The organism is Kribbella sp. NPDC104218 (genome assembly GCF_055584105.1).
Genome location: NZ_JBVJMQ010000003.1, coordinates 1 through 56195, shown reverse-complemented (window position 1 = coordinate 56195; position 56195 = coordinate 1). Strand labels below are relative to the sequence as shown.

Annotated in this window: 54 protein-coding genes and 1 riboswitch (1 of these 55 running past the window's edge); of the genes, 30 read left to right on the top strand and 24 right to left on the bottom strand. The window is 69.7% G+C overall.

What is annotated here, in order from left to right:
• Nucleotides 1-387: the 3' end of an L-aspartate oxidase gene (locus tag ACZ6ZD_RS25330; RefSeq protein ID WP_465676218.1), read on the top strand. The gene continues 1344 nt to the left of window position 1, outside the view; the window shows 387 of its 1731 coding nt (coding positions 1345-1731); the start codon falls outside the window, past its left edge; it ends in the stop codon at nt 385-387.
• A gap of 45 nt (nt 388-432) precedes the next feature.
• Here the strand turns inward: ACZ6ZD_RS25330 and ACZ6ZD_RS25325 are convergent, their stop codons facing one another.
• Genes ACZ6ZD_RS25325 through ACZ6ZD_RS25305 form a run of 5 tightly spaced genes read right to left on the bottom strand, consistent with a single transcriptional unit; the run spans nt 433 to nt 3470 of the window.
• Complete coding sequence (locus tag ACZ6ZD_RS25325; RefSeq protein WP_465676216.1) at nt 433-891, bottom strand: nitroreductase family deazaflavin-dependent oxidoreductase; 459 nt, start codon at nt 889-891, stop codon at nt 433-435.
• A 53-nt stretch (nt 892-944) separates the two neighbouring features.
• Nucleotides 945-1520 carry a hypothetical protein gene (locus tag ACZ6ZD_RS25320; protein ID WP_465676214.1) on the bottom strand — a complete coding sequence of 192 codons (576 nt, stop codon included), beginning with the start codon at nt 1518-1520 and terminating at the stop codon, nt 945-947.
• A gap of 1 nt (nt 1521) precedes the next feature.
• Nucleotides 1522-2760 (bottom strand): Asp23/Gls24 family envelope stress response protein, encoded by a 1239-nt coding sequence (locus tag ACZ6ZD_RS25315; RefSeq protein WP_465676212.1) that lies wholly within the window; start codon nt 2758-2760, stop codon nt 1522-1524.
• On the bottom strand, nt 2753-2941 hold the full coding sequence (locus ACZ6ZD_RS25310; RefSeq protein WP_465676210.1) for a hypothetical protein: 189 nt from the start codon (nt 2939-2941) through the stop codon (nt 2753-2755). The genes ACZ6ZD_RS25315 and ACZ6ZD_RS25310 overlap by 8 nt, the downstream gene beginning before the upstream one ends.
• A 37-nt stretch (nt 2942-2978) precedes the next feature.
• Entirely contained in the window at nt 2979-3470 is a 492-nt protein-coding gene (locus ACZ6ZD_RS25305) for an Asp23/Gls24 family envelope stress response protein (protein ID WP_465676208.1), read from the bottom strand.
• 204 nt (nt 3471-3674) lie between these two features.
• On the opposite strand from ACZ6ZD_RS25305, the gene ACZ6ZD_RS25300 reads away from it, so the two are divergent.
• The 11 genes from ACZ6ZD_RS25300 to ACZ6ZD_RS25250 all read left to right on the top strand — a co-directional run bounded on the left by ACZ6ZD_RS25300 (nt 3675) and on the right by ACZ6ZD_RS25250 (nt 17211).
• Entirely contained in the window at nt 3675-4229 is a 555-nt protein-coding gene (locus tag ACZ6ZD_RS25300) for an RNA polymerase sigma factor (RefSeq protein ID WP_465676206.1), read from the top strand.
• Entirely contained in the window at nt 4220-4786 is a 567-nt protein-coding gene (locus ACZ6ZD_RS25295) for a hypothetical protein (protein ID WP_465676204.1), read from the top strand. The genes ACZ6ZD_RS25300 and ACZ6ZD_RS25295 overlap by 10 nt, the downstream gene beginning before the upstream one ends.
• On the top strand, nt 4783-5145 hold the full coding sequence (locus tag ACZ6ZD_RS25290; RefSeq protein ID WP_465676202.1) for an Asp23/Gls24 family envelope stress response protein: 363 nt from the start codon (nt 4783-4785) through the stop codon (nt 5143-5145). Before ACZ6ZD_RS25295 ends, ACZ6ZD_RS25290 begins: the two co-directional genes overlap by 4 nt.
• A 268-nt stretch (nt 5146-5413) precedes the next feature.
• Nucleotides 5414-6958: an aldehyde dehydrogenase family protein gene (locus tag ACZ6ZD_RS25285; RefSeq protein WP_465676200.1), complete on the top strand. Its 1545-nt coding sequence runs from the start codon at nt 5414-5416 to the stop codon at nt 6956-6958.
• Nucleotides 6955-8274 carry an aminotransferase class III-fold pyridoxal phosphate-dependent enzyme gene (locus tag ACZ6ZD_RS25280; protein WP_465676198.1) on the top strand — a complete coding sequence of 440 codons (1320 nt, stop codon included), beginning with the start codon at nt 6955-6957 and terminating at the stop codon, nt 8272-8274. Before ACZ6ZD_RS25285 ends, ACZ6ZD_RS25280 begins: the two co-directional genes overlap by 4 nt.
• A 4-nt stretch (nt 8275-8278) precedes the next feature.
• Nucleotides 8279-9646, top strand: a complete 1368-nt coding sequence (locus tag ACZ6ZD_RS25275) for an aminotransferase family protein (protein WP_465676196.1) — start codon at nt 8279-8281, stop codon at nt 9644-9646.
• 14 nt (nt 9647-9660) lie between these two features.
• Nucleotides 9661-9812: riboswitch (cobalamin riboswitch) on the top strand.
• 110 nt (nt 9813-9922) lie between these two features.
• On the top strand, nt 9923-12487 hold the full coding sequence (locus ACZ6ZD_RS25270; protein WP_465676194.1) for a prenyltransferase/squalene oxidase repeat-containing protein: 2565 nt from the start codon (nt 9923-9925) through the stop codon (nt 12485-12487).
• Entirely contained in the window at nt 12484-13620 is a 1137-nt protein-coding gene (locus ACZ6ZD_RS25265) for a hypothetical protein (protein ID WP_465676192.1), read from the top strand. The genes ACZ6ZD_RS25270 and ACZ6ZD_RS25265 overlap by 4 nt, the downstream gene beginning before the upstream one ends.
• Nucleotides 13617-14714, top strand: coding sequence for a CbiQ family ECF transporter T component (locus ACZ6ZD_RS25260; protein WP_465676190.1), 1098 nt, complete (start codon nt 13617-13619; stop codon nt 14712-14714). Before ACZ6ZD_RS25265 ends, ACZ6ZD_RS25260 begins: the two co-directional genes overlap by 4 nt.
• Complete coding sequence (locus ACZ6ZD_RS25255) at nt 14711-16327, top strand: ABC transporter ATP-binding protein (RefSeq protein ID WP_465676188.1); 1617 nt, start codon at nt 14711-14713, stop codon at nt 16325-16327. The genes ACZ6ZD_RS25260 and ACZ6ZD_RS25255 overlap by 4 nt, the downstream gene beginning before the upstream one ends.
• Nucleotides 16324-17211 carry an ECF transporter S component gene (locus tag ACZ6ZD_RS25250; RefSeq protein ID WP_465676186.1) on the top strand — a complete coding sequence of 296 codons (888 nt, stop codon included), beginning with the start codon at nt 16324-16326 and terminating at the stop codon, nt 17209-17211. The genes ACZ6ZD_RS25255 and ACZ6ZD_RS25250 overlap by 4 nt, the downstream gene beginning before the upstream one ends.
• Here ACZ6ZD_RS25250 and ACZ6ZD_RS25245 read toward each other — a convergent pair.
• The 3 genes from ACZ6ZD_RS25245 to ACZ6ZD_RS25235 are packed head-to-tail and all read right to left on the bottom strand — an operon-like array spanning nt 17208 to nt 19448.
• Nucleotides 17208-17717, bottom strand: a complete 510-nt coding sequence (locus tag ACZ6ZD_RS25245) for a hypothetical protein (protein WP_465676184.1) — start codon at nt 17715-17717, stop codon at nt 17208-17210. The two genes, ACZ6ZD_RS25250 and ACZ6ZD_RS25245, sit on opposite strands and share 4 nt — an antisense overlap.
• 19 nt (nt 17718-17736) lie before the next feature.
• A complete protein-coding gene (locus tag ACZ6ZD_RS25240; RefSeq protein WP_465676182.1) occupies nt 17737-18924 on the bottom strand; it encodes a low temperature requirement protein A in 1188 nt (395 codons plus the stop codon).
• Nucleotides 18921-19448 carry a hypothetical protein gene (locus tag ACZ6ZD_RS25235; RefSeq protein WP_465676180.1) on the bottom strand — a complete coding sequence of 176 codons (528 nt, stop codon included), beginning with the start codon at nt 19446-19448 and terminating at the stop codon, nt 18921-18923. Before ACZ6ZD_RS25235 ends, ACZ6ZD_RS25240 begins: the two co-directional genes overlap by 4 nt.
• Nucleotides 19449-19586: 138 nt before the next feature.
• Here ACZ6ZD_RS25235 and pdxR point away from each other — a divergent pair, with 138 nt between their 5' ends.
• From pdxR to ACZ6ZD_RS25210, 5 genes are all read left to right on the top strand, one after another.
• Nucleotides 19587-20999: a MocR-like pyridoxine biosynthesis transcription factor PdxR gene (gene pdxR, locus ACZ6ZD_RS25230; protein ID WP_465676178.1), complete on the top strand. Its 1413-nt coding sequence runs from the start codon at nt 19587-19589 to the stop codon at nt 20997-20999.
• Between the two features lie 109 nt (nt 21000-21108).
• A complete protein-coding gene (locus tag ACZ6ZD_RS25225; RefSeq protein WP_465676176.1) occupies nt 21109-22026 on the top strand; it encodes an NADP-dependent oxidoreductase in 918 nt (305 codons plus the stop codon).
• A gap of 3 nt (nt 22027-22029) precedes the next feature.
• Nucleotides 22030-22572, top strand: a complete 543-nt coding sequence (locus ACZ6ZD_RS25220; protein WP_465676174.1) for a hypothetical protein — start codon at nt 22030-22032, stop codon at nt 22570-22572.
• Nucleotides 22569-23189, top strand: coding sequence for a uracil-DNA glycosylase family protein (locus ACZ6ZD_RS25215; protein ID WP_465676172.1), 621 nt, complete (start codon nt 22569-22571; stop codon nt 23187-23189). The genes ACZ6ZD_RS25220 and ACZ6ZD_RS25215 overlap by 4 nt, the downstream gene beginning before the upstream one ends.
• On the top strand, nt 23186-24103 hold the full coding sequence (locus tag ACZ6ZD_RS25210) for an NADP-dependent oxidoreductase (RefSeq protein ID WP_465676170.1): 918 nt from the start codon (nt 23186-23188) through the stop codon (nt 24101-24103). Before ACZ6ZD_RS25215 ends, ACZ6ZD_RS25210 begins: the two co-directional genes overlap by 4 nt.
• A gap of 7 nt (nt 24104-24110) precedes the next feature.
• Here the strand turns inward: ACZ6ZD_RS25210 and ACZ6ZD_RS25205 are convergent, their stop codons facing one another.
• Nucleotides 24111-24773 carry a DUF305 domain-containing protein gene (locus ACZ6ZD_RS25205; RefSeq protein WP_465676168.1) on the bottom strand — a complete coding sequence of 221 codons (663 nt, stop codon included), beginning with the start codon at nt 24771-24773 and terminating at the stop codon, nt 24111-24113.
• A gap of 99 nt (nt 24774-24872) precedes the next feature.
• Here ACZ6ZD_RS25205 and ACZ6ZD_RS25200 point away from each other — a divergent pair, with 99 nt between their 5' ends.
• On the top strand, nt 24873-26243 hold the full coding sequence (locus tag ACZ6ZD_RS25200) for an LVIVD repeat-containing protein (RefSeq protein WP_465676166.1): 1371 nt from the start codon (nt 24873-24875) through the stop codon (nt 26241-26243).
• Between the two features lie 50 nt (nt 26244-26293).
• On the opposite strand, the gene ACZ6ZD_RS25195 is transcribed toward ACZ6ZD_RS25200, so the two are convergent.
• Nucleotides 26294-27292: a Gfo/Idh/MocA family protein gene (locus tag ACZ6ZD_RS25195; protein ID WP_465676164.1), complete on the bottom strand. Its 999-nt coding sequence runs from the start codon at nt 27290-27292 to the stop codon at nt 26294-26296.
• Between the two features lie 10 nt (nt 27293-27302).
• A complete protein-coding gene (locus tag ACZ6ZD_RS25190) occupies nt 27303-28286 on the bottom strand; it encodes a Gfo/Idh/MocA family protein (RefSeq protein WP_465676162.1) in 984 nt (327 codons plus the stop codon).
• A 166-nt stretch (nt 28287-28452) separates the two neighbouring features.
• Here ACZ6ZD_RS25190 and ACZ6ZD_RS25185 point away from each other — a divergent pair, with 166 nt between their 5' ends.
• From ACZ6ZD_RS25185 to ACZ6ZD_RS25170, 4 genes are all read left to right on the top strand, one after another.
• Complete coding sequence (locus ACZ6ZD_RS25185; protein ID WP_465676160.1) at nt 28453-29604, top strand: ROK family protein; 1152 nt, start codon at nt 28453-28455, stop codon at nt 29602-29604.
• A gap of 100 nt (nt 29605-29704) precedes the next feature.
• A complete protein-coding gene (locus tag ACZ6ZD_RS25180; RefSeq protein WP_465676158.1) occupies nt 29705-31447 on the top strand; it encodes a DUF4832 domain-containing protein in 1743 nt (580 codons plus the stop codon).
• Nucleotides 31448-31457: 10 nt separating this feature from the next.
• Nucleotides 31458-32939 (top strand): DUF4832 domain-containing protein, encoded by a 1482-nt coding sequence (locus ACZ6ZD_RS25175; protein ID WP_465676156.1) that lies wholly within the window; start codon nt 31458-31460, stop codon nt 32937-32939.
• 87 nt (nt 32940-33026) lie between these two features.
• Nucleotides 33027-34463: an alpha/beta hydrolase gene (locus tag ACZ6ZD_RS25170; RefSeq protein ID WP_465676154.1), complete on the top strand. Its 1437-nt coding sequence runs from the start codon at nt 33027-33029 to the stop codon at nt 34461-34463.
• Here the strand turns inward: ACZ6ZD_RS25170 and ACZ6ZD_RS25165 are convergent.
• Nucleotides 34460-35113 (bottom strand): response regulator, encoded by a 654-nt coding sequence (locus ACZ6ZD_RS25165; protein ID WP_465676152.1) that lies wholly within the window; start codon nt 35111-35113, stop codon nt 34460-34462. The two genes, ACZ6ZD_RS25170 and ACZ6ZD_RS25165, sit on opposite strands and share 4 nt — an antisense overlap.
• The gene (locus tag ACZ6ZD_RS25160; RefSeq protein ID WP_465676150.1) at nt 35110-36174 is read right to left on the bottom strand and encodes a sensor histidine kinase; all 1065 of its coding nucleotides are present in this window, start codon (nt 36172-36174) and stop codon (nt 35110-35112) included. Before ACZ6ZD_RS25160 ends, ACZ6ZD_RS25165 begins: the two co-directional genes overlap by 4 nt.
• Before the next feature lie 132 nt (nt 36175-36306).
• Between ACZ6ZD_RS25160 and ACZ6ZD_RS25155 the strand changes: the two genes are divergently transcribed.
• Complete coding sequence (locus ACZ6ZD_RS25155; protein WP_465676148.1) at nt 36307-37761, top strand: alkaline phosphatase PhoX; 1455 nt, start codon at nt 36307-36309, stop codon at nt 37759-37761.
• 19 nt (nt 37762-37780) lie between these two features.
• On the opposite strand, the gene ACZ6ZD_RS25150 is transcribed toward ACZ6ZD_RS25155, so the two are convergent.
• The 3 genes from ACZ6ZD_RS25150 to ACZ6ZD_RS25140 form a co-directional block, all read right to left on the bottom strand.
• Nucleotides 37781-38248 (bottom strand): hypothetical protein, encoded by a 468-nt coding sequence (locus ACZ6ZD_RS25150; RefSeq protein WP_465676146.1) that lies wholly within the window; start codon nt 38246-38248, stop codon nt 37781-37783.
• A gap of 5 nt (nt 38249-38253) precedes the next feature.
• Nucleotides 38254-38823, bottom strand: coding sequence for an RNA polymerase sigma factor (locus ACZ6ZD_RS25145; RefSeq protein ID WP_465676144.1), 570 nt, complete (start codon nt 38821-38823; stop codon nt 38254-38256).
• Between the two features lie 67 nt (nt 38824-38890).
• Nucleotides 38891-41461 carry a CHAT domain-containing protein gene (locus ACZ6ZD_RS25140; RefSeq protein ID WP_465676142.1) on the bottom strand — a complete coding sequence of 857 codons (2571 nt, stop codon included), beginning with the start codon at nt 41459-41461 and terminating at the stop codon, nt 38891-38893.
• A 74-nt stretch (nt 41462-41535) separates the two neighbouring features.
• Here ACZ6ZD_RS25140 and ACZ6ZD_RS25135 point away from each other — a divergent pair, with 74 nt between their 5' ends.
• Nucleotides 41536-42795: a S8 family peptidase gene (locus ACZ6ZD_RS25135; RefSeq protein WP_465676140.1), complete on the top strand. Its 1260-nt coding sequence runs from the start codon at nt 41536-41538 to the stop codon at nt 42793-42795.
• A gap of 263 nt (nt 42796-43058) precedes the next feature.
• Here the strand turns inward: ACZ6ZD_RS25135 and ACZ6ZD_RS25130 are convergent, their stop codons facing one another.
• A complete protein-coding gene (locus ACZ6ZD_RS25130) occupies nt 43059-43808 on the bottom strand; it encodes a cation diffusion facilitator family transporter (RefSeq protein WP_465676138.1) in 750 nt (249 codons plus the stop codon).
• Nucleotides 43805-44185 (bottom strand): ArsR/SmtB family transcription factor, encoded by a 381-nt coding sequence (locus tag ACZ6ZD_RS25125; protein WP_465677473.1) that lies wholly within the window; start codon nt 44183-44185, stop codon nt 43805-43807. The genes ACZ6ZD_RS25130 and ACZ6ZD_RS25125 overlap by 4 nt, the downstream gene beginning before the upstream one ends.
• 78 nt (nt 44186-44263) lie before the next feature.
• Between ACZ6ZD_RS25125 and ACZ6ZD_RS25120 the strand changes: the two genes are divergently transcribed.
• From ACZ6ZD_RS25120 to ACZ6ZD_RS25110, 3 genes are all read left to right on the top strand, one after another.
• Complete coding sequence (locus ACZ6ZD_RS25120) at nt 44264-44638, top strand: hypothetical protein (RefSeq protein WP_465676136.1); 375 nt, start codon at nt 44264-44266, stop codon at nt 44636-44638.
• A 72-nt stretch (nt 44639-44710) separates the two neighbouring features.
• A complete protein-coding gene (locus ACZ6ZD_RS25115; protein ID WP_465676134.1) occupies nt 44711-45373 on the top strand; it encodes a DsbA family protein in 663 nt (220 codons plus the stop codon).
• 40 nt (nt 45374-45413) lie between these two features.
• Nucleotides 45414-46001: a vitamin K epoxide reductase family protein gene (locus tag ACZ6ZD_RS25110; RefSeq protein ID WP_465676132.1), complete on the top strand. Its 588-nt coding sequence runs from the start codon at nt 45414-45416 to the stop codon at nt 45999-46001.
• A gap of 3 nt (nt 46002-46004) precedes the next feature.
• Here the strand turns inward: ACZ6ZD_RS25110 and ACZ6ZD_RS25105 are convergent, their stop codons facing one another.
• The 4 genes from ACZ6ZD_RS25105 to ACZ6ZD_RS25090 all read right to left on the bottom strand — a co-directional run bounded on the left by ACZ6ZD_RS25105 (nt 46005) and on the right by ACZ6ZD_RS25090 (nt 52634).
• On the bottom strand, nt 46005-46415 hold the full coding sequence (locus ACZ6ZD_RS25105; protein ID WP_465676130.1) for a hypothetical protein: 411 nt from the start codon (nt 46413-46415) through the stop codon (nt 46005-46007).
• Between the two features lie 134 nt (nt 46416-46549).
• A complete protein-coding gene (locus ACZ6ZD_RS25100; RefSeq protein ID WP_465676128.1) occupies nt 46550-49972 on the bottom strand; it encodes an error-prone DNA polymerase in 3423 nt (1140 codons plus the stop codon).
• 57 nt (nt 49973-50029) lie between these two features.
• The gene (locus ACZ6ZD_RS25095; protein WP_465676126.1) at nt 50030-51208 is read right to left on the bottom strand and encodes an MFS transporter; all 1179 of its coding nucleotides are present in this window, start codon (nt 51206-51208) and stop codon (nt 50030-50032) included.
• Nucleotide 51209: 1 nt separating this feature from the next.
• A complete protein-coding gene (locus tag ACZ6ZD_RS25090) occupies nt 51210-52634 on the bottom strand; it encodes an MFS transporter (RefSeq protein WP_465677472.1) in 1425 nt (474 codons plus the stop codon).
• Nucleotides 52635-52694: 60 nt separating this feature from the next.
• Between ACZ6ZD_RS25090 and ACZ6ZD_RS25085 the strand changes: the two genes are divergently transcribed.
• Entirely contained in the window at nt 52695-53285 is a 591-nt protein-coding gene (locus tag ACZ6ZD_RS25085) for a TetR/AcrR family transcriptional regulator (RefSeq protein WP_465676125.1), read from the top strand.
• A gap of 9 nt (nt 53286-53294) precedes the next feature.
• Here ACZ6ZD_RS25085 and ACZ6ZD_RS25080 read toward each other — a convergent pair whose 3' ends face one another.
• Both ACZ6ZD_RS25080 and ACZ6ZD_RS25075 read right to left on the bottom strand, forming a co-directional pair.
• A complete protein-coding gene (locus ACZ6ZD_RS25080) occupies nt 53295-53768 on the bottom strand; it encodes a hemerythrin domain-containing protein (protein WP_465676123.1) in 474 nt (157 codons plus the stop codon).
• A 107-nt stretch (nt 53769-53875) separates the two neighbouring features.
• Entirely contained in the window at nt 53876-54769 is an 894-nt protein-coding gene (locus ACZ6ZD_RS25075) for a hypothetical protein (protein ID WP_465676121.1), read from the bottom strand.
• 262 nt (nt 54770-55031) lie between these two features.
• Between ACZ6ZD_RS25075 and ACZ6ZD_RS25070 the strand changes: the two genes are divergently transcribed.
• Together ACZ6ZD_RS25070 and infA are read left to right on the top strand one after the other, a co-directional pair.
• Nucleotides 55032-55784, top strand: coding sequence for a GNAT family N-acetyltransferase (locus ACZ6ZD_RS25070; protein WP_465676119.1), 753 nt, complete (start codon nt 55032-55034; stop codon nt 55782-55784).
• 1 nt (nt 55785) lies between these two features.
• A complete protein-coding gene (gene infA / locus ACZ6ZD_RS25065) occupies nt 55786-56010 on the top strand; it encodes a translation initiation factor IF-1 (RefSeq protein ID WP_171672567.1) in 225 nt (74 codons plus the stop codon).
• Nucleotides 56011-56195: the final 185 nt, after the last annotated feature.

The window sequence follows — 56195 nt, the reverse complement described above, 5'->3', positions numbered from 1 at the left end:
CGCGACACGATGACCGCGCGGGCCGGCGTCGTCCGCGACGAGACCGGACTGCGGGCCGGGATCGACGAGCTGACCGAGATCGAGGAGCGGATCACGCAGGTCGGCGTCCATCCCGATATCGCCGGGTTCCAGGATCTGGCGCACGCGTTCGATCTGAAGTCGTCGGCGCTGGCGGCCCGGGCCACGCTGGACGCGGCGCTGGAACGGCGCGAGACCCGCGGCTGCCACAACCGGTCGGACTACCCCGAGCTGGACGAGTCGCTGCAGGTCAACCTGGTGTGGTCCGGCCCCGGCCAGGTCGAGCAGGAAGCGATCCCCGCGATCCCGGCCGAGATCCGGGCGCTGATGCGCGACGACATCTCCGTCGAGGGCAAGCTCGTCGAGTGACCGCTACATAGCGGCCTCTGGTACGGCGAGGGCCGGGCTGCGGCGTCACGCGCGGGCGGTGAGCCGGACGACCGGGTACTTGCGGTCCGACTTGGCCTGGTACTTCTCGTAGCGCGGCTGGGCCTGGGTGATCTTCGCCCAGGCCCCGGCGTACGCCTCGGCGTACAGGCTCTCGGGGGTGACTGCGAGGACGCCGCGGCCGGGCAGCTCGATGGTCACCTCGGCGGGGTTGGCGAGCAGGTTGGCGTGCCAGTCCGGGTTCTGGCTGCCGCCGCCGGAGCCGACGATCAGCCAGCTGTCGGAGCCGTCGGGAAACCAAGAGAGCGCTGTCTCGCGACGCTGACCGCTGCGGCGGCCGACCGTGGTCAGGACCAGCAGGTCCATACCCATGAAGGTTGCTTTACCGCGGCGGATCTTCTGCACCGTCCGCGCGCCGGTCGTGCGCTGGAGCCAGCGAGAGAGCGCTCCCGGCGTTCCTGGTTTGCGTTTCTTGGTCGTGTCCATGGTCAGAACGCTAGGACCGCGGGATGCGCGCGGGCTTCTCGATTCCTGACCACCTAGACGACGCGGGGCAGCGGCGTGGCCTTGTCGGTCCGGGCGACGCGCAGGCGGACGCGGGTGCGCAGTTTCGGCAGGTCGACGACCTCGGCGAGCTGCTCGGCAGTCCGGAGCGCGGCCGCGTGGACCGCTTTCAGGTCGGCGGTCGGCTCGATCGTGCAGGTGAGCTCGGCGACGAGCTGACCGCGATCGGCGACCACCTGACCGGAGCCGTCGCGCACGCCCGGCGTGTTGGCCAGCGTCTGGGCGGCAGCGTCCACCGCCGAGCTCGCGTCGGCGGTCAGCTGGCCCGTGCGATCTCCGCCGGGGAGCGCGAACCGGCCGTCCACGCGTCGCGGCAGATGCCGCGCCAGCCACCACAGGCCGAGCAGAATCAATGTCACGCCGGCCGCACCTGTTGCCCACGGCCACCAATCGGCCGTGCTGATATCCGTCCACGGGCCGAAGGTCCGGCGATCTGGTGCCTGCGGCGACTCGCCGTACTTCCAGGCCAGGGCGGCGCCTCCGGCCGCGATCAGGCCGAGCGCGACCACCAGCCCGACTGTCCGATCCAGCGCGATCACTCCGCGACGCATGTCATTCCTCCCGTACGACGATCCGGGTCCGCGGCGCGGCCTTCAGCACCGCGAGCCGCTCACCCACCGCGCTCTCCACATCCCCCGCCACCCGCTCGGACTCCCCGAACGTGGTCACCACGACCTCGACGCGACGCCGCTTCCGCACTCCCGAAACCGCCGTCACCGAGTCCACCCCGCGAGCGCTCTGCACCGCCACCCGCTCGACCCCGCGAAGCCACACCAGGCCGTCCGCCCCGACCCCGAGCTCACTCCCCCGGCGCCGCTTCAAACACAACCCCAAGACCCCGATCCCCAACGCGATCGCCGCAATCCCCAACGGCAGCACCCACCCGGCGGCGCGATCCAGCGTCACGCCCCGCCGCAACCCCCAACCAACCCAGGACTCCCCGCCCGCCAGCCCACTCGCCGACGCCATCTCCCAAATCCCCCAACACCCCGCCAACACAACCCCAACAGCCCCCAGAACCCCCACCCACAAAACCGCCGGCGCCCCCACCGGCCGCTTCCCCACCACCACCCGCCCCGCCCGAGCGCCATCAGCCGGAGCACTCGCCTCGGCGTCCACACCCCCACCCGCGGACGACGAACCGACCGTACTCACAGCCGACCCACCGGCATACGAGCCATCAGCCGCATCCACCGACCCCGCCTCGGCATCAGCACCCCGCCCGCCAGCTGCTGAGGCCGCCCGGGCAGGAGCACCCACTCCCCCAGCACGCGCGGCGTCAGCCGCGGCACTCGCGTCCGCGCCAGCCCGCTGGTCGACAACTGCCGCGGTCGACCGGACAGGAGCAGCCGCAGGCGCGGCGTCAGCCGCAGCACTCGTGTCGGCGTCGACTGTGGTGATGGTGATGTCGGCTCGGTCGACGGTGAGGCCGGTGAAGTCCTGGACGGCGGTGGCGATGGTGGTGCGGAGGTCTTGGGCGGTCGGGGTCAGCGGGCTGGGCCAGGTGATGGCGGTTTCGAGGTGCAGGCGGACGTGCGTTCCGGCGACGACGGCTTGGGCCTTGGGCAGGCCGCGGCGCAGGAGGGCCGGGTGACGGCTGGTGGCAGGGTGCCGGCGAGCGGTGATCTCGACGATCCGCTCGACGGCGCGGGTACTGATCTCGAGCCGGCCGCGATCGCCCCCGAATGCGATCGCGGACGGCGCCGAGAGCGCGACCGGTCCGTCCACCGGCCGCTCCTCGCCCGGCGTCCCGTCCTCGAGCGAGGACGCCGGGAGCTTCGTGTCAGCCACGGTTGCGGCGGGACAGGAGATCGTCGAGCGCCTTCGACGTCGTGCCGTCGGACAGGAAGCGGCCGACGACGAAGCCGACGGCTCCGAGCACGAGCGCGAGCAGGAAGCCGGGGAAACCGCCGGCCGCGGCCGCGACGGCGATCAGCAGGCCGGCGAACAGGCCGATGGTCGAGGTGCTCACACGAATCTCCTCAGGAAGTGAAGTGGGGAAGACAGAACTACTGGACGCGGCGTTCGGCCGGCTCCGCGGCCTCGTCGTCCGCGTCGTCGTCGGAGTCGGTGTGGACGTCGGTGACCGCGATGTTCACCTCGGTCACCTCGAGCCCGGTCATCCGCTCGACGGCGGCGATCACGTTGGCCCGGATCGCGGCGGCCAGGTCGGCGATCCCGACGCCGTACTCGGCGACCAGCTCGATGTCGACCGCGGCCTGCTTCTCGCCGACCTCGACCGACACGCCCTGGGACAGGTTCGTCTTGGAGCCCGGGATCCGGTCCCGCAGCAGGCCGACCGCACGGGCCGCGCCGCCGCCGAGCGCGTGCACGCCGGGGATCTCCCGGGTCGCGATGCCGGCGATCTTGGAGACCACGACATCCGCGATCGTCGTCTTGCCGCCGGCCGCCGGACCGGTGCCGTCGGCAACGAGAGCGCTCTCCGGCACGCTCTGCGGCGCGCTCTTGGCCTTCGCGATGGACTGAGGTGTCGCGTTCATCAGATGCCTTTCTCGTCAGCGGTCCCGGCTCGGCGGCCGGGTGATGCACCGGTTGGACACCGGCGGCGACCGAATCGTCACGGTGAATCTCGGGTCCGAACAGCGTGACATGGCTCACGAAAGAAGTCCGGGACGCTACCGTGACGATTACGTGGCAACTGTCGTCTTCCCAGGAAGCAGCGGCCGCGACCGGACGGAGGTGGAGTGAGCACAGGGCTGACCGAGCTCGACGAGGCGACGCTGGTCGCCCGGGCCCGCGATCGCGACCCGGCGGCGTTCGAATTGCTCGTCCGCCGCTACCAGCGCCGGATCTACACGCTCTGCCTGCGGATGCTGAACGGCGCCACGGGAGACGCCGAGGACGTCGCCCAGGACACGTTCGTGACCGCCTGGCGGCGGCTGCCCGAGCTCCAGCACGACGCCGCCTTCAGCAGCTGGCTGTACCGGACGGCGACCAACCGCTGCCTGACCCTGTTACAACGCCGCAAACCGACGACCGACCTCGACGAGGACGAGCTCGCGCCCACGACCGACGACGATCCGGCCCGCGCCGCCGGGAACAGCGCCGCCATGCGCGCGCTCTCCGAGGCGCTGCGCCGGTTGCCCGCCCAGCAGCGCGCCTGCTGGTTGCTGCGCGAAGTCCACGGCCGCTCCTACCAGGAGATCGCCGATCTGGTCGGGACGACGCCGACCGCGGTCCGGGGCCGAATCGCCCGGGCCCGCGCCGAGCTCGCGGAGGTGATGGAACCATGGAGATGAACCCGCCCGCCGACGACACGACCACCGGCCTGCACCCGCTGCCGTGCGGACGCACGGTCGAGGACGTCTGGGACGACCTCGAGTCCGATGCCCCGAGCAACCACCTGCAGACCTGCCCGCACTGCCGGACGGCCCAGGCCGGTCTCGAGCAGCTGGCCGCGGCGACAAGTCTGCTGATCGACGACCCGGTCGACGTCCCGAGCGGCCTGCTCGACCGGATCATGACCGCCGTCCGCGCCGACCTGAGCCTCGGCCGGACGATCCCGCTGCCGACCGGCCCGGTCGCCGACGTCGAGGTGTCCGTGCACGCGCTGGCCGCCGTCCTGCGGTACGCCGTCGACGGCGCCACCGGCGTCCGCGCCCGGCAGTGCCGGATCGAACCGGCCGGGGAGCACGCCGTCCGGGTCTGGATGTCGGTCGCGCTCCAGTACGGCGCCGGCCAGGTCGACGCGCTCGACGAAGCCCGCCAGCGGGTCGTGCTGGCGCTCCGCGGCCAGATCGGCCTCGAGCTCGAGGCGCTCGACTTCGAGGTCGTCGACGTCTGGACCCAGCCGTGAGCTCGGACGCCGTCGCCCAGATCAGCGCTGCCGACGCGGCCGCCCGCGCGGCGCGCTCGGTGGCGGGCGTCGTCCGGCTCCAGCCCGGTCTGAAAGGTTTGATGAAGCAGTTCGCCGCCCAGGCCTGGACGCGGACGACCGGCCGCGACGTCCCGGACATCGCCGGCGTCGACCTCACGCTCACCGAGCTCCAGGTCGACGCCGAGGTCCGCGTCGTGGTGACGATCGACCATCACGCCGCCGACGTCGGCCGGGAGGTCCACGAGGCGGTGGTCGCGGCGCTGGAGAGCGCGACCGGGCGACCCGCCGCGGTGCGGATCCGCATTGTCGGCTTCGAGCTCGAACCCCGCTACACCTGACCCGCCGTGACGTACATCGCATCGGCCGCGCACCGGTCGGGATGGTAGAAAGGCTGCGTCAACGTCCGCGGTCCGCGGATGCCCGTGAGCGGAGAGGAGCGAGGCCCATGCGTCCTCCGGGCTCCCTCAAGCCGCTCACGATTCTTCCCCCCGGGTAGGTTCCGCACCCGACGCCACCGGCCGCACGGCCAGGTGGCCTTTGGCATGCCCTTTTCTGCACGGCTGCCGCAACTCTCCGACCCGTCGCCATGTCGTGGAAGGGACATCGATGACGAAATTTCGCGTCACCTACGCAACCCTCAGTGCGGACAACGAAGATCTGCACACCGCGTACGAGCAAGGCCTCGCCACCGCGCAGGACTGGCTCGGCGCCGACCTGACCGGCTTCGTCGCCGGTAAGCCGCTCGGCGGTCAGGAGACGTTCCGGATCACCAGCCCCGGCGATCCCGAGCTGACGCTGTGCAGCGTGCACAGCGCGACTTCGGCGGACATCGACGCGGCGGTCGCGTCCGCGAAGGACGCCGTCCGCGAGTGGTCCGGGCGGCCCTGGCAGGAGCGCGTCGACATCCTGATGCGCGCCGCGGACCTGATCAGTGAGCGCTCCAACGAGCTGGCCGCGCTGATGTCGCTGGAGGTCGGTAAGAACCGGCTCGAAGCACTCGGCGACGTCGAGGAATCGGCCGACCTGATCCGGTACTACTGCCAACAGTTCACCGCCAACGACGGTTTCGTCCGGCCGATGGAGCAGCTCTCCGACGCCGAGCAGACGACGAGCGTCCTGCGTCCATACGGCGTTTGGGGCGTGATCAGCCCGTTCAACTTCCCGATGGCGCTGGCGGCCGGGCCGGCCGGTGGCGCGCTGGTCGCCGGGAACACCGTTGTGCTCAAGCCGAGCCCGCAGGGGACGTTCACCGCGGTCAAGCTCTACGAGTGCCTGCGCGACGCGGGTCTGCCCGCCGATGTCCTGCATCTGCTGCCCGGCGGTGACGAGGTCGGGCGCCTGCTCGTCGCGCACCCAGGCGTGGACGGGCTGACCTTCACCGGCTCGTACCAGGTCGGGATGGAGATCTACCGCAGCTTCCCGACCCCGTACCCGAAGCCGGTCGTCTGCGAGATGGGCGGCAAGAACCCTGCGATCGTCTCCGCGAAGGCCGATCTGGCGACGGCGGTCGCCGGGATCGCGCGATCCGCGTTCGGCTTCACCGGTCAGAAGTGCTCCGCTTGTTCGCGCGTGTACGTCGAGCGCTCGGTGTACGACGAGTTCCTGGCCGGGCTCGCGGCCCGCGCCGACGAGCTGGTGACCGGTGATCCGACCCGGCGCGACGTGTTCGTCGGCCCGGTCATCGACGCGGCCGCGGTCGCCCGGTACACCGCCGCCGTCGCCCATGCCGCCGAGGTCGGCCGGGTTGTTGCTGGCGGCAACGTCATTGACGGCAACTACGTGCAGCCGACGGTGGTGACGGGGCTGCCCGCGGGCGACCGGTTGCTGACCGATGAGCTGTTCGTTCCGTTCGTCGCGGTGCAGCCGGTGGACTCGCTCGACGAGGCGATCGAGCTGGCGAACGCGACCGAGCTCGGCCTGACGGCCGGCTTCTTCTCGGCCGACGACGCCGAGGTCGACGACTTCCTGAACCGGATCGAGGCGGGTGTCGTCTACGTCAACCGCGCGGCCGGTGCGACCACCGGCGCCTGGCCCGGCGTCCAGCCCTTCGGCGGCTGGAAGGGTTCCGGCAGCTCCGGCAAGGCCGGTGGCGGCCTGTACTACGTCCAGCAGTTCCTTCGCGAGCAGTCCCGAACGGTGGTGGCCCGATGACCCAGACGATCCCGACGACCCCGGCCGAGCGGTCCGTCCCCGAGTGGCTGCGGGAGCGGCCGGTGCCGGACCTTCGGACCGCGATCCCCGGCCCGCTGTCGAGCGCCGTCGTGGAGCGCGATCTCGCGATCACGAGCCGGTCGCTGCCGCGCGCGTACCCGCTGGCTCCGCGGCGCGGTCACGGCTGCGTGATCGAGGATGCCGACGGCAACCTCTTCCTCGACTTCAACGCCGGGATCGCGGTGAACTCGACGGGGCACTGTCACCCGACGGTCGTCGCCGCGGTGCAGGAGCAGGCCGCCGAGCTGCTGCACTACTCGGCGAGTGACTTCTTCCTGCCGATCTACAGCCAGATGTGCGCGGCCCTGGCCGAGACCGCGCCGATGAGCGGCCCGGTGCGGGTCTTCTTGTCGAACTCCGGCGCCGAGGCGGTCGAGGGTGCGCTGAAGCTGGCTCGCTATGCGACCAAGCGCCCGTACGTGATCAGCTTCTACGGCGCGTTCCACGGCCGGACGATGGGCGCGGTGACGCTGACGGCATCGAAGTCCAAGTACCACAAGGGATTCGGGCCGCTGCTGCCCGGCGTCCTGCACGCGCCGTACGGCGACGACAGCACGTTCGAGCACCTGGAGAACACGCTCTTCCGGTACGAGGTCGCGCCGGACGAGGTGGCGGCGATCTTCGTCGAGCCGATTCAGGGTGAGGGCGGGTACCTGGTCCCGCCGGCCGGCTGGATGGCGCGGTTGCGCGAGCTGTGCGACCAGCACGGGATCCTGCTGATCGCCGACGAGGTCCAGTCCGGGGCCGGGCGGACCGGCAAGATGTGGGCGATCGAGCACACCGGCGTCGAGCCGGACATCCTGATCAGCGCGAAGGGGCTCGCGTCCGGGCTGCCGCTGGGCGCGTTCATGGCGCGGGCCGAGCTGATGGAGAGCTGGCCGGCCGGCGCGCACGGTTCGACGTACGGCGGGTCGCCGGTCGCGTGCGCGGCCGGGCTGGCGACGCTCGAGGTGATCCGGTCCGAGGGGCTGATGGCGAACGCGATCCAGGTCGGGCAGCTGCTGCTCGAGGGACTGACGAAGATCCAGGCCGAGCACCCGGACAAGATCGTCGACGTCCGCGGGGTCGGGCTGATGATCGGCGTCGAGTTCGCCACGGCGGACCAGGCGGCGGCGGTGCAGAGCCGCGCGTTCGAGAGCGGGCTGCTGGTGCTGGAGTGCGGAGAGAGCGCTATCCGGCTTTCTCCGCCGCTCGTGGTCACCGCCGAGGAAGCTCAGAGAGCGCTCTCGCTGTTCGCGGCCGCGGTCGCCGGCTAGTCGAGTGACCGGCGCCGTCTTCTCCCGGGCCGCCGGCCGCGACCTCCCGGTCGTGGCCGGCGGCAACGGGGCGGAACTGTTCGACACCACCGGGCGCCGCTACCTGGACGGCGCCGGTGGCGCGATCGTGGTCGGCGTCGGGCACGGCTCGGCGGAGGTCGCCGACGCGATCGCCGCGCAGGCCCGCCAGGTCGCCTACGCGCACGGGACGGCGTTCACCTCGGCGAGCCTGATCGAGTACGCCGAAGCGCTCGGCCCGCTGCTGCCGGTCGACGACCCGTACATCTACCCGGTCTCGGGCGGCAGCGAGGCCGTGGAGACCGCTCTCAAGCTCGCTCGCGCGTATCACCTGGCGCGCGGCGAGGACCGTTCCGTGGTGATCGGGCGGACCGGGGCGTACCACGGCAATACTCGCGGCGCGCTGGACGTCTCCGGGCGGGCCGGGCTGCGCGCGCCGTACCAGCCGTGGTTGGGGTCGGCGGTGCACACGACGTCGCCGTACGAGTACCGCTGCCCGTTCCCGGAGTCGCATCCGGTGGGCTGCGGGGTGCGGCATGCGGAGGCGCTGGAGCGGATGATCGTCGCGCAGGGGCCGGCGAACGTGGCCGCGTTCATCGCGGAGCCGATCGCGGGGGCGGCGCTCGGGGCCTGCGTGCCGCCGGACGATTACTGGCCGGCGATCACGGCGGTTTGCCGGAAGTACGGCGTCCTGGTGATCGCGGACGAGGTGATGACCGGGTTCGGGCGGACCGGGCGGTGGTTCGGGTGCGATCACTGGGGAGTGCGTCCGGATCTGCTGGTCGCGGCGAAGGGCGCGGCGTCGGGGTATTGGCCGTTGGGGTTGACGGTGTGCAGCGGTGCGGTGCACGACGCGGTGCAGGCCGGTGGGTTCGTGCATGGCTACACCTATTCGCATCACGTGGTCGGTGCTGCGGCCGGTCTCGCCGTACTCCGGATCTTGCAGCGGGAGCGGCTTGTGGAGGCTTCGGACGAGCGCGGGGCTCAGCTTGCCGCCGAGCTGCGTGCGGAGCTCGGCGGGCATCCGGCGGTCGGCGATATTCGCGGACGAGGGCTACTCCAGGCGATCGAGCTGGTCGCGCCGCCGGGTGCGGAGCGGAACGACGGACCGAGAACGGGTGCGAAAGCGCTCTCTGGCGATCTGACGCCGTTCTCACGGAGTGCGCGCGTCGCCGAACGGGTGGTCGCCGCGGCCAAGGACCTGGGGGTGCTGCTCTACCACTCGACAGGATGTGCCGACGGGACGAACGGCGACCTGCTCGTCCTCGGGCCACCGCTCGTCATCACGCCCGGTCAGGTCAGCGAACTGGCTCGCGCCTGCGCCGCCGCCGTCCATCAGGTCCTGGATGACTGAGATTCAAGGTAAGATTTCTTCAACTTTCCGGTGGCCGCCGGAAAGCGTGACTTGTCACGACCCGACGTGTGGGGGGAAGCCGGTCGAAACCCGGCGCTGACCCGCAACCGTAGGCGGAGCGCGAGCTCCGCGAGCCGGAATGCCTCACCGCCGGGCCTGCGAACTCCACCACCCGTCGTGGTCTACGGGCGGAGTCCGGGCGGCACCCGGTTGTATCCCAACCGGCCTGCCGGCCCCTGGGCGACGCGCGCGACCACCCGCCCGAATCCAGGTCCCATGCGCACCCGCCCAGCCCGGTACTTCGTTCAACGCGTCGGTGCCCTCGTCGCAGCCGCGCTCCTGCTGACTCCGACACTGGCAACCACCGCCAACGCCTCCGAACGCTCCGAGGCAGCGGCGTCCACGCAGGCAGCCTCGGCTGCGGCTTGGTTGGGTGGGCAGCTGGTCGATGGGGCCATCCCCGGGTTCTCGGGGCCGGACTGGGGGCTGACGATCGACACGCAGTGGGCGTTGATCGCGGCGGAGGCGGATCCGAAGGTCATTGCTCAGGTGGTGGGGGCGGTGGCTGCACATGTGCCGGACTACGCAGGCCCGAGCTGGTACCCGAACGAGGATGCCCGGATCGCCGGTGCGACGGCGAAGGTGTTGCTGGCGGCGGTGACCGCGGGGAAGGACTACCGCAACTTCGGCGGCCGCAACATGCGCCGCGAGACGCTCGACCTGATCGCGGGAGCGGACGCCGGTGTCGAGGAGGGCCGGATCCGCGACAAGGAGACCGGCAACGACGACTCGAACATCTTCAGCCAGTCGCTCGCGGTGATGGGCCTGGCGCGCGCGGGCGGCGTCCCGCAGAACGCGGTCGACTACCTGATCCGCCAGCAGTGCTCGGCGGGCTTCTTCCGGATGTTCTACAACGACCTGAAGTCGTGTGACGAGGGCGGCGGCGCGCCGGACGGCGACGGGACGGCGATGGCCGTGCAGGCGCTGATGACCGCGCAGAACTTCGGCATGGGCGGCGTCGACGACGAGATCCGCAAGGGGCTCGAGTGGCTCAAGTCGGTGCAGAAGGAGGACGGCTCGTTCGGCGGCGGCGTCTCCACCGAAGGGTCGAACTCCAACAGCACCGGCCTGATCGCGCAGACCCTCGCCGCCGGCAGCGAGTACGAGGCGTACCGCAAGGCCGAGGGCTGGATGATCCGCCATCAGCTGACCACGGAGAACGCGGGCAACACGCCTGCCGCCCCGCACGTCGGCGCGATCGCGTACAACTCCGAGTCGCTCGGCCAGGCGTTGCGCGACGGCATCGACATCGGGATCGACCAATGGCGGCGCGCCACTCCGCAGGCGATCTTCGCGTTCGCCCCGGTCCCGTTCGCCGACCTCGCCTGGACGGACCCGAACCCGCCGTCCCCCACCCCGACGCCGACCGTCACGATCACCGCGACGGCGACCGTGACGACCCCGGGCCCGACCGTCACGAAACCCGGCCCCACGATCACCAAACCGGGCCCGACGGTCACCAAGCCCGGCCCGACCGTCACCAAGACCAACACGCTGCGCCCGCCGCCGCTGCCCCGGCAGACCGTGACGCAGCGGCGGATCGTCGTCACGCAGGTCACCGCGCCGCCGCTCCCCCGCGCCACGACCACCGTCACCAACAACATCCCTGGCCCGTCGTCCACGACGACCGTCTCGGTCACGCCGCCGCCGACCACCGTGAGCGCGACGCCGCCACCGCCGTCCATCGGTCAGGCCAAGTCGGCTGATGCCACGGTCAGCTACCTGCAGAGCAAGCTGATCGGCGGGAACCACATCGAGGTCGACCGCAACGGCTCTCGGTACGTCGACTACGACGCGACAGTGAGCCTCGGCCTCGCGCTGCGGCAGTCCGAGAAGCTGACCGGCACCGTCGGCGCGATTTCGGCGCTGATGGCGCAGCCGGACGCGATCGCGGCCTACGCGTACGGCGTCCCGTACGACCAGCCCGACGCCCGGTACGCCGGGCCGCTCGCGAAACTCGTCCTGCTACTCGCTCTCGGCACGAAAGATGCTGCCGGCAACGAGTTGGCCAATCAGCTGGCCGCCCGGATCCAGGGTGACGGGCGGATCACCGATCTGACCAAATCCGGTGACCAGTCGAATCTCACCAGCCAGGCGTACGGCGTCCTCGCGCTCCTTGCCGCCGGCAAACAAGACGAAGCCAAGCGGGCGATGGAGGCGCTGCTGCGGCAGCAGTGCGGCGATGGGTCGTTCCCGGCGCAGTTCGGGCCGGCCGAGCAGAAGTGTCAGACCGGCGACATCGCGAGCACCGCGATCGCCGTCCAGGCGCTCAACGCGGTGCGGCCCGGGTCTACCGAGGCCCTGGCGCCGGTGGGCAGCCTCCGCGCCGCGCTCAAGGCGCTGACCGACCGTCAGGACGGCGATGGGGTGTGGAAGGGCGGCTGGCAGCAGAACGGCCAGCCGGATGTCCCGGCCACGGCTGCCGCCGTCGTCGCGCTGCAGTCCGCGGGCCTCGACACGTCGTCCGCCTCGACCCGGTTGCTCGGCTCGATCACGCCGGACGGCGGGCTGCCGATCAGCCCGGTCGCCGGAGCGAGCGACGTCCCGGCAAGTATCGCGGCGATCCCGGCCATGTTCGGAGGCTCGCTGGTCACCGCCGACACCACGGTGCTGGCTCGCGCCACGACCGCGCCGTTCGATACCGACGTCAAGCCACAGGCGGCCATCACCACCGGCGACGACATCCCCTGGGCCCTCTTCGCCATCCTCGCCCTTGCCCTGGTCGCCCTCGGCGCCCTGGCCGGCTGGCTCATCACCCGGCCCCGAGGCGTCGCCCGATGAACCGGCTCGTCCGCGTTGCGGCGGTTGTGCTCGGGGTGGGGCTGGTGGGGGCGCCGCTGACGGCGAGTGCGGTGGATCCTTCGCGGGGGACGCCGGGGTTCTGCCCGTCCGAGGAGGGGGTGACGGTAGTCATCGACTTCGGCGGGTTGGGCGGCAACGCGATCGTCAGGTGTGCGCCGGGGCCGGTCGGGCCGGGGTTCACGGGACACTCGGCGCTGGTGGACGCGGGGATCGAGTTGCAGGGGACGCGGCGGTGGGGTGAGGCGTTCATCTGCCGGCTCGAGAACCGGCCGGGGCCGAACGAGGTGATCCCGATCAAGGGGCGGGAGAAGTACAAGGAGCCGTGTATCGACACGCCGCCGGCGGCCGGGTACTGGTCGTACTGGTGGGCGGCCAACGGCGGGCAGTGGCAGTACTCGCAGTGGGGTGTGAAGAACCGGAACGCCATCCGCGGCGGGTTCGAAGGCTGGTCGTTCTCGCTGAACGCGACCGCCGAGACCAACCCCAAGCCGCGCATCAACCCGCGCCGCCCGAACAGCGCGCCGCAACCGACCAACACGATCCCCACCCAGCGGCCGAGCGGCAACAATCCCAACGAGCAGCAACAGCCCGGCAACCCGAACGACCCCGGCGACCAGGGACCACTCCCCGGCGACACCATCACCACCATCGGCGGCAACCGGCCCAGCACCGGTGGTCCGAGCGGTCAACCGACCCAGCCCGGCGGCCAATCCAGCGGCGGTCCCATCCAGAACACGAGTCCCGGACAGCCAGGCCTGCCGCCCGAGAACCAGCAACCCGGCCAAAGCAACCCGCTTCCCGGCCAGTCGGCCAGCCTCCCACCCGGTCTCCCCCGCGACGGTCTGCTCCCCGGTACCGGCGCGCCGCGCCCTGGCGACACCTGCCCCACGAACCCCGGGGCCACCAGCATGCCGGCCTCCGGCGGTTCCTGCGGAACCACGCCGGGCGGGGGAAACGGCGATATCGCCTGGTCCGGCGGTGAGGTGAGTGCTGACAGCAACCAGGTACCGAAGGGGGTGCCGGTTTCGACTGTGCTGACTGGGTTCGCGGTGCTGATGCTCCTGGGTGGTGCGGTGATTACGGCGCAGTATCGGCGGGCGCGGCGCTCGTGACGGCGTACTGGTTGCCGCGGAACCTGCATCCGGCGGCGTGGTGGTTGTGGGCGCTCGGGCTGGCGACGGCCGCGAGCCGGACGACGAACCCGATGCTGCTGGCGCTGATCTTGTCGGTGGTGATCTTCGTGGTGATCAACCGGCGATCGGATGCGCCCTGGGCGGTCGCGTTCCGGCTGTACCTGTCGCTCGGCGCGTTCATCGTCGTGATGCGCGTCGTCTACCGGATCATCTTCGGCGGTGGCGAAGGTGAGCAGATCCTGTTCACGCTGCCCGAGATCCCGTTACCCGCTTGGGCGGCCGGCATCCGGCTGTTCGGCCAGGTGACCGTGGAGTCGCTGCTCGGCGGCGCGTACGACGGGCTCCGCCTCGCGACGATGCTGATCTGCGTCGGCGCGGCCAACGCGCTCGCGAACCCGAAGCGGCTGCTCAAGTCGGTCCCGTCCGCGCTCTACGAGGCCGGCTCGGCGGTCGTCGTCGCGGTCTCGGTCTTCCCGCAGCTCGCCGAGAGCGTCGTCCGGGTCGGGCGCGCGCGCCGGCTCCGCGGCAGCACCGAGCGCGGGATCCGGGCCTTCCGCGCGGTCGCGATCCCCGTCCTCGAGGACGCGCTCGACCGCTCGCTCCGCCTCGCCGCGGCGATGGACAGCCGCGGCTACGGCCGCTCCGGCGCGCTGACCGGCGGCGCGCGTGCGCTCACCGGCGCCCTGCTCGTGACCGGCCTGATCGGCATCTGCGTCGGCGTGTACGGCGTCCTCGACGGGACGACGCCGCGCTACCTGGCCGGCCCGATGCTCGCCATCGGCGTCGCGATCGCCGGGGTGGGAATGTACTCCGCCGGACGCCGCGTGCACCGGACCATGTATCGCCCCGACCACTGGCGACTCGCCGAGCTCGTAGCCGCCGGCTGCGGGATCGCGGCCGCGATCGCCCTGTTCCGCAGCAGTTCGGTCGACCCCGCGAACCTCAACCCTTCGCTGCGGCCGCTGACCTGGCCCGAAGTCGGCCTGCTCCCCGCGATCGGCGTCCTGATCGCCCTGCTACCTGCCTGGCTGGTCCCTCCGGCCGCGAACGACCTCGAGGAGGCCGGCCGGTGATCCGGTTCGACAACGTCAGCATCACGTATCCCGGTGGGGACGCGCCCGTCCTCGACCGGGTGGACCTGACCATCAGCGAAGGTGAGCTGTGTCTGCTCACCGGCCGCACCGGCACCGGGAAGTCGACGATGCTCGGCGCCGTCAACGGCCTCGTCCCGCACTTCACCGGTGGGCATCTGGACGGCGAGGTCACGGTCGACGGGATCGCCACCAGCAGCCGGCCGCCGCGTGAGTTCGCTCATCTGGTCGGCGTGGTCGGGCAGGACCCGCTGGCCGGGTTCGTCACCGACACCGTCGAGGAAGAGCTTGCCTACGGCATGGAACAGCTCGCCGTCCCGCCGGCGACGATGCGCAAACGCGTCGAGGAGACCCTTGATCTGCTGGGGATCGCCGAGCTGCGCCGTCGTCCGCTGCGGACGTTGTCCGGCGGGCAGCAGCAGCGCGTCGCGATCGGCTCGGTGCTGACGAGCCATCCGCGGGTGCTGGTGCTCGACGAACCGACGTCCGCGCTCGACCCGACCGCGGCCGAGGACGTACTCGCCGCGATCACCCGGCTCGTCCACGACCTCGGCGTGACCGTCCTGATGGCCGAGCATCGGATGGAGCGCGTCGTCCAGTACGCCGACCGCCTGATTCACCTGCCCGGCGACGGAACGGCCCAGGCGGGTGACCCGGCCGAGATCCTGCGGACGTCGTCCATCGCGCCGCCGATCGTGGAACTCGGTCGGCTCGCCGGTTGGTCGCCGCTGCCGCTGTCCGTGCGCGACGCCCGACGGGTCGCGGGGCCGCTCCGGGAACAGCTCGACGGGCGTACGCCGTCGTCCGAGGCGGTGGCTGCCGGCGATCGGTTGCTGAGCGCGCGCAAGGTCGTCGTCCGGTACGGCGAGGTGGTGGCGGTTCGCGGCGTCGATCTCGAGCTGCGTCGCGGCGAGGTCACCGCGATGATGGGGCGCAACGGCTCGGGGAAGTCCTCGTTGTTGTGGGGCCTGCACGGCGCCGGACCGCGGCAAGGCGGAACGGTGGATGTCGATGGCAACGATCCGAAACGGTTGTCGCGGAGCGAGTCCCGCAAGCTGGTCGGGTTGGTGCCGCAGACGCCGAGTGACCTGCTCTATCGCGAGTCGGTCGCCGACGAATGCGCCGGCGCCGATCGCGAGTCGGGCGCTGCTCCCGGAACCTGCCGCGACCTGCTCGATCGCATCGTCCCCGGCCTGCCCGATGACCGGCATCCCCGTGATCTCTCCGAAGGGCAGCGGCTCTCGCTCGCCCTCGCCGTCCAGCTCACGGCCGCACCCCGCATCGTGCTGCTCGACGAACCGACTCGCGGTCTCGACTACGCGGCCAAATCCCGTCTCCGCGCGATCGTCCGGACCCTGGCCGCGGAGGGTCGCACCATCGTCGTCGCCACACATGACGTCGAGTTCGTCGCCGCTACCGCCGACCGCGTCGTCGTCATGGCCGAAGGCGAGATAGTTGCCGACGGCACCACTACCGAGGTGGTCAGCGCCTCGCCGGCGTTCGCTCCGCAGGTGGCCAAGATTCTTGCTCCTTCACCCTGGCTGACCGTCGACGCCGTCCGCGAGGCCTTGAACCCGGCCGGGGCGATCCGATGAGCGGCAAGACAGCAGAGCGGCGGACTGTCGTTGATCCGGGGGCCGTTCGGGTGGGAGCCCGGTCGGCGATCGTGCTCACGCTCGCGACGGTGGCCGGGTTGATGATGTTCATCTGGCCGTTGCTCGTGCAGGTCGAGCCTTCGCCGTCCCAGCACGGGACCGACGCGCCGTTCATCTTCATCGTGATTCTGCCGGTACTGGTGATGGTGGTGATCGCGGAGCTGTCCGAGGGCGGGATGGACTCGAAGACACTCGCGATCCTCGGCGTCCTGTCGGCGGTGAACGCGGCGCTCAGACCGACGCTCGGTGCGGGAACGGCCGGGATCGAGTCGGTGTTCTTCCTGCTGGTGCTGGCCGGTCGGGTGTTCGGGCCGGGGTTCGGGTTCCTGCTGGGGTGTACGTCGCTGTTCGCATCGGCTCTGCTGACCGCCGGGGTCGGGCCGTGGCTACCGTTCCAGATGATCTGCTCGGCGTGGATCGGGCTGGGTGCGGGCCTGCTGCCGCGCCGGATCCGCGGCAAGGGCGAGATCGCGATGCTGGTTGCCTACGGCATCTTCGTCGCGTACGCCTTCGGCTTCTTGATGAACCTGTGGTTCTGGCCGTTCATCACCAACGCCGAGGTGCCGTACCACGACGGCGGGATCAGTTACGTTCCTGGCGCTCCGGTCCTCGACAACCTGCACCGGTTCGCGATCTTCACCCTGCTCACCTCGACCGGCGGCTGGGACACCGGTCGCGCGATCACCAACACGGTCGCGATCCTGCTCCTCGGCCCGGCCGTGCTCGCCGTACTGCGGCGGACAGCGCACCGCGCGTCGTTCGGTATCAAGGGGACCTTCGGCAAGCCGGCTCCCGCACGGGAGCCGGCTCACCGCCGAGACTAAGGCCGGACGGGCGCGACCCGCGGCGGCGGGTTGGTCGTCGGCCCCGCGTTCTGCGAGAACGACCACCCCTCGAAGCTCCCCAACGGAGGCTTCCGCGCGGTGGCGCCGGACTGGCTGTAAGTCCAGGATCCGCCGTTCGGCGCGTGCCAGTACGACCAGTACGCACTGGCCGGCGGCGTGTTCTTACACGGCTCAGCGGCCGGCGTCGGCTGCCCGTTGATCCGGCAGATGAACGCCTTACCCCACCGATCCGTACCGGTCACCACGAAACCAGCGTTCTCCAGCGCGGCCAACCCGGTCGCCTGATCCCCAGGCGCACAACGAATCTCCGTCGCGAACCCCAGCCCCTGGTAGTCGACCACCACCGTCACGCCATTCGCGTTCGGGCAGTACCCCGCCGTCCCCAGTCGCTGCGGCGCCGCACTCGCGGACGTCGTCACGGTCGGCGCCACCAACGCAGTCGCGACGACCGCGAGCGCCGCGGCCAGCAAACGTGCTCTCTTCATCGAACCCCCCTTGTTTTACTCAATGATCCGCAACCACGGTACCGACTCCGGACCCGCGCCGCACCGTTGTGTAGATCACCAGACCTGCTACCAGGATGGTCAGTACCGCGAGTTGGCCGAGGGCTGGGACCTTGGCGACTGCTGGGATCGCGAGCAGGCACAGGACGGCCGTGATCAGTTGACTCACGCCGATCGTGTGGGTGGTGCGCCAGGTGAAGCCGGCGTGGCCGAGGAGGTAGAGGATCAGGCCGAGGAAGAGAGCGGACAGGCCGGTGCCCTTCAAGGGGTCGTCGAGGTGGTGGTGTTCGGTGTCGCCGACGTACTCGAGGACCTTCTTCAGGCCGAGGGCCAGGAGGACGATGCCGGCCACGATCGGGAAGTGGAGGAAGGTGTAGGCGTCGCGCGCCAGCTTGGGCCGGGTCTCGGCGGGCTCGGTAGCCAGAGCTTGTTCGCCGTCGTGCACGGTCGCGGCGAAGTAGATCCACCACAGCGCCGAGGCGACGCCCAGCCCGAGAACGGAGGCGACGAGGATCGGCCACGAGATCGGCAGGTCGGTGACACCGACACCGATGGCCACGATCGACTCCCCCAGCGCGATGATCACCATCAGGCCGTGCCGCTCAGCGAAATGGGACGCCGAGTTCAGCCGCCAGCCCCGGGCATCGACGAGGTAGGTACCCCCGTAGTCGGCAGCCAACGCCGCGGCCCAGAGCAGAGTCTGGGCGGTGCCGTGGAACTGGGAGGCGACGAGCAGCAACGCCGTACCGGCCAGCATCGACGGCGCGAAGCGCGTCAACGTCCGGCGCAGTACCTCGTCGCCATCAGCGATCAGCCAGAACAGCAACAGGTTGATCGACCGGAACGCGAAGTAGGCGACCGCGATCACCACCGGCCCAGGCAAACCGCCAGGCAGGTCGTAGAACGCCTCCGGAATGGCCAGCGCGATCAAAAACATCGCCCCCATCGCACCCAGCAACACACCCCGAACCGAACCCGCGTCAGCCCGCACCACATTGCAAATCCAGGAAAAGCCGATCCAGCTCCACCACAACAACCCAATCAGCAACAGCCCCCGAAGCACGCCATGCACGCTCAGATCGTGCGCCATCGCCGCGGTGACCTGAGTCAACGCAAACACGAAGACCAGATCAAAGAACAACTCCAGCGTGCTGACCGAATGGTTCGCCGAGGTAGCGCGCGCCCTCATCGGGGGTCGTCAGCCCTGGAGAGCAACTGATCGATGCTGAGGGCAAACGTATTCGTTGGCGACAGCGCGAGTAGCAGGGCGGCGCCGGCGGCGGCGAAGACCGAGTAGCTGAATGGTGCTTCCCAGCCCAGGAAGGCACCCATCGACAGTCCGAAGACCATCAGTAGTGCCGCCGAGCCGACGGCGGACCATCGGACGAGAATGCCGAGGAGCAACGTCAGCCCCAGCAACACCTCGGCGGCGGTCGAGCCCCAGGCGGCGGCGTCCTGAAGTTGGTCGGGTACGTATGGCGAGAGGGTGTGCGTGTAGGCGGTGTATGCCGCAAAGTTGCCCCAGCCAACGGCTCCGGTTCCTGGCGGGCCCCACCAGCCGAATCGGTCGGCGACGGATGAGAGGAAGCCGGCGGCCAGCGCGAACCGCACTAATACGGTCGCGATCGACCACATCCGCTCCTGTTGCGCGCGAAGCGCCTCCTCAACCCGTTGGCCGGTTCGCATCCACTGTCTCTGCTCAGTCCTCGACACGACTCCGAGGCTAGGCCGGTTTCACGCTTGGAGCTGGGTCCACCTCCGGCTCCGGAACGGGAACCACTCCGCGACCGGGAACAGCGTGGCGGCACGGCTGCTCGATCCGATGGCGGATGGTTCGTATCGTCGTCCGGCATGAGGGAAGATTCGTCCGGCGGACCGAGGGCATCCGGTCTGGACCTGCATGTCGGCCAGATCGGGCGCAACATGCGCGCGGGGCTCATGGACGCCTTTCGGGAGGCGATTCGCACGGGGCGACTGGCGCCGGGCACGCGGTTGCCGTCGAGCCGGGTGCTGGCCGACGATCTCGGCTTAGGCCGGAACACCGTCGTCCGGGCGTACTCGGAGCTGATCAACGAAGGATGGCTGCTGGCCCGGCACGGGTCGTGTACGGAGGTCGCGCGGCGGTCGGCCGAGCAGCTGACCGAGCGGGTTCCGTCGCGACGGGTGGCCGTGCCCCAGCAGCTGACGCACAATCTGCGGCCCGGATGGCCCGATCTCTCGTCGTTTCCGCGCGAGGAGTGGGTCCGGTCGGTGAAGCGGACGGTCAGCTCAGCGCCGTTCGAAGCTTTTGGGTACGCCGACCCGCACGGCCACGGCGAGCTGCGCGACGTCATCGCCCGGTATCTGGCCCGGGCCCGCGGACTGCGCGCGCGGGCCGGCAACGTCGTGGTGTGCAGCGGGGCGGCGGAGGGTTTGCGGCTGGTCGCCGCGGTGCTGGTCAAGGCAGGCGTCACGACGGTCGCGGTCGAAGAGTTCGGTCTGCAGACTCAGCGCGAGACGTTGCTGAAGGCGGGACTTGCCGCCGTCCCTCTCCCAGTGGACGCCGAGGGCGCCGTCCTCTCCAGGCTGGACGCCGATCCCGCTCCGGGAGCAGTCCTGCTGACGCCGTCCCATCACTTCCCCTTGGGCGTCGCGCTGCAGTCCGACCGGCGGGCAGCGGTCGTGGACTGGGCGCGACGGCGCGGCGCGCTGATCATCGAGGACGACTACGACGGCGAGTTCCGGTACGACCGATCGCCCGTCGGCGCGTTGCAGGGGCTGGACGACGATCGCGTGATCTACCTGGGCACCGCGAGCAAGTCGCTCGCGCCGGGACTGCGCCTCGGCTGGCTCGTCGTCCCCGATCACCTGGTCGAGGCGACCATCGCCGAGAAGGGGTGGGCCGAGGAGACGGTCGGATTCGTCAACCAGCTCGCGATGACCGACTTCGTGGAGTCAGGGGCGTACGACCGGCACATTCGCGCGATGCGAACGCAGTACCGTCGTCGGCGTCAGCAGCTGGTCGACGCGCTTGGCCGGCATGCGCCGTCCGTGCGGGTCACCGGGATGGCGGCCGGGCTGCACGTCGTCGTCGAACACCCGCACCGGACCGCGGCCGAACTCGTACGCCGAGCCGCCGCGGAACAGCTCACGATCGAACCGCTCGACTTCTTCCGCCACCCCGACGGCACCTCGGACCGCGACGGCGTGGTGATCGGATTCGCCACGCCGTCCACCAGCGCCTGGTCGGGCGCTCTGGACGCGCTGGTCCGCGCCCTCGGCTGAGCAGTCGAGAGTGGTTCCCGTCCTGGGCGCCCAACTGGACCCAGGTTTCCGGTCGGCACCGGGTTAGCGTCGACGCATTCTGCTATCAGCGCGTCGGGAAGGTGCGGGGATGAAGGCGATTGTGGTGTCGGATCAGGCTGCGGGCACGGCCGGGATGTCGCTGGCCGAACGACCGCAGCCCGAGCCGGCGGGGAACGACGTACTGGTTGAGGTGCATGCGTCCGGGTTCACCCCAGGCGAGCTGGACTGGGACACGACTTGGACCGACCGTCTCGGTCGCGACCGGACGCCGTCCATCCCTGGGCACGAACTGGCCGGAGTGGTCGCCGCGCTCGGCTACGGCACGCGCGGCCTGACCGTAGGGCAGCGAGTCTTCGGCCTGGCCGACTGGACCCGCGACGGCACCCTCGCGGAGTACGCCGTCGTCGAAGCGCGCAACCTTGCCCCATTGCCCGGCGACGTCGACTTCACCGTAGGCGCCAGCCTGCCGATCTCAGGACTCACTGCCTGGCAGGGATTGTTCGTGCACGGCCGCCTCGAGGTCGGGCAGACCGTACTGGTGCACGGCGCCGCCGGCGGCGTCGGATCGATGGTCACCCAACTCGCGCGAGCAGCCGGCGCGTACGTCGTCGGCACCGGCCGAGCCGCCGACCGGGACACCGCGCTCGACCTTGGCGCCCACGAGTTCGTCGACCTACAGAACGACGTCCTGGCCGACGTCGGCGAAGTGGATCTGGTGTTCGACATCTTCGGCGGTGAAACCCAGAAACGCTCCGCGGACCTGGTGCGCGCCGGCGGAACCCTAGTCACCATCGCCGGCCCGCCTGAGGCCCAACCAGCCAACGCCCTAGCGATCGACTTCGTAGTCGAGGCCGACCGCACCCAACTAACCGAGCTCGCCCAACGGATCCGCGACGGCCGCCTCCGCACCCTGATCGGCACCATCGCCCCCCTCGACAACGCCGTCTCCGCCTTCAACCCAACCAACCGCCGTCAAGGCAAAACAACCATCCAGGTCCGCCCCTAAGCGATGACCGACCATCTCCCTCGGCCCGATGGGACGGGCTTCCACCTCGCCGGCGGCGAGCTGAAACTCGCCGCTCAGCCACTCCCATTCGACGTCAGCATCACAGCGGGCCTGTTCGGCGGCCACGACCTCACCGTCGTAGTCGCCGCCTGGAGCACCACACAGCCAGGCGACCTGGCGGCCGTGCAGTCAGCAGACGACCACCTCGTCCTCCCCCTGCGAACACCCGCCCTGATGCTCAACTCACTCCCCAGCACCCTGCAAGTACGGCTACGCACCAAACAGCTTGCCAAAGGCCACTGGCACCTGACTCTGCACTTCCACGACCGCGCCGGTTCAGCCCTCACCTGGCACACCACGCTCCCCACGCAGGCATTCGACACCGGCTGGACAGTCCCCTTAGCCGACCTACTCTCCGTAGCCAACGCCACTCCCCCACCACCCATACCGACGATCGCTGTCGCTCACCACCCAGACGATGAGCTGCTCGTCGACGCGGACGACCCGAACCTTCGCGGCGGCGTCCCGTCACCATCGACCAAGTGAGAAACCTCGTGCCCGGACTTGACGGCCTTCGCGCTGAGATCAGGAACCATCCGTCGAACGGCTGGGCCGCCGAAGGCGGGTATGAGCCGATCTATAGCGCTTCGCCGGGGGCGAGGGTTGTGATCATCGGTCAGGCGCCTGGCAGACAGGCTCAGGAGAGTCGGGTGCCGTGGAACGATGCTAGTGGGATCCGGCTGCGGGAGTGGCTGGCTGTGACCGACGAGCAGTTCTACGACGCGGACACGATCGCCTTGCTGCCGATGGACTTCTACTACCCCGGCAAAGGCGCGCAGGGCGACCTGCCGCCGCGCCCTGGCTTCGCTGCGCTCTGGCACCCGAGACTCTTGCAGCTGATGCCCGACGTCCGCCTGACGATCCTCATCGGCAGCTACGCGCAGAAGCACTACCTTGGCGCCGCCGCCAAGAAGAACCTCACCGAAACCGTCCGCGCCCACCGCGACTACGCCCCGGCTCAGATCCCTCTGGTCCACCCATCACCGCTCAACTTCCGGTGGCATGCCAAGAACCCCTGGTTCGAGGCGGACGTCGTCCCAGCCCTGCGAACCCTGGTCGCGGCCGCAGTCCGCGACGACGAACGACAAGGAGATACCCGATGAAGGCAATCGTGGTGGCGAACGAACGCGCGGGTACTGCCGGCATGCGGCTGGCCGAACGACCGGAGCCCAGTCCTGCGATCAACGACGTCATCGTCGAGGTGCGCGCATCGGGTTGGGTTTCGACCGAGCTGGAGTGGCCTTCGACGTGGGTGGACCGCGCCGGGCGCGACCGCACACCCTCGATTCCTGGGCACGAGCTGGCCGGAGTGGTGACCGCACTCGGCTACGGTACGACGGGGGTGTCGGTGGGCCAGCGGGTGTTCGGGCTCGCCGATTGGCACAGAGATGGCTCGCTGGCGGAGTACGTCGCGATCGAAGCGCGCAACGTTGCACCGCTGCCAGACGACATCGACTTCGTCGTCGGCGCGAGTCTGCCGATCTCGGGATTGACTGCCTGGCAAGGGCTCTTCCTGCACGGCCACTTGCAGGCGGGCCAGTCCGTTCTCGCGCATGGCGCGGCCGGCGCGGTCGGAACGATGGTGACACAGCTGGCCCGCGAGGCCGGCGCTCACGTCATCGGTACCGGACGGACCGCGGATCGGGCGAAGGCGCTCGAGTTCGGTGCCCACGAGTTCGTCGATCTCGAGCGGGACGTCCTGGAGGACGTCGGCGCGGTCGATCTGGTCTTCGACGTCATCGGCGGCGACGTCCAGCAACGGTCCGCGGCGCTGATCAAGACCGGTGGTTCGCTGGTGTCGATCGTCGGCTCACTCGTGGCCCGCCCGGCTGACGGTCGGGCGGTGGACTTCGTCGTCGAGGCAGACCGCGCTCAGCTGGCCGAGCTCGCGCGACGGGTCCAGGACGGAAGCCTGCGCCCGAACATCGGGACGACCCCGACACTCGACGACGCGGTCGCCACCTTCAACTCCGCCGAGCGGGTCAGCGGTAAGACCGTCGTCCGGATCCGGGGTTGATCGCCGGTCAGAGCTGGCTCTGGAGTTTGCGCATGGTCTGGATCTCCTTGGTCTGGGTGATGTTGACGTCTTGGGCGAGCTCGTTGACGCGGAGGTCGCTGCCGCTCTCGACTGCTGTGTAGCCCATCGCGACGGCGCCCTCGTGGTGCTTGATCATCAGTTGCAGGAAGAGCTTGTCGAAGGCGGATCCGGTCGACTTCTCCAGCTCGGACAGCTGGGCCGGCGATGCCATGCCGGCCATCCGGCCGTGGTCGGCGTGCTGGAGGTTCTCGAGGTCGGGCGCCTGCTGGCCGCGCTCGGTGAGCATTACGCGCATGGCGTTGATCTCGGGCTTCTGGCCGACCCGGATCCGCTCGGCCAGCGACTTCACCGAGGCGTTGGCGGCCCGGGTCTTGGCCAGCTCGGTCATCTGCACCGCCTGCTGGTGGTGGATCATCATGTCCTGCAGGAACTTGACGTCGTCGGGATCGACCGTCGCCTGGCTCGTGGGCACCGCCGTGACGGTCCGGTTCGGGCCGCCGGGACTGCCCGGCACGATGATCGGCGCGGACGGTGGCACGGTCGCCGGTCCAGTGGGTGAGACGTTGCCGGTATTGGCATTGCCACTGCCGGAACAGCCGGCCAGGCCCATGACCAGGCAAATTGCGGCGATGCTAGGGGAAACCTTCACGGCCGTCTACTCCTCGTGGTCAATTGACTACCGAAACCCTAACCGGCGGACATACGCTGCTCCCAGCCCAATCTCATCGGAGGTACCCAGGAAATGCGCATGCGCCGCCCACGCACGCTAGTCCGCCTCGTCCTGACAACCGCTCTCGTCGCCTCGCTCGCGACCGCCACCGTCGGCGCCTCGGCCGCCGACCCGACCCCGGAGACCGGCGCGACCAAGAGCGACAACATCACCCATCTCGCCAGTGTGCCGATGACCGGTCCGCTGGCCGGCAGTGTGAACACCGATATCGCCTTCGCCGGCAAGAAGGCGTACGTCGGCAACTACAACGGGTTCCAGATCTACGACATCGCGAACCCGGCCAAACCGAAGCTGATCAGCCAGGTGCACTGCCCTGGCAGCCAGAACGACGTCAGCGTGTACGCCGGTCTGCTCTTCCTGTCGACCGACTCGTCCCGCAGCGACAGCTCCTGCCAGAGCGTGCCGCAGTCACCGACGATCAAGGAGTCGTGGGAGGGCATCAAGATCTTCGACGTGAAGGATCCGGCCAACCCGAAGTACGTCGCCGCCGTCGAGACCCACTGCGGTTCGCACACCCACACGCTGGTGCCGGACAAGCGCGGCAAGTCGGTGTACGTCTACAACTCGTCGTACTTCCCGCGCGCCACCTACCCGGACTGCCAGCCCCCGGGCGACAAGATCGACATCGTCAAGGTCCCGCTGCGGGAGCCGGCCAAGGCCGCTGTCGTCGCCTCGCCGGTGCTCTTCCCGGACGGCGGCTTCCCCGGCAGCCCGACCGGTACGGCGACCAGCGGTTGCCACGACATCACCGCCTTCCCGTCCAAGAACATCGCCGCCGCGGCGTGTATGGGTGACGGCGTCCTGCTGGACATCTCCAAGCCCGAGGCCCCGACGGTGATCGACCGGGTCCAGGACGCGGCGAACTTCGCCTTCTGGCACGGCGCGACCTTCAACGGCAACGGCACCAAGGTCATCTTCCAGGACGAGCTCGGCGGTGGCGGCGGCGCGGAGTGCACCGCCGAGGTCGGCCCGAACAAGGGCGCCACCGCGATCTTCGACATCAAGAAGCGCAAACTCGTCTTCCAGAGTTACTACAAGATCAACCGGCACCAGCTCGACACCGAGAACTGCGTCTCCCACAACGGCTCGCTGATCCCGGTGCCCGGTAAGGACATCGTCGTCCAGGCCTGGTACCAGGGCGGCTTCTCCGTCTGGGACTTCACCAACTCCAAGCAGCCCAAGGAGATCGGCTTCTTCGACCGGCCCGCCATCGAGCCGGAGAGCTTCGGCGGCTATTGGTCGGTCTACTACTACAACGGCCACATCTACGGCACCGAGGCCGTGAAGGCCTTCGACGTCTTCAAGATCAAGGACCGCCGCACGGATATCGCCAACCTGGTCAAACTGAAAGAGCTGAACGTCCAAACCCAGCCTGCCTTCTGGCGCTGAGCTTCGAACCTGCCCTGGAGCCTTGACGGTCCAGGGCAGGTTCGTTCGGCCTAGGGGCGGATGACTGGAGCGATGGTCTTGTTCTGGGCGCCTTCGTAGGCGGCGAGGAGGATGCCGAGGACGGCGATGCCCTCGGCCTCGGTGTGCAGGGGGCGGGTCTTGTTGGTCAGGGAGTCGGCGAAGTGGCCGATCTCGGCGGCGAAGGTGTCGACGGGTTCGAAGTCGAGGGTTTCGGATTCGCCGGAGCGCAGGTTGTAGGTGAGGGAGGTGCCGTCGCTGTGCAGGGAGCCCAGCTCGCCGACGGCGGAGAAGCGCTCGGTGGAGCCGGCCGGCTGGTAGGCCCAGCTGGTCACGAGTTGGCCGACGACGCCGTTGTCGAAACGGATCAGGACCTGCGCGGAGTCCTCGCCTTCCATGAACTTCAGCCGGTGCGTCGAGAGCATCGCGGTCGCCTCCACGGGGAGGCCGCCGGCGAGGTGCAGCATCAGGTAGGTCGGGTGGTAGCCGGTGTCGATCAGCTCACCGCCGCCGCTGGTCTTGCTGCTGGCGCGCCAGCCCATCGAGCTGGGGTCGAAGTCGTTGTAGAACGAATCCGTCGTCCGGACTTCGTAGACGGTTCCGATCGTGCCGGCCTCGAGGAGCTCCTTGGCTTTGGCGACGGCGGGCATGAAGAGCTGGTTGTGCGCCGACATCAGCGTGACGCCGTTCGCCTCGACAACGCGCCGGACGTCGCCGGCCTCTTCGGCCGTCAGGCAGAGCGGCTTCTCGCAGAGGATGTGCTTGCCGGCCTCGGCGGCCGCGATGATCGCATCGCGGTGCAGGTGATGAGGTAGGCAGATGTCGACCGCGTCCAGCTCTTCGTTGACGAGCATGTCGCGGTAGTCGGTGTACGCCGTCGCGCCGAGCTCGGCCTCGCGGGCCTTGGCAGTCGCCTCGACGGCGTCCGCGACGGCGGTGACACCGATCTTGTCGGCGTGTACCTGGTAGCCCTTGATATGCGCGGACGCGATACCGCCGGCGCCGATCAGGCCGACCTTGATCTGGGGCATGTGAGTCTCCTCAGCGGTTGTAGGCGACGACCTGGTTGGTGGTGGCGGCTTCGTTCGCGGCGACGACGAGCCGGGTCAGCTCCAGTGCGCGGCTGATGTTCTCGTCGGCCCGGGTGCCGTTGGTGATGTGCTCGACCCACTGGCCGAACGGGTCGAGGCTGTGCTCGGGGACCGGCAGCTGCTCGTCGCCGACCTTGAGCACGTTGCCGGCGTCGGAGTACGTGAGCGTGCCGTCCGTCCCGAAGATCTCGATCGTGAACGGGTTCGGGCTGGCGAAGCCGGCCTCGATGACGCCGATCGTCTGGTTCGGGTAGCCGACCACGACGACCGCGTTGTCCTCCAGGCCGCGCCCGGCCACCGAGCGGTACGTCGCGCTGACGGTTTCGGCCTCGGCGCCGAGGAAGAGCTGTGTCAGGTAGACCGGGTGACAGCCCAGGTCGGTGAGCGCGCCGCCGATCGCGGCCTGCTCGTCGAAGAAGCGCAGTGGGAGCCAGCCCTCGGTGTTCCCGTCGCGGGCGATCGCGCCGTCGTGCGAGAGCCGGACGCGCGCGTAGGTGAGCTGCCCGAGGCGGCCGCTGTCCAGCACCTCGCGGATCGCCTGGGTGTAGCCATGGGCCAGCCGCGGCAACGAGACGGTCAGTTTGACACCGTTGTCGTCGGTGGCGGCGATGATCTCCTCGGCTTCGGCCACGGTCGGCGCGAGCACCTTCTCGGTGAAGATGTGCTTCCCCGCCTGGGCGGCCTTGACCATGATGTCGCGGTGCACGTCGGTGCCCGTGGTGATCACCACGCCGTCGATGTCGCTGGCGAGCAGGGCGTCCAGATCGCTCGTGTACTCGACGCCGAACGACTCCGCGCCGGCCTTGCCACGCGCCTCGTCGTCGTCCCAGACGGCGACCAGTTCGGTGCCGGGATGCTCTTGCGCCTGGCGCGAGTAATCGCCCGCGTGGACGTGCCAGAAACTCAGGGTCGCGATCTTGAGTGGATTCGGCATCGGATCCTCCTGCCCGAGGTCGTTCCGGCTCACCAGCGCCGGCCGCGCACCACCGTACAACGTTGTCATGGGGGTTTGGGAAGACCTTCGGCGCGCCATTTCGCCCACCGGACCAGGTGCTGGCATACCTATAGTTATCCGGGACTCCAGCGATAAGTGAGGCGCGATGACTGAGGCATTGTCGGGCGGGGACCTGCAGCGGCTGCGGCAGCTGAACGCCATCGCAGTACTGCGAGTTCTGCGCGCCGACCAGCCGCTGACGCTGACGGAGCTCGCCAAACGGACCGGGCTGTCACGGGCCTCGACCGAGGACGTCGTCCGCGATCTACTCGGTCGCGGCTGGGTCAGCGAGGTCGAGCCGACCGCGGGTACCGTCGGCCGACCGGCCCGGCGATACCGGTTCCGCGCGGACGCCGGGCGCTTGCTCGGCGTCGATGTCGGCGGGCACAAGGTGCTCGCAGTGGTCACCGATCTCGAAGGCGATGTGCTGCATCAGGCGCGGATCCCGGTCGCGCCGGACGCCGGACGCCGGACCAGGCTGGCCGCGATCGACGACTGTATCGAGGCCGCGCTCTCTGGCGCCGAAGTGACCGCCGAACAGATCTGGTCGACCGGTGTCGCGACCACTGGGCTCGTCGACGGCACCGGCAAGGTCATGCTGTCGGATTCGCTGCCCGAGTGGACCGGCGTCGACCTGACCGCTCAGCTGCGGCGACTGGTCTCCGGGCCGATCCGCGTCGAGAACGACTGCAAACTGGCCGCTCTGGCGGAGAGTTGGCGCGGCGTTGCCCGTTATGCCAAGGACGTCGTCTTCCTGCTGGCCGGGCTGCGGACCGGCGCTGGGCTGATCATCGACGGCAAGCTGCACCGCGGGTTCGCCAACTCCGCGGGCGAGATCGGCGCGTTGCCCGCGGCCGGCTGGGAGCGCGCCCCCGAGCATCTGCACGGTTGGCTCACCCCCGGCGCCGAGGTCGAGCAGGTGTTCCTCGCGGCGCGGGACGGCGATCGCGCGGCTCAGCGCGCCGTCCGCGGATACGTCCGCGATCTCGCGATCGGGACGTCGGCGCTCGTTCTCACGCTCGACCCGGAGCTGGTCGTGATCGGCGGCGGATTCTCCCGGTCCGCCGATGTGATGGTCGAGCCGTTGCGCCGCGAGCTGGATCGGTGGTGCCTGCGGACGCCGGAGATCCGCGTCTCGGCGTTCGCGGACGAGGGGGTCGCGCTCGGCGCGGTCCGGCTCGCGCTCGAACAGGTCGAGTCGACGCTCTACGGCAACTCCCCCGCGACCCCCGCACTGTTCGCCGCGCAGCGCCAATAGTGATCGAAGCTGCTCGGAACCAGGCCGCTGCGAACTCTTGACATAATTTCCCTGGACTCCATGATTACTTTCATCGCCCGCCCTGCGAGAGGAAGTACAGATGAGTCTCCGGCGCACCCTCCGCCTGCTGACCGGCGTCACGATCGGCGCCCTCCTGACCGCCGCCGCGGTCGTCTCCCCCGCTGCCGCCGCGATCACCGGCGGCTCGGCGTCCAACACGGCCACGACCGTCACCTACCAGTTCTCCTTCACCGGAGCCCCGTCGTTCCAGCGCGTGTACGTCGACACCGATCGGAACACCGGCACCGGGTACGCCCAGGGCACGGTCGGCGCGGAGTACCTACTCGAGAACGGGAACCTCTACCGCAGCACCGGCGCCGGTTGGGGCTGGACGCTCGTCCGCGCGGTCACCTTCTCGGCAACCGGCGGCGTCGCTCGGTGGACCGTGGATCGCGCGGATCTGGGCGAGAGCGCTTCCCCGAATGACGCCGACCTGGTCTTTCAGGTCGAGACGCCGCTGGAGTCCTCCGCGAAGTACACGCATGTCTACAGTGGCGGCGGGTCGTCCGGGACCGTCAACTACACCGCGAGCAGCGACAACTTCGCCAACCCGGAGCGCGGCTTCTACCACCACACCGGAGACTGCGACAAAGCCGACTTCGCGCTGAGCACGCTGCAGGGCTACCGGAGCCAGGGCAACTCGCTGGTGATGTGTGTCTTCTATCTGGCGGAGTACAAGAACAGCGCCATTGGTCAGGCCGCCCTCGATCAACTGCAGCAGCAGATCGACACCGTGCGCGCCGCCGGGCTGAAGCTGATCCTGCGCTTCGCGTACACGACCTCGACCACCGGGGACGACGCCACGAGGGCTCGCGTCGTCGCCCACCTCGATCAGCTGGCGCCCTATCTCAACTCCGGTAAGGACGTGATCGCCGTCGTCCAGGCCGGGCTGGTCGGTGCTTGGGGTGAGTGGTACTACACGCAGAACTTCGGCAACGCCGGCACCGTCACCGCGACCGACTGGGCGAACCGGAAGGCGGTCACCGACAAACTGCTGAGCGTCGTCCCGTCGACGCGGATGGTCCAGCTGCGGACGCCGAAGTTCAAGCGGACCATGTACACGACCTCCGTCGTCCAGCCGGGGGACGCGTACAACGGCTCGACGAACTCGCGGCTCGGGCACCACAACGACTGCTTCCTGGCCAGCCCGGACGACTTCGGCACCTACGAGAACACGGCCGTCGAGTACCCGTACCTGCAGGACGAGACGCGCTTCGTCGCGATGGGCGGCGAGACCTGCGCGGTGAACGCGCCGCGCTCGACTTGCCCGACGGCAACCGCGGAGCTGGCGCAGTTCCACTGGTCGTACCTGAACATCGGGTACGAGCCGAATGTGCTTGCTTCGTGGAGCTCTGGCGGCTGTATGGCGGATGTGACGAAGAAGCTCGGGTACCGGTTGCGGCTGGAGAGCGGCACCTATCCGAGTAGCGCGACACGCGGTGGCAGTCTGCCGATCTCGTTCTCCGTCCGCAACGACGGGTACGCGTCGCCGTACAACCCGCGCGGGCTCGAGCTGGTCCTGCGCAACACCTCGACCGGGACGAACTACCGCCTCGGGATGTCGTCGGACCCGCGGCGCTGGGCTGCCGGTACGTCGACGTCCGTCTCGCAGACGCTGACGGTGCCGAGCAACGTCCCGGCGGGCTCGTACCAGCTGCTGCTCAATCTGCCGGACCCGCTGCTGTCCGCGCGGCCGGAGTACTCGATCCGGCTCGCCAACCAGAGCACCTGGGAGGCGTCCACGGGGATGAACTCGCTCCTGCACACCCTCACGATCAGCTAGGAGTCTTTCGATGAAGCTGTTCCGCCTGGTCAGCGCGACGCTGATCCTCGGTCTCCTGGGGCCGGCCCAAATAGGTCAGGCCCAGCTCGCGAGCGCCCATCGCGATCCGCTCAGCACCCGTACTTACGCCGCGTCGGACGCCGTGATCGCGAACCCGGAGCGCGGTTTCTATCACCACACCGAGACGCACTACCGGGCGGACGGCTCCGGCTACACACCGCTCGATCTGGCAACCCTGCAAGGGTTCAGAACGCAAGAGAGCGTTACCCAGATTCTCCGGGTGATCTACCTGGAGAAGTTCGCCGGCGTCTACAAGCTCGACCGCGCGTTCCTCGATCTGGTCCGGGCGGATTTCCGGACCGCCCGCGCGGCCGGCGTGAAGGTGATCGTCCGGTTCGCCTATGCACAGCCGCCCGGATGGCCGCCCACCACGCCGTACGGCGATGCGCCGGTCGCCCGCGTCGTGAAGCACATCGCTCAGCTGACGCCGGTACTGCGCGCGAACGCGGACGTGATCGCGGTCGTTCAGTCCGGGTTCGTCGGGCTGTGGGGCGAGGGCTACTACACCGATCACTTCGCCGACCCGGCCGACCCGAGCCAGGTCTCGGACCAGAACTGGGCCGATCGGCGCACCGTCGTGCTGGCGCTGCTGAGAGCGCTACCTCGCGATCTCATGGTCCAGGTCCGGACGCCGTACATGAAACAACGCATGCTCGGACTCCCGACGGGAACGCAGGGAGCGCTCTCTCCCGATCAGGCGTACGACGGTTCCGCGGCCGCTCGGATCGGGCACCACAACGACTGCTTCCTGGCCAGCCCCGACGACTTCGGGACCTATCTGAGCGACCCGATCGAGCTGGACAAGGACTTCGTTGCCCAGGACACCAATTACGTCCCGGAGGGCGGTGAGACCTGCGCACTGAACTCACCCCGTTCGGACTGGCCGTCGGCCGCGGCCGAGATGGCACGGCTGCACTTCTCCTACCTGAACAGCGACTACAACCGGGACGTGCTCGGCAGCTGGGGCGACAACATCACGATCGCCCAGCAGAAGCTCGGCTACCGCTTGGCGCTGCTGCGCGGCAGCTTCACTAACAAGACGAAGCCAGGTGGAGCTGTCCGGGTCAGTCTCGATCTCCGCAACGAGGGATGGGCGGCGCCGTACCGACAGCGCAAGGTCCAGCTGATCTTCCAAGGCGCTGACCGCAGCTACCGGGTCGACCTTCCGGCCGACCCCCGGCGCTGGGGAGCCGGCACGACGACCACGCTGGATCGGACAGTCTGCGCCCCGGCCAAGCCCGGCCGGTACCGCCTCCTCCTCAGCCTCGCGGATTCCTCGCCCCGACTTCAGGACCCGGCGTACGCCATCCAACTCGCCAACACCAACACGTGGCAGCCGACTACCGGCTACAACGACCTAGGTCACACGCTCACAGTCGACGGGCGCGGCCACGGGGGCGGTTGCGGAGCGAGACCACAGCCAATCCACTGACAGAGCTCGGTTCTCTGCCGCGCGACTGATCAGGGATCGGCCGTGCGGCAGAGGCGGCGGGCGGGGCGCCGTTTCTAGGCTCCGCACATGAGACGAATCTTGTGGGGAGCCGCGACGCTGAGTCTGCTCTGCAGCGTCACCCCAGCAGTTGCTAACAGCAAGCAACTCGACTGGCGTGAATGCGACGGGGAGCTGGGCGCTGTCGGCGCTCGGTGCGCCGAGGTGCTGGTGCCGCTCGACTATCGCCGGCCCGACGGGCGAGCGATCCCGATCGCAATCGCTCGGCGTGCGGCCACCGAACCCAGTAAAGGCACCTTGGTCATCAATGTCGGCGGGCCTGAGGCCTCCCGGCAGGGCGTCAACCTGTTCGTGGCCAAGAACCCTGAGCTAGCGGCCCAGTTCGACCTCGTCGGCATCGATCCGCGCTTCTTCGGCCTCAGCGCTCCCCTGGAGTGCGGCTGGCGAACCGATCGGTACCTCCGCAGCGCGCAGTACGCGAGTCCCACTCGAGCCACCTTCGCCGACAGTACGAAGGTCGCCCGCGAGCTGGCCGCCCAATGCGGGCCGTATCGCGAGGTGTTGCCCTACGCCTCGACCCGCAACATCGCACGGGACCTGGATCAGGTCCGCCAGGCCCTCGGCGTACCGAAGTTGTCCTACTTCGGCACGTCGTACGGAACGTACCTCGGCGCCGTCTACCTCCAACTCTTCCCACAGCACGCAGATCGCTTCGCCCTGGACAGCTCACACGCACCCGATTCCTACGGCCCCCGCTGGACGCGAGAAACCGCCATCCCGGACGCCGCCGCACTCGCCGATTGGGCCACCTGGGCCGCTCGCCGCCACCAGGATCTCGGCCGGACACAAGCGGCCGTCCTCGCGACCGTCGACCGGATCGCCGCCGCCGCGAAACGCCGCCCACTGCAGGTCGGGACTCATCAGGTCACCGAAGCAATGCTCCCCGGTCTACTCCTCACGGTCGACGACACCGATGAGTCGTACGCCGAACTCAGCGCCGCCGTCCGCGTTTACCGCGACGCGGCCGCCGGCCGTCCAGTGACGCCGACTCCCCTGCAGGAACAGCGATTCGCGCTGTACGACCTGGCCGAAGTCGTACCGGAGTTCGGCTTCAGCGCCACCGTCGCCAATCAATGCGCCGACCGAGCCGCCCCACGTGATCCGGCGATCTACTACCGCGACATCCAGACTCACCGCGCCACCGAGCCGCTCTACGGCCCACTCGCCCGCGACATCTCGCCCTGCGCCTTCTGGCCGACAGCCCCGATCGAACCACCACTCAAGATCGCCAACGACCGCCCGGCCCTGATGCTCGCCGCCGAGGGCGACCCCGTCACGCCGTACGCCGGCCAGCAGGCCATGCATCAAGCTCTCCGCGGATCGCGGCTGATCACGCTCTCCGGCGCGTTCCGACACGGCGTCCACGGCGTCTCCGCCTGCGTAGACACCGCAGTAGAGCGCTACCTCAGCGCCGGAACACTCCCACCAACCGACCAGACCTGCTAACGCCCGCCGGGCCGGACCAACCCTGCTTCGTAGGCGATCACCACTGCCTGGACGCGATCCCGGACGCCGAGCTTGGCCAGCAGGTTGCTCACATGTGTCTTCACGGTCCCCGCGGAAACGACCAGCTGGGCAGCGATCTCGGCGTTCGACCAGCCGCGGGCGACCGCGAGCAGCACCTCTCGCTCGCGGTCAGTGAGCGCTTCCACCGCGGCGGCGGCCGTCGGGTCGAAAGGCGGCGCCAGGTGCTCCAGGAGACGGCGGGTCGTCGACGCGGCCAGGACGGCGTCCCCGGCGTGCACGGTCCGGATCGCGGCCAGCATGTCCTCCGGCGGCGCGTCCTTCAGCAGGAATCCGCTGGCCCCGGCACGAACGGCAGCGAGCGCATACTCGTCGAGGTCGTAGGTCGTCAGCATCAAGATCCGCGGCGGTTCCGGCAGCGCGGTCAGCTGCCGGCACGCCTCGATCCCATCCAGGACCGGCATCCGGATGTCCATCACCACCACATCCGGCCGCGTCCGGCGTACCTCGGCCACGCCGTTCACACCGTCACCTGCCTCAGCGACGACCTCCAGATCATCCTGCGAATCGATCACCATCCGGAACCCGACCCGCACCATCACCTGGTCCTCGACCAGCACCACCCGGATCACAGCGGCATCCTTGCCGTCAGCAATGACCCGCCGCCCTCCCGAGCCGTCAGCTCGACGCTTCCGCCGTACGCCGCCATCCGCTCCCGCATCCCTACCAGCCCGAGCCCACTGCCGTTGCCCGGGCCACGGCCGTCATCTGCCACCGAGATCTCCAGCCACCCCGCAGTACGCCGGACACTCACTTCAGCCCGCGCACCCGGCCCAGCATGTTTCAACACGTTCGTCAGCCCCTCCTGCACGATCCGGTACGCCGCCAGCCCCACACCGGGCTCCACCTCGACCTCATCCACCGTCAGCACCGCATCGACCCCCTGCACCAGCTCCCCAAGATCCGCGAGGCCCAACGCGGGCTCCAACGCCTGCTGGTCAGCACGGAGTACGCCGAGGATCCGCCGCGTCTCACCCAACGCCTGCCGCGCGTGCGCACCAATCGCTCCCAGCGCTTCGACCGCGTTCCCCGGTGCGTAGCGACCGCCGTCGGCCTGCGCGATGACGACCGCCAACGAATGCGCGACGACGTCATGCATCTCCCGGGCGATCCGCTGCCGCTCGGCGAGCACAGCCAGCTCGCGCTGCGCAGCCTCCCGGATCCGGCGCAGCGTGCCCACAGACCAGGCCGCAACGACCGCACCGGCCAGAGCGACGCCAATCGCCAGGTGGGCAACGAGTGTGTCCACCATCTGCGGCCAGGCCACTCCGCCGAGCGCAGCGCCGCAGAGCCCGCCCGCAAGACCAGCTCCGCGCGCCCAACGCGGTCCGTACGCCGCAGCGGCGTGCACTGCGAGTAGTACGGCGACATCCGCCGGCAGGGCGCCGACTGTGTCCCGAACAGTCAGCCACTGCGCCAGTGCAACCACAGCGACCAGTAGCAGACAAACGGCCGGCCGGCTCCGGCGTACCGCCAACGGCAGCAGCAGAAGCACCGAGACGAGGTAGTGCGCCGCCGGGGCATGCACGAGAGCGGCGAACAGCGTGGTCACTACCAGCAGCACCGCAGTGACGATGAGGTCGACGGCCTCTCGATGCGAGCGCGACCAGGCCTCGATCCGCTCCCCGACCACCTGGTGAGTATAGGCATTCCTAACTTGTTGAGATTTCAGGGACCTACCTGTTGTTCAGCTGCAGTTTCCCGTGCGGTGGCCGTAGGTGGTGAGGATCGGGGCGTTCCGCCTACAGCGTCCAAGGAGCAGTACATGTCCGTCGATCGTCGTTCCGTCCTGCGTGGCGCCGCTGCCGGCGCCGCCGGTGTCGGGTTCGCCACCGTTGGTTCCGTCCCCTCGCTGGCCGAGGCCACACCGGTCTCCCACGGAGGAGGTCACCACTCGCCGTTCCCGACGCACAAGCCGTTCCCGCCGCTCCTCGACGACCCGGCCGGCGTCCTCGCGCTGCCGCCCGGTTTCAAGTACCGCATCGTCACCAAGGCCGGTGAGACCAAGCTGAAGACCGGTCAGGTGACCCCTGACTCGCACGACGGCACCGCGGTCTTCCCCGGCGGCCGGCACGACAGCTACCGGCTGATCCAGAACCACGAGATCAGCGGCAACAGCGCGCTCGGCGTCCCGCAGGTCCCCGGCACCGTGTACGACACGGGTGTCGGCGCGGCCGGCGGCTGCACGGTCATCTCGGTCGACCGCAACGGCAAGAACCTCGGCGAGTGGGTCGCCATCTCCGGCACCCTGACCAACTGCGCCGGCGGCCACACCCCGTGGAACACGTGGCTGACCTGCGAGGAGACCGAGAGCAAGGCCAACGGCACCACTCGGCTCAAGGACCACGGCTACGTCTTCGAGGTCTGGGGCGACGGCGAGACCGCGCACCCGGTGCCGCTGAAGGCGCTCGGCCGCTACGCCCACGAGGCCTGCGCCGTCGACGAGGACCGCAACCACATCTACCTGTCCGAGGACGCGTCCGGCCCGAACGGGACGTTCTACCGCTGGTCCGGCCCGCGCGGCTACCGGCTCAGCTCGCGCAGCTGGAAGGACCTGCAGAACAAGGACTTCGGCACCCTGGAGGCGCTCGCGATCCTCGGGGACGACGGCAAGCCGATCCCGGACGTCGCCTACCTGACCTCGGCCCAGCTGCTCCGCCCGTTCCGGGTCGCGTGGGTTCCGGTCCCGGACCGCGACGGCGCGACGACGTCCGTCCGCAAGCAGTTCACCGACGGGCAGATCACCCGCGGCAAGAAGTTCGAGGGCGTCTTCGGCACCAAGGACGGCGTGTACGTCGTCAACTCGTACGCCCAGTCCGGGACGTCGGACCTGCCGGCCGACGCGGTGCCGCACGACGGCATGGTCTGGTTCTACAACTACGCCAAGAAGACCATCCAGCTGGTCACGTACTTCCCGGAGAGCGCCGCGGCCGACCAGGGCGCCGGCGCGAAGTTCCAGGACTTCAACTTCGACGGCCCGGACAACGTCACCGTGACGCCGTGGGGCTCGCTGATCCTCGCGGAGGACGGTAACGCGAGCAGCCACGTGCTGAGCTCGACCCCGGGCGGGCCGACGTACGCGATCGCCCGGAACCAGCTGAACGACTCCGAGTTCACCGGTCCGGCGTTCTCGGCCGACGGCAAGGTGCTCTTCGTGAACATCCAGTCGCCCGGGATCACGCTGGCCATCACCGGCCCGTGGCGCGACTACCTGGGCTGATCCGCCGACACCGGCTGGGTTACGGCGTGACCCAGCCGGTCAGGATCGTCGGGCCGTCGTCCGGCGTACAGACCAGGCGGTAGGGAACCTTCGGGACCGGCTTCAGCACGAAGAAGCCGAGCTCGTCGATCCGCGCCGTGGCCAGGACGCCGGAGTCCGTCCGGGCGACGATCTCACCGGCGGCCGGCGGGTCGAGCTGGCCGAGCAGCCCGTCCGGCGTCAGCTCGAGCTCGATCCGCCAGCCCTCGGAGGCGAACGTCAGCGCGCGCAGCGTCGCGCTCTCGGGGGCCGACCGCACCGGCGCCGGCTCCAGGCTCTCCCAGGCCGAGTCGTAGGTGAGCGCGGCCAGCTCGGCGTCGATGGTCCGCCACGCGAACGCGGCCTTCCCGGCGTCGACGAACGCCCGCGGCATGTCCTGGTCCGCGGTCAGCGTGTCGCGCAGCGCCTCGAGCAGTTGCCCGTCGTCGTTCCAATCGGTGTCCGTCATCCCACTCACCTCCTCTGTTCGTCGGCCAGTCCGGCCAGGGCCGGCGTTCGCCGTAACCGTTCCAAACATCGGGCCCGGTTCGGGCCGATACTGCCGACCGGCATCGCGAGCCGTTTGCTGATCTCGTCGTACGGCGCCGGCGGGTCCTTCGTGATCATTGCCAACAGCAACTGACAGCGCGGGGAGAGCTGCCCGAACGCGGTCCGGACGATCGCCCGGCGCTCGAACCGGAGTACTTCCTCCTCGGCCACCGCGGGTTCGACGGCGTCGCGCTGCTCGGCCGGGTCGACGGGATCGACCCGGCTGGCCGCGCGCAGCAGCCGGAAACACTCCCGCTGCGCGGTGGTCGCGATCCAGCCGGGCAACGCGGCGGGCTCGCGCAGACTCGGCAGATGCTCGATCAGCCGCAACCAGACGCCCTGACCGACGTCATCGATATCGGTCGGGGCCAGCCGGTAGCGGCGGCCGATGCCCCAGATCAGCGGCGCGTACCGCTCGACCAGCTCGTCCCAGGCGCCTTTGTCACCGTCGACCGCTCTACTGACCAGGCTGACGACAGTGGGATCGTCCCGCATGCCCCTGTCTCCTCTCCCCCGAGTACTGATACGGAGCGACCGGGGCCGCTGATTGATACATGAACGTTTACGCGCCGAGTGCGACGAATGAACGGCTCGCTGCGTCCGCCACCGGATCGGCTCCGGCGGCAGCCCGCGCCCTCGCGAACGCCTCGGCGAGCGAGTGGCCATTCTGCAGGTTTTCGTGCAGCGCCGTCATCAGGGGGACGGTCGCGGGGTCATTCACCGGGACGACGCTCGCCAGGATGCCCGCCGCGCCCAGCGGAACCAGACTGCTGCTCAGCCCGAGCAGCTCGTCAGCACCGACCGGCTTCGCCAGACCGGAGTCGCAGCTCGACAGAACCAGCCGGTACGGCGCTCGCTTCAGCCGCTCGAAGTCGTAGACGGTCAGCGGGCCGTCGTCGAGCCGCAGCGACGAGAAGAGCGGGCTGTCGGATCGGAACGTGCCGTGCGCGGCGATGTGTGCGATCCAGGCGCCGTCCAGCTCCTGCAGCACCCGCTCCGCTGTCGCGTTCCCGTCGCGCAGGACGACGGCGTCCGGGTACTGCTCGGTCAGCCGGGTGATCTCCGCGCGCGCTGCGGACAGACCTGGGCCGAGCACGAGCACTACGCGTTTCTGCTCGGGCGGTCGCAGCTGGCGGGCCCGCAACCAGACCGCCGCTGACGGTACGACGTTCACCGCGCGACCCTCCAGCGCCGGGATCAGCCCCCACGGCAACGCCTGCAACCGCGCAGGCGGCACCATCACCACATCCCGGTCCCCCAGCACCTTCTGCACCGGCCCCAGGATCGCCTCCCCCAGCCGCTGCCCCAACACCTCCAGCGAAGGCCCACTCCGCGACCGGCCGTGCGCCAACCACCGCAACCGGAACCGCGACCGCTCCACCTCCACCGCGGCCGCCTCCAACTCCCCCACCTCGTAATGCGTCAGCTCACCGTCAGCCGCAACCACCGCATGCAACACCCCGCCAACCTCGACAAGCTCCACCAGCGCGCTCGCACCGAGCGCTTCATGCAGCTGGTTCGGATCGAACTCCCCCTGCACAACCTCGGATTGGTCACCGTGGGCTTGGAGAGAGCGCTGGCGGACGGCGGATTCGAGCCGGCGGCGTTCGCGTTCGAGGGCCGGCGGGCGGGTGGGTTCGGATTCGAGGCGGCGGACGACGTCGCGGAGTTGGGCGAGGTCCTGGATGAGTTGTTCGTCGTCGGGTGGCCGGACGGGCGGGACGGTGAGGGCGGTGGCGCGCCAGCGCTCGGCCCAGGTGAGGAGGGCGGGGGCGTCGTTGCGGTGGAGCGCATGCCGGAGGGCCAGCTCGGCGAGCTCGGCACCGTGGCCGGTCGCGCGGGCGCGGAGTTCGGTGGCACCCATCATCAGGCGGTAGTCGTCGAGGGCGTCGAGGCCGCGACCGCAGGCGGTCAGCATGCGGCGAGTCTCCCCGCGCGCCTCGGCGCGGAGGGCGCGGCCGAGCCAGGCCGCGCTGCGGACCGGTGACGGAACATCTTTGGAGAGCCGACCGGCGAGCTCGAGCTGTCGGTCCGCCGTCCGTGACTGGCCCTCGGCCAACGCGAGCCGACCGGCGAGCAGATGCGCCGCCGGCGCCTCCAACGCGGAGAATTCGTCGAGCCGCTCCGCCGTCCGCACGACCTGCCGCAGCAGCCGCGGCCCCCGCTCACCGGACTGATAGCGCGCCTCCAGCTGCAGCATCGACGCCCGAACCGACCACCACGTTCGCCGTTGCGCGGAGAACAACCGCCGCGCCCGTTCCGCACGCTCCTGCGCGGTCGCCGGATCGCCGACCGCGAGCGCAGCCCCGGCCGCGGCGTACAGCACCTCGGCCCGTTTCGCCGCCTGCACGGTCTCCATCCGGCCGATCGCTTCATCCGCCTCGGCCAACGCTTCCGCGGTCAGACCGGCCGCCAGCAGCACCGCACAGCGATCGATCGCGAGATCCGGCCAGATCACCCCGACCGCTTCGAAGCCCTGCGCCGCCTCCCCCAGGAACTGCAGCGCCGCCGGCAGATCCCAGCGCGCGAACGCGGCCATCCCGCGGTTCTGTCGCGTTTCGGCGTACTCGAACTCCTGCCCGATCGCGGCGTACAACCGCCCGGCCTGATCGAAGTCGGCATCCGCCTGCCGCGTCCCGCCGAGGGCGAGCTGAATGAACCCGCGATAGTTCCGCGACCGCGCCTCCCACAGCTGGTCGCCGGAGCGCCGCAACCGGGTGATCGCGAGCCGCAGATCCTCCAGCGCCTCCTGATGCCGGCCGAGCACGAGCAGGACGTCGGCCCGTCGCAACAGCACGCGCCCGGCCAGCGCACCCCGACTCAAATCGACCGCCCGGTCGAGATTCGCCAGCCCCTCCCGGCTTCGGCCGGCCCGCCCGAGTGTCGCGCCCAGCGTGGCCAGCACATCCGCCTCCCGATCGGAGACGCCCTTGGCCAGCCGCAACGCCGTCCGCAGTTCACGAATCGCCGTGTCGACCTCGCCGAGCTGCCGCAACCCGATCCCGGTCGCCTGGTGGGCGATGGACGCCGTCTCGGCCGCCGGTTTCCCGGCCAGCAGCGTCCGCGCCGCCGCGATCGCGTCATGGGGACGCGACAACGCCAGTGGCAGCAATTCCTCGGGGACAACCGTCAAGCGAGTCTCCCCCTGTCCGGCGGCTCGGTGGAATGATACGACCACACACTGATCCGAGGGGGGTCGCCATACCCATGGCACAAGTTGGCAAGCCGTCCGAGCGCGACAAGAAGTACATCGCGCAGATCAAACTCATCCTGGAGGGTTACGGCAAGGACGTCGAGGTCTCGCCGCCGAAGTGGGAGGAGACCGGCGCCGAGTACATCTACCGCACCGGGGTCGTCCTGGTCCGCGACGAGGACGTCGACCGCGTCGTCCGCCTGTTCGAGGGCGGTAAGACCGGCGAGGGCGGGATCGCCGGCGTCACCCGGCTGTTCCTGCCGGCCAAGGTCCCGCCGGGCGCGCCGGAGGACCGGTCCGCCACGCAGCGCTTCCTGAAGTACGCCGATCTGCGCCTCGGCCGCGGCGTCGTCACGCCCGAGCACCTGTTCTACGTCACACCGAGCGTCAGCCCGTGCCCGGCCACCGAACCCGAGGAGGTCGCGCCCGGCATCCCGCCGGAGCCGTTCCTCGACAAGACCAAGGCGACCGGTAAGGGCGTCAAGGTCGTCGTCCTGGACGTCGGCTGGTCCGACGCGCCCGCGGCGTACTGGCTGGACGGCGTCACCGGCGACCCGGAGGACGCGTTCGGCCCCGACGGCCTGATCAAGCCGTACGCCGGGCACGGCACGTTCATCGCCGGCGTCCTGCGCTCGATCGCCCGCGACGTCGAGGTCGTCGTGAAGAGCTACTTCCCGATCGCGGGCGCGATCTGGGAGTTCGACCTGGCCGCGGCGCTGGACGAGGTCCTCGACCTGGCGCCGGACATCATCAGCCTCTCGGCCGGCACCCGGACGCGGTTCGACCTGCCGCCGCTCGGCCTGGACGTCTTCGTCCAGACCCGGCTGAACCGGGTCAACGGTCTCACTCTGGTCGCCGCCGCCGGTAACGAGTCGAGCCGCGACTACTTCTGGCCGGCCGCGTTCCCGGAGGCCGTCGGCGTCGGCGCGCTCGCGGAGAACGGCCGCGACCGGGCCTGGTTCAGCAACTTGGGCGGCTGGGTCGACGTGTACGCGCCGGGTGAGAACCTGGTGAACGCGTTCCTCACCGGCGAGTACCGCTGCACCGAGCCGCCGCACACCGGCGAGCTGCGCAAATTCACCGGGATGGCTCGCTGGAGCGGTACGTCGTACGCGACGCCGCTGGTCGCTGGGCTGATCGCCGGGCGGATGTCGCTCACCGGCGAGAACGCGCTGCAGTCCGCCGACGCGCTGCTCGCCTACGCGCTCGGTCAGGCGGCGCCGGGCGTCGGCCCGGTCCTGCGCCCCGGGGACGCGGAGAGCAGCACGACCTGACACATGACGAACCGCTCTCTGCCAGCTCAGTCAGGCGAGCTGGCAGAAAGCGGTTGTCGGTCCCCCCACACGCTGACGCGGCGCGGACAAGACTTCGGCCTGACCACCGAAACTCCTCACACGCCGCGTCAACCTCCCCCCAACGAAACCTCTTCGCGCTGCCTTCCCCCCTCGGCGGCACTGCGAAGCGGTTTCATAAGGCGGAGTCCCTGCGCGCGGCCGGTGATACACCGACTTTCAGAAGTTTTTCCGGCCCGCCGGGATCAGTCGCAGCAGCCGTCGGCGCAGGCGTCGCCGCCGCACCCGCAGCCCGCCGCCGAACCGGCGATCGGCGCGCAGCAACCTTCGCCCCGCCAGGCCTCGATCCCCTCGCGGACGGCGACGCCCGCGATGATCAGCCCCGCGATCGGATCGGCCCAGCCCCAGCCGAGTGTCGCGTTCAGCAGCAGGCCGACGAGCAGGACGGCCGACAGGTACGTGCAGAGCAGCGTCTGCGTCGAGTCGGCGACGACCGCGTTCGACCCCAGGGCCTTCCCGGTCCGGCGTTGCGCCCAGGACAGGAACGGCATCACGATCAGCGACGCGATCGCGAGCCCGATCCCGACCGGCGAGGTCTCCGGGTCGGCGCCGGTGATCAGCGACCGGATCGACTCGAAGCTGACGTAGGCGGCGAGGCCGAAGAACGAGAACGCGAGCAGCCGCAGCGCCTGCCGCTCGCGCGACTCCGGCATCCGGTGCCGGAACTGCCACAAGATGATCAGCCCGCTGGACACCTCGACCACGGAGTCCAGCCCGAAGCCGACCAGCGCGACCGACCCGGCGACCAGCCCGGCGCTGATCGCGATCACCGCCTCGATCACGTTGTAGGTCACCGATGCGCCGGCCAGCAGCTGCGCCCGGCGTCCCAGCTTGCGCCGCAGCTCCGGATCGTTCGTCCAGCTACTGACCGGGCGCGGCTCCAGCGACAGCTCGACTCGCGAGCCCGGCGCGTCGGGGAGCGGCGGCTCGCTCATTTGCTCGGCTCCTGGGCGTCACGGCCGTAGTTGGGGCAGAGGGCGACGGCGTCACCGGTCAGGCTGAGCAACCGCTCGGCCGCGGTCAGCAGGTCGAGCGTCGCCTCGGGGTGCGTCAGGCTGAACACCGAAGCCCGGCCGACCGGTCGCGACTCGACCAGGCCACAGTCCCGTAAGCAGGCCAGGTGTTTGGACACCGTCGACTGCGCGAGGCCGAGGTGCTCGGTCAGGTCGACCACGCGATGCTCCCCCAGCGCCAGATGCCGCACGATCGCCAGCCGCGACCCGTCACTGAACCCGTTGAACAGACAGGCCGCGATCGACAGCGCGGCCGTCTCGTCGACCACCCCGGGACCCGATCCGATCTCGACGTCCATCGGTGCTTTCATCGCCATCTGGCGATGTTATCGACTATCGGCATCCTTTGGGAAGTCGGCGCTACGCTGGTCCCCGAGATGAACGGTTCGGTACGGCGATTGCTCGCGCGCGGCCTGATGCTGGTCGCGGCGCTGCTCGCCGTGTGCGCGTTCCACAGCCCCACGGAGTCGGCCGAGACCGCCCTGGCGAACTCCATCGCCGTGGAGCTGATCGGCCCGCTGCATGTCGACTTCGACGACGTACCGGATGCGATGCCGGTCGCCGGCGCCCATGCGCATCTGGCCCTGGCGAGTCTGCTCGGCCTGTCGATGCTGCTCATCGTGGCCCGCGCGTTGCGGGTCGTCGGCGTCCGGCCGGTTCGATCCCCCGCGGTCCGTACCGGGTTCGACGTACCGATCGCGTTCTGTCCGTCGGCCGTCTCGCTGACCCAGTTACGCATCTCGCGCACGTAGGCCTCACAGCTCGGTTCGTACGACGCGGCGCTCTCGCCGTGCGCTCACCCATGCCCAGCTGAATCGAGGATCATGAACACCAACACCCGTTTGTCGATCGGGATCGCGGCGGCTTTCGTCCTGATCGCCGGCATCCTGCTGGCGGTCAACGCCACCCGCGACTCCGACAGCCCGGCCGGCGCGAACGCCGCCGCCACCGACCGCCACGAACGGCTCGTCCGTCCGGACAGCCACAAACTCGACGTCGCCGCGGATGGCAAGGCGACGTTCGTCGAGTTCCTGGACTTCGAGTGCGAGTCCTGCCGGGCGGCGTTCCCGGTGGTCGAGCAACTCCGCAAGGACTACGCGGGCAAGGTCACCTTCGTCGTCCGGTACTTCCCGCTGCCCGGGCACTTCAACGGCGAACGCGCCGCGCGCGCCGTCGAGGCGGCGGCCGCCCAGGGCAAGTTCGAGCAGATGTACCAGAAGATGTACGAAACGCAGGCCGAGTGGGGCGAGCAGCAGGTCCCCGCCGACGCCCGCTTCCGGGACTTCGCCAAGACCCTGGGTCTGGATCTGGCCGCCTGGGACAAGGCGTACGCCGACCCCGCGACACTGGAGCGGATCAAACGCGACCTGGCCGACGGCGAGGCGCTGGGCGTCACCGGCACGCCCACCTTCTTCCTCAACGGCGCCAAACTCGAGCCGAAGTCGGTCGAAGACCTGACGGCGAGTATCGATGCCGCCCTCAAGTAGTTCCCGGGCAGCCCGTCACCCCGCCGCGACCTCGGGCGAGGTGACGGCGTCGGCCGTCGATGTTCCGGCGCCGTTCCCGCGGTTGCTGCCGTGGCTGCTGCTGGTCGGCGGGCTGGTGGGGCTGACGGCGTCCGGGGTGCTGCTGGTGGAGAAGATCGCGATGCTGCGGGATTCGGCGTACGTGCCGTCCTGCAGTTTGAACCCGGTGCTGTCCTGCGGATCGGTGATGACGAAACCGCAGGCGGAGGTGTTCGGCTTCCCGAATCCGTTGCTGGGGGTCGCCGGGTTCGCGGTGGTCGCGACGATCGGCGCCGGCCTGCTGGCCGGCGCCGGGTTCCGGCGGTGGTTCTGGTGGGGATTGCAGGCCGGGGCGACCTTCGGCGTGGTGTTCGTCCATTGGCTGATGTTCCAGAGCCTCTACCGGATCCACGCGCTCTGCCCGTACTGCATGGTCGTCTGGACGGTCACCGTCCCGATCTTCTGGTACACGACCCTGCACAACCTGCGCTCCACCCGGGTGGCCTCGACGCCGACGAAGTACCACGGCGCCGTGCTGACCACCTGGGCGGTCGTCGTCCTCACGCTGATCGGCGAGCAGTTCTGGTCGTACTGGAGGACGTTGCTGTGACGCTCAGCGCGCCTGCGGGTTCTCGCAGAGGAACGGCGGGCGCGCGCCACCGGAGTGGTACTCGTAGCGTTTGCCGCCGGCCTCGAGGGTGATCCGCATGCCGTTCACCAGGGCCTGGGTGTAGTGCATCCCTGGCTCCGGACAGCCGAGACTGCCGTCGGACCAAGTGACTTCCTCCGCGCCGAGGACCTTGACGGCGGTCTCGGCGATCCCGAGCCGCTTGGTCAGGTCGGCCTTGGCCAGTTCCACCGGCGCGGCGGCCGGCGTACTCCCGGTGGGGACCGACGGGGTCGGCGAGGTCGGGTTCGAGCTGTCGGACGGGTTCACGGCCGGGTTTCCTCCCGCAGATTCGTTGCCACATGCAACCAAAAACAGCATGGCGGCGGCCGCCAGGGCCACCGGGTACTTGTGCATCCTCATCACCTCCCACAGTAGACGCCCGCCGGCTCCCATTCGTTGCACCCCAGCGCTTCGACAGCGAACGAGCAGGCCCGAGCGCTCACCCCCGGCAGCCGTCCGCTTCACCGCCGGCGTCACCTGCCGGCGGGTCAGCGGAAGTCTCGGGAGGGGGAACGGGTGGCGAGGGGGAGGCGTTCGAGGGAGTCGGCGGAAAGGTTGGTCACTTCGCCGGCTCGTTCTACGCGGCCGCGGACGATGAGAGCGGTGGCATTGCGGGCGGTGGCGGCATGGCGGCGCCAGCAGCCTTTGGTGATGACGATGTTGGCCATACCGGTTTCGTCTTCGAGGTTCATGAAGGTGACACCGGAGGCGGTGGCGGGGCGCTGGCGGTGGGTGACGACGCCGGCGACGCGGACGCGGGTGCCGTCGGGGACCTCGCGGAGCTGAACGGCCGACAGGATACCGGCGGCGCGGAGGTCGTCGCGGACCCGCTCGATCGGATGACTGGTGGGGGTGATCGAGGTGGCCCACAGGTCGGCCATGTCGGTCTCGATATCGCTCATCCCGGGGAGGGTCGGCGGCGGGCCGGCGACCGAGACGCCGGCCAGCCGGTCCGGTCGCTCCTCGGCGGCATGCCCGGCTTCCCACAGCGCTTGCCGCCGGTCGAGCCCGAAACAGTCGAATGCCCCGGCCGTCGCCAGCGCCTCCACCTGCGCGGCGGTGATACCGGTCCGCCGGACCAGCTCGGCCATATCCCGATAAGCCCCGCCACGCTCCCGCTCTTCGACGATCAGCTTCGCCCCCTTCTCCCCCACTGTCCGGACCTCCGACAACCCGAGCCGGACGGCGAACGCTCCGTCGCGCCGGTGCGGGGTCGAGTCGAACGGCGTCGCCGGATCGAACGGCCCGACCGGCGGCTGCGGGTCGAGCAGACAGGACGCCGAACCGGTCGGCCCCTGCCGCTCCTGGCCGTCGACCAGCAACTCCAGCCCGGCCTCGACCTCCGAGCGCTGCAGATCAGGACGGCGTACTTCGACCCCGTGCCGGCGCGCGTCGGCGACCAGGGACTGCGGCGAGTAGAAACCCATCGGCTGCGCCCGGAGCAGCGCGGCCAGGAACGCGGCCGGGTAGTGCAGCCGCAGCCAGGTGCTGGAGTAGACCAGCAGGGCGAAGCTGATCGAGTGCGATTCGGCGAACCCGAAGTTCGCGAAGGCTTCGATCTTGGCGTAGATCTCGTCGGCCAGCTCACCCTCGATCCCGTTCCGCGCCATCCCGGCGTACAGCTTGTCCTGGAGTGAGGAGATCTTCTCGACACCGCGTTTGGAGCCCATCGCCCGGCGCAGCAGATCGGCCTCGTCGCCGTCGATCTCCCCGACCGCCATCGCCATCTGCATCAGCTGCTCCTGGAACAGCGGCACGCCCATCGTCCGCTCGAGCACCGGCCGTAGCTTGGGATGCAGGTAGCTGACCGGCTCCTCCCCCGTCCGGCGGCGGATGTACGGATGGACGGCGCCGCCCTGGATCGGGCCGGGCCGGATCAGCGCGATCTCGGTGACCAGGTCGTAGAACTTGCGCGGCCGCAGCCGCGGCAGGGTCGCCATCTGGGCCCGCGACTCGACCTGGAAGACGCCGACCGAGTCGGCCCGGCAGAGCTGGTCGTAGACCCCGGCCTCCTCCTTCGGGATCGTGTGCAGCAGCCACGTCTCCCCCAGCCGCTCGCGGACCATGTCCAGGCAGTACTGCAGGGCGGCCAGCATGCCGAGGCCGAGCAGGTCGAACTTCACCAGCCCCATCCACGCGCAGTCGTCCTTGTCCCACTGCAGGACCGTGCGGTTCTCCTTCCGGGCATGTTCGATCGGCACCACCTCGCCCACCGCCCGCTCGGTCAGCACCATGCCCCCGGAGTGGATCCCCAGATGCCGCGGGAACTTCAGCAGCTCGGTCGCCATCGCCACCACCCGCGGCGGGATGTCGTGCTCGGTCGAGGTGATCTCCGGGCTCCAGCCGTCCACCTGTTTGGACCAGGCATCCTGCTGGCCGACCGAGTACCCCAGCGCTTTGGCGACATCCCGGACGGCGGACTTCGGCCGGTAGGAGATCACATTCGCCACCTGGGCGGCGTTCCGGCGGCCGTACTTGCGGTAGACGTGCTGGATCACCTCCTCCCGCCGGTCGGAGTCGAAATCGACGTCGATATCGGGCTCCTCGGCCCGGGTCGAGGCGAGGAACCGCTCGAACGGCAGGTCGTAGAGGATGCTGTCCACGGCGGTGATCCCGAGCGCGTAACAGACCGCCGAGTTCGCCGCGGAACCCCTGCCCTGGCAGAGAATCCCCTCCCGGTGGGCGAAGCTGACGATGTCGTGGACGATCAGGAAGTACCCCGGGAACCCCTTCTCCTCGATCACGGCCAGCTCGCGGGCCAGCCGGTCGTACGCATCCGGGCGCTGCTCACGGGTGCCGTACCGGCGGGCGGCGCCCGCATAGGTGACATGACGCAGCCAGCTCATCGGCGTCTCCCCCTCCGGGACGTCGCGGAGCGGTAGCTTCGGCTTGGCGCGGGCCAGGTCGAAGGCGAGCTGGTCGGCCAGGGCGACCGAGCGCGCGACAGCGCCGTCGTACCGGCGGAAGCGGTAGGCCATCTCGGCCCCGGTCCGCAGGAAGGCCATCCCGCTCGGGGGGAGCCAGCCGTCCATCGCATCCAGATCGCGGCGCGCGCGGACGGCGGCCAGCGCAGCAGCCAGCTTGTACTGCGCCGGGGTCGCGTAGTGAACGTTGTTCGTGGCAACGACCGGGAGACCGCGATCGGCCGCCAGATCGGCGAGCACCCGGTTCCGGACCGTGTCGGCGGGCAGGTGATGGTCGATCAGCTCGACCACCACGCGATCCCGGCCGAACAGGTGGGTCAGCCGATCCAGCTCCCGCCCGGCCGCCGCCGGCCCCTCGGCCTGCCCACCCCGCTCCAACGCCTGCCGCACCGCCCCCTTCCGGCAACCAGTCAGGATCACCCACTCCGACCCGTGTTCGGCCAACTCCTCCAGGTTGTAGACCGGCCGCCCCTTCTCCTCACCGGCCAGCTGCGCCTCGGTGATCGCCCCCGCCAGCTGGTGATACCCCTCCTGCCCCTCGGCCAGCACCAGCAGGTGGCTCCCCTCCGGATCGGCCACCCCGTTCTGCGGGTGCGTCAGCCCGAGCGACAGCTCCGCCCCGAACACCGTCGGCAACGAGTACGCCGCCGCGGCCTCGGCGAACCGCGCCGCACCGTAGAACCCGTCGTGATCGGTCAGCGCCAGCGCATGAATCCCCTGCCGCACCGCCGTCTCGATCAACTCCTCCGGCTGCGACGCCCCATCCAGGAACGAATAGTTCGAATGCACATGCAACTCGGCATAAGCCACCTCGGCCGTACCCCGCTGCACCTTCGCCGGCACATAGGGCCCCCGATGCTGCGACCACGCCGGACTGTCCCCGCCGTCCGCCGTCACCGGCCGCCCGCCATGACTCCCCGGCCGCGACCGGTCCGACAACCGCCGCTCGAGCTCCGACCACTTGATCGGCGGATTGTTGTACCCCATGCCCACATTAGAACATATGTTCGATCAGCCCTAAAATCGCCGTCCACAGGGTCGGGCTCAGGTTGCTTCCAGCCGGCGCCGGGCTCGCGAAGGCGTCAGTGACAGCGAGGCTGCCAGCGCGGCTGAGGCCGCCAGCACCAGGGCTGCGACGAGGGCGAACCGGTCGATCAACGTTCCTGCGAGCGCGCTTCCGGCGGCGAAGCCGAGCCAGTTGGCGGTGGTGAGCGCGGCGAATGCCTGTGATTGAGCGGCGGGTGGCGTGCAGTTGGCGATGAGTAACGCCTCAATGGCATCCGCCGGCCCAGTGGCCGCACCGATCAGGACGAGAAGGAATAGCGACACCAGGACTCCCGGGCCGGCGCCGAGCGTGAGGATCAGCAGGCCGTACAGACCAAGCGCGACCGAGAGCTGCGCCGGCAGCTTGCCCGGCAGAGCGCGGCCGCCGTAAATGAAGCTCGCCAGCACACCACCGCACGCCATAGCCGCGACCAACAGTCCGGCATTGGCGCGCAGTTGCGCGGCATGGGCGACAACGCTCACCTGGAGCGCGCCGATGGCCACGGCACCCAGGACGACGACCGCCAGGACGTGGAGCTGCTGGGGCGTCCAGGTCGTCGGTGGATTGGACGCCGACTTCTGTTCGGTGTCACCAGCTCGGACCGCCGGCGCGGAGCGGAGCCAGCAGACGCCGACGGCCGAGATCGTCGCGGTCGCGGCGACGGCGACGATCGGTTGCCCGAAGGCGGTGATCAGGCCGACGAGCAGCGGTCCGATCACGAAGACGGTCTCCGTGAAGAGCCCCGAGATCGCGAAGAGCGCGCGTCGCGCGGCAGGCTCGCTGACCGCGGCGAAGACCTTCCTGGCAACGGCGGACGCCGGCGGGCTGCACGATCCGGCGACGGCAGCCGCGGCGATCAGGACCGGAGCGGGCAGCTGAGCCAAAGCGACAGCGATGTAACCGGCGAAGAGCAACGTCTGGGCAATGGTTGTGACGGCCAGGGTCCAGCGGGGGCCTCGCCGGTCGACGACTCTCCCCCAGATTGGCGCCGCAATCGCCACGGCGGTTGAGTACGCCCCGACAACAGCGCCCGCAACTGCGTAGCTACCAGTCGTGGACGCCGCACTGGTCAACAGCGACAGATTCACCATGCCGGCCAGCAGGTAACACAACAGCACCGCAGCCACCACGCGGGCGATTCCGGGCGTGGCAAGTGCACCTCGATAGCTGGCGAGCATCTCAGCTCACCTCCTTGGCGACCACGACGCACCGCAGAGCCAGAGCCGCCGCCACGGTTGCGATCACGGCAGCGACCAGGAATGCGAGGCCCCATCCAGCCGTCGTCGCCGCGGCTGAAGGCGTTTCCGAATGTCTGGCCGTCCACGCCGCGCTGACGGTCGTCAGCACGGCCAGCCCCAGCGCACCGCCAATCTGCTGGCCCGCATTGAACAGCGCCGAAGCTACGCCGGCATGCGCCTGTCCGGCACCAGCCACCGCGGCCGAGGTGAGGGGGACGAAGGCCATCCCCAGCCCCACACCGGCCAGCAGCATGGCCGGCAGCAAGGTGCCCAGGTAGGTGGACTCCGCATTCAGCCTGCCCAGCAAGGCCATGCCGAGCGCGACCAGCGCCGCACCAGCAGCCGTAAGCCGCCCAGCCGTGATCAGCCCAGCCGCGACCCGATCGGCGTACCGGGCGGAGAGCTGCGCCGCGGCCGTGATGGCCACCGTCATCGGCACGAAGGCCATCCCGACAGCGATCGGCCCTTCGCCTTTGACGGTGGACAGGAACAAGCTCACGAAATAGAAGAGCCCGAAGATCGCGACACCGAACGCCAGCCCGACGAGGTCAGCGGCGACAACTGCACGGTTCCGCAACAACTCCGCCGGAATCAACCGGTCGCCACCGCGACTCTGGAGCACGGCAAAGGTCCCGAGCAGCGCAGCCGCGATCAGCAGGCCGGCGACCGTGCTCATCGCCGTCCATCCGTACTCGGCAGCACCCGTGAGCGCGTACACCAGCACCATCAGTCCGCCGGTGACCGTCGCCGCGCCAGGCAGATCGATCCGGCCACTCCGCACTGGGACGGATCGAGGGACGACGGCCAGCCCCGCCAGCAAGATGATCGCCGCGAGCGGAACGTTGATCCACAGAACCCACCGCCACGACAGCGTCTCGACCAGAACCCCGCCGAGTACCGATCCGAGCGCCGTCCCGGCCGCAGTGACCGAAGCCCACACTCCGAGCGCGGACTGACGTCCACGACCCGGTGGAAACACCTCCATCACCAGCCCCAACGCAGCCGGAGCCAGCACGGCCGCACCCAGCCCCTGCACCGCGCGGGCCACCACCAGCGTCAGTGGAGTGTCGGCGGCGCCACCGATCAACGACGCCAGCCCGAACACAGCGGTACCCGCCATGAAGACCCGACGCCGCCCGAACCGATCCGCAACCCGTCCGCCCGGTATCAGAAACCCGCCGAACGCGAGCGTGTAGGCGGTGACGATCCAGGACAGTTGCGACGCGCTGAACCCCAGCGCGTCACGGACCGGCCCGAGCGCCACGTTGACGATCGTGGCATCCACCACGATCAGCAGCTGGCCACCCGCCAGTACGCCGAGCGCCGATGCCGCTCGCCTGTCCATCCCGTCACGCCCGCGCCTCATTTTCACTCAACAAGCGTAGAGCGAATGCGAGTTTCGGTCAACGCGCGTAGAGTGAGTTCGGTGACAGCAGACGAGTCGGGGCTGCCGAGGGCCGAGCGGCGGCGGCGGACCGAGAACGCAGTACTTCAGGCAGCGCGCCGGCAGTTCGCCGAGGCGGGTTTCGAGCGGACCAGCATCAGGGCGGTCGCCGCCGAGGCCGGCATCGATCCCGCATTGGTCATGCAGCTCTTCGGCAACAAGGAGCGGCTGTTCGCCGCAGCCGCGACGTCCAGCGTGGCCGTGGATCCGTTGATCGGCGCGAACCTGAAAGCTCTACCGGCAGCCGCGGCCGCGCACCTGTTCGACGGTTTCGAGGATCCTGAACGGCGCGTGGCAGCGGAAGCGTTGCTGCGCAGCAGCCTGACCCACGACCAAGCGGGGGCCGTGCTGCGTGAGCAGGTGATGGCGCCGGCCCAGGCCGTGGTCGCGGAGACGATCGGCGGCGAGGACGGCGACCTGCGCGCCGCCGTCCTCAACGCCTGCACCCTCGGCGTAGCCATCTCGCGCTATCTGCTGCGGGATCCGGTGCTGGCCGCCGCGGAGACCAAGCAGTTAGAGGCCATCCTCGAGCCGGCCCTCCGGGCGATCATCGATCCTGCGGCGAAGCAGTAGCGCCCCACCTCAACCGAACGGCCCGAAGACCGTGGTCGGCCCGGCCTGGAGCGCGAGCGTTTCCAGGACGCCGAGGAGCTGGCGTTCCTCGTAGCGGAAGTGGCTCTCCATGATCGCCGCGATGCCCTCGAGATGGCGGTCGAGCTCGGCCGGGGACGCCGTCCGATCGACGGCGTCCTGCAGGCCTTGCAGGAGGTGGCCGATCATCGAGTGGTCCTGTTTGAGGGCGCGCAGGACCGGGGCGAGGTGGGGATGGGCCGCTTCGATGGCCGGGAACAGAGCTCGGTCCTCGCCCTGATGATGGCCGTCGAGCGCAGTACAGAAGCCGTGGCAGTAGAGCAGCAGGTCACGGGTGGCCTGCTCGCCCGGGATGCCGTCACGGACGGCGTCGCGGGTGATCGCCAGGGCTTCGCGGAGCCGGGTGTGCACCCGGCGCATTTCGGTGCTCCAGGCAACAAGCCTGGTCGTCTCGCGCTCAGTCACGCGAGAACGAAGTGGGTGACGAGAACATCGTCGCCTCCTTCGGTTCGGCGCCTCCATGCCTGACAGGGTCTGCCACCAGCACGCGACGCTGAACCAAGGATAGCGGACTACTCGCCGTACGCCTTCTCCGTCCAGCCGAGCGCGCCCAGCGAACCGCCCTTGATGTCGGCGCCGCTCCAGTCCTTCGCGTCGGCGTCGAAGTGCCAGGAGACCGAGCCGGTGTCCTTGATCGCGAGCAGCGACCGGCCGGCGGGGTGCTGCTCACAGGCACCGGTGGAAAGGCTGGTGAACGCGCCCCAGCCGGTCTCCCGGAGAACGGACGACGGGATGCTGGCACCCGGCGCGCCCCAGCGGAAACGCCACTCCTTCAGCGCACCCGCGGACGTCGTACCGATCAGGACGCTCACCGGCTGCGCGTCGGTGCCGCCGGTGCGCTCGTAGATCATCGTCTTGATCGAGCCCCAGCCCGTCCCGGGCATCTTGACCGGGTCGACCGGGAGGCCCTCCTGCCCGACGACGTCGTACCGGTAGAGCGACTTGGCCGTGAAGCGGTACAGGTAGGGGTAGGCGTAAACGAGCGTCCGCGTCCCGCCGAAGCCGGCCGCGAGCCGGGTCACCTTGTGCTGGGTCATCCGCCAGACGCGGTCGTCACCGCGCTCGGCCGCCCGCTCGATCCGGTAGACGTAGCCGTCGGTCGGATGGACGGCGAACTCCTCACGGTGGAAGCTGTCCTGGCTCTCGCCCCACACTCCCCCGAGCGTCAGCGCCGCCGGACGCCACGGCAGCTTGTCACCCGGGATGGACTCCACCTTCGTCGGCTGCTCGCTGTTCCGCTCGTACCGGTAGGACAGGCGCTGCCCGTCCGCCTTGTACGCCGAGGTGACGGCGGCGCAACCGGCGGGCACATCACCGACGGCCGCTCCGGACGACGACGTCACGACGACAAGGCCGGCCGCGGCCAGTGCACTCGCCACGCCAACGGACAGGATGGTTCTACGCACGACAAAGGTCCTTTCGAGATTCGGCAGTCACCCGACCGTAGGGACCGCCACCGCCATCGGCCTGCCCGTACTCCGCCCGTACCGAAAACAGCTGGCCGCGGCGGACGGCGGGTTGGTACCGTTTCGGCGTCCGTGACATCACACCTGGAGGTGAGGCCCCCATGAACGCTCTATCGCAGTGGGTGCTCCCCTCCGTGGTCACGGGCGGGTCATTGACGTAGGTGTCAGCGGGAGCGCTCCCAAGCTCCCGGAAGGAACACCTATGCACCCTTTGCCCTGCACGATCTCCCGCGTCGCCGAGAACCAATGGCATGCGGTGGAGAACGACCTCGTCGTCGGTCGTGGCCACGCGTCCCGCCGGCTCGACGGTCGCACGTTCCTCAGCATCGACACCTGGCGCGACTCCGTCTTCGAACGGCTCGCCACCGCGATGCTGGCCGATCAGCCCGCGCCGCTCTACACAGTCGTCGACGAGACCGACCACGAGCTGGCCGCCAACTGGGAACGCGCCGGTTTCACGAGCCGGCGCCGCGAACACGAGTACGTCGTCCCGACACAGCTCTACCCCACTGAGCCACCGCCCGGCATCGTCATCACCACAGCCACCGAAGAGCCGCTACGCGAGCTGGACCAAGCCCTTCGCGCCGAGATCCGCAGTACGGTCGGCTGGGAAACAATGCCCGCCGAAGTCCTGCCCTGGCAGGGCGGAAGCACGCCGATCGACCCAGCGACGTACACGATCGCGCACCGCGCCGGACGGTACGCCGGACTCCTCCGGCTCGCCACCTACACCCGGCAGCCCCGGATCGGCCTGGTCGCCGTCCGCGCCGGCGAGCAGCGGCAAGGAATCGCCCGCGCGCTCGTCGGCCACGTCCTCGCCGGGCTGCACACCGCCGGCGTCGAGACAGTCGTTGCCGAGGTCAACGAAACCAACGCAGCCGCGGTCGCGCTCTTCACGGGCCTCGGCGCCCGGCGGACCGGCGGCGCTCTCGAACTCGTCCACGAGGAGGTCTGACATGCCCAGAAAAGCAGGCGCCATCGAGCTGGACGGCGTCGTCGTCGAATCGCTCCGCAACGCGACCTTCCGCGTCGAACTGACCAACGGCCACCAGGTACTGGCCCACATCAGCGGCAAAATCCGCCGCAACTACATCAAGATCATCCCCGAGGACCGCGTCCTGGTCGAGCTCAGCCCATACGACCTCACCCGCGGCCGCATCATCTTCCGCTACCGCAACTGACCACCCGGCGTAGGATCCGCAGGGATGACAGCACTCGGGGACTTCCTGCGGGCCCAGCGTGCGCGGGTGACGCCTCAGGCGGCCGGTCTCGGGGGGGGGGGGGGGGGGGGGGGGGGGGGGGGGGGGGGGGGGGGGGGGGGGGGGGGGGGGGGGGGGGGGGGGGGGGGGGGGGAGGGGGGGGGGGG

What these genes read in the sequence shown, in the direction of transcription:
- ACZ6ZD_RS25100 (WP_465676128.1), bottom strand. Translation starts at nt 49,972, where the DNA reads ATGGGGTACAACAATCCGCCGATCAAGTGGTCGGAGCTCGAGCGGCGG.
- ACZ6ZD_RS25250 (WP_465676186.1), top strand. Translation starts at nt 16,324, where the DNA reads ATGAGCGGCAAGACAGCAGAGCGGCGGACTGTCGTTGATCCGGGGGCC.
- ACZ6ZD_RS25070 (WP_465676119.1), top strand. Translation starts at nt 55,032, where the DNA reads ATGCACCCTTTGCCCTGCACGATCTCCCGCGTCGCCGAGAACCAATGG.
- ACZ6ZD_RS25090 (WP_465677472.1), bottom strand. Translation starts at nt 52,634, where the DNA reads ATGAGGCGCGGGCGTGACGGGATGGACAGGCGAGCGGCATCGGCGCTC.
- ACZ6ZD_RS25115 (WP_465676134.1), top strand. Translation starts at nt 44,711, where the DNA reads ATGAACACCAACACCCGTTTGTCGATCGGGATCGCGGCGGCTTTCGTC.
- ACZ6ZD_RS25225 (WP_465676176.1), top strand. Translation starts at nt 21,109, where the DNA reads ATGAAGGCGATTGTGGTGTCGGATCAGGCTGCGGGCACGGCCGGGATG.
- ACZ6ZD_RS25280 (WP_465676198.1), top strand. Translation starts at nt 6,955, where the DNA reads ATGACCCAGACGATCCCGACGACCCCGGCCGAGCGGTCCGTCCCCGAG.
- ACZ6ZD_RS25125 (WP_465677473.1), bottom strand. Translation starts at nt 44,185, where the DNA reads ATGGACGTCGAGATCGGATCGGGTCCCGGGGTGGTCGACGAGACGGCC.
- ACZ6ZD_RS25220 (WP_465676174.1), top strand. Translation starts at nt 22,030, where the DNA reads ATGACCGACCATCTCCCTCGGCCCGATGGGACGGGCTTCCACCTCGCC.
- ACZ6ZD_RS25295 (WP_465676204.1), top strand. Translation starts at nt 4,220, where the DNA reads ATGGAGATGAACCCGCCCGCCGACGACACGACCACCGGCCTGCACCCG.
- ACZ6ZD_RS25200 (WP_465676166.1), top strand. Translation starts at nt 24,873, where the DNA reads ATGCGCCGCCCACGCACGCTAGTCCGCCTCGTCCTGACAACCGCTCTC.
- ACZ6ZD_RS25305 (WP_465676208.1), bottom strand. Translation starts at nt 3,470, where the DNA reads ATGAACGCGACACCTCAGTCCATCGCGAAGGCCAAGAGCGCGCCGCAG.
- ACZ6ZD_RS25135 (WP_465676140.1), top strand. Translation starts at nt 41,536, where the DNA reads ATGGCACAAGTTGGCAAGCCGTCCGAGCGCGACAAGAAGTACATCGCG.
- infA (WP_171672567.1), top strand. Translation starts at nt 55,786, where the DNA reads ATGCCCAGAAAAGCAGGCGCCATCGAGCTGGACGGCGTCGTCGTCGAA.
- ACZ6ZD_RS25130 (WP_465676138.1), bottom strand. Translation starts at nt 43,808, where the DNA reads ATGAGCGAGCCGCCGCTCCCCGACGCGCCGGGCTCGCGAGTCGAGCTG.
- ACZ6ZD_RS25170 (WP_465676154.1), top strand. Translation starts at nt 33,027, where the DNA reads ATGAGACGAATCTTGTGGGGAGCCGCGACGCTGAGTCTGCTCTGCAGC.
- ACZ6ZD_RS25325 (WP_465676216.1), bottom strand. Translation starts at nt 891, where the DNA reads ATGGACACGACCAAGAAACGCAAACCAGGAACGCCGGGAGCGCTCTCT.
- ACZ6ZD_RS25095 (WP_465676126.1), bottom strand. Translation starts at nt 51,208, where the DNA reads ATGCTCGCCAGCTATCGAGGTGCACTTGCCACGCCCGGAATCGCCCGC.
- ACZ6ZD_RS25155 (WP_465676148.1), top strand. Translation starts at nt 36,307, where the DNA reads ATGTCCGTCGATCGTCGTTCCGTCCTGCGTGGCGCCGCTGCCGGCGCC.
- ACZ6ZD_RS25105 (WP_465676130.1), bottom strand. Translation starts at nt 46,415, where the DNA reads ATGCACAAGTACCCGGTGGCCCTGGCGGCCGCCGCCATGCTGTTTTTG.
- ACZ6ZD_RS25320 (WP_465676214.1), bottom strand. Translation starts at nt 1,520, where the DNA reads ATGCGTCGCGGAGTGATCGCGCTGGATCGGACAGTCGGGCTGGTGGTC.
- ACZ6ZD_RS25180 (WP_465676158.1), top strand. Translation starts at nt 29,705, where the DNA reads ATGAGTCTCCGGCGCACCCTCCGCCTGCTGACCGGCGTCACGATCGGC.
- ACZ6ZD_RS25240 (WP_465676182.1), bottom strand. Translation starts at nt 18,924, where the DNA reads ATGAGGGCGCGCGCTACCTCGGCGAACCATTCGGTCAGCACGCTGGAG.
- ACZ6ZD_RS25285 (WP_465676200.1), top strand. Translation starts at nt 5,414, where the DNA reads ATGACGAAATTTCGCGTCACCTACGCAACCCTCAGTGCGGACAACGAA.
- pdxR (WP_465676178.1), top strand. Translation starts at nt 19,587, where the DNA reads ATGAGGGAAGATTCGTCCGGCGGACCGAGGGCATCCGGTCTGGACCTG.
- ACZ6ZD_RS25195 (WP_465676164.1), bottom strand. Translation starts at nt 27,292, where the DNA reads ATGCCCCAGATCAAGGTCGGCCTGATCGGCGCCGGCGGTATCGCGTCC.
- ACZ6ZD_RS25270 (WP_465676194.1), top strand. Translation starts at nt 9,923, where the DNA reads ATGCGCACCCGCCCAGCCCGGTACTTCGTTCAACGCGTCGGTGCCCTC.
- ACZ6ZD_RS25150 (WP_465676146.1), bottom strand. Translation starts at nt 38,248, where the DNA reads ATGACGGACACCGATTGGAACGACGACGGGCAACTGCTCGAGGCGCTG.
- ACZ6ZD_RS25185 (WP_465676160.1), top strand. Translation starts at nt 28,453, where the DNA reads ATGACTGAGGCATTGTCGGGCGGGGACCTGCAGCGGCTGCGGCAGCTG.
- ACZ6ZD_RS25190 (WP_465676162.1), bottom strand. Translation starts at nt 28,286, where the DNA reads ATGCCGAATCCACTCAAGATCGCGACCCTGAGTTTCTGGCACGTCCAC.
- ACZ6ZD_RS25175 (WP_465676156.1), top strand. Translation starts at nt 31,458, where the DNA reads ATGAAGCTGTTCCGCCTGGTCAGCGCGACGCTGATCCTCGGTCTCCTG.
- ACZ6ZD_RS25210 (WP_465676170.1), top strand. Translation starts at nt 23,186, where the DNA reads ATGAAGGCAATCGTGGTGGCGAACGAACGCGCGGGTACTGCCGGCATG.
- ACZ6ZD_RS25245 (WP_465676184.1), bottom strand. Translation starts at nt 17,717, where the DNA reads ATGAAGAGAGCACGTTTGCTGGCCGCGGCGCTCGCGGTCGTCGCGACT.
- ACZ6ZD_RS25120 (WP_465676136.1), top strand. Translation starts at nt 44,264, where the DNA reads ATGAACGGTTCGGTACGGCGATTGCTCGCGCGCGGCCTGATGCTGGTC.
- ACZ6ZD_RS25145 (WP_465676144.1), bottom strand. Translation starts at nt 38,823, where the DNA reads ATGCGGGACGATCCCACTGTCGTCAGCCTGGTCAGTAGAGCGGTCGAC.
- ACZ6ZD_RS25265 (WP_465676192.1), top strand. Translation starts at nt 12,484, where the DNA reads ATGAACCGGCTCGTCCGCGTTGCGGCGGTTGTGCTCGGGGTGGGGCTG.